Source organism: Pseudomonas sp. PvP089, assembly GCF_017875165.1.
GTDB classification, from domain to species: domain Bacteria; phylum Pseudomonadota; class Gammaproteobacteria; order Pseudomonadales; family Pseudomonadaceae; genus Aquipseudomonas; species Aquipseudomonas fortuita.
On record NZ_JAGGME010000001.1, the window covers coordinates 4,097,687 to 4,155,357 of the forward strand.

General features: G+C 64.6%; 43 protein-coding genes and 3 pseudogenes (2 of these 46 running past the window's edge). 25 read left to right on the top strand and 21 right to left on the bottom strand.

Going from position 1 to position 57,671, the window contains the following annotated elements; all coding sequences use genetic code 11:
* The 5 genes and pseudogenes from J3A71_RS18750 to J3A71_RS18770 form a co-directional block, all read right to left on the bottom strand.
* Nucleotides 1-267, bottom strand: partial view of an isochorismatase family protein gene (locus tag J3A71_RS18750; RefSeq protein ID WP_016486059.1) — the 5' portion only. It extends 219 nt beyond the left edge of the window; only the first 267 of its 486 coding nucleotides appear in the window; it begins with the start codon at nucleotides 265-267; the stop codon falls past the left edge of the window.
* A gap of 59 nt (nucleotides 268-326) precedes the next feature.
* A complete protein-coding gene (locus tag J3A71_RS18755) occupies nucleotides 327-2,813 on the bottom strand; it encodes a TonB-dependent siderophore receptor (RefSeq protein WP_023047923.1) in 2,487 nt (828 codons plus the stop codon).
* Between the two features lie 188 nt (nucleotides 2,814-3,001).
* Nucleotides 3,002-3,946 carry a FecR domain-containing protein gene (locus J3A71_RS18760; RefSeq protein WP_016486057.1) on the bottom strand — a complete coding sequence of 315 codons (945 nt, stop codon included), beginning with the start codon at nucleotides 3,944-3,946 and terminating at the stop codon, nucleotides 3,002-3,004.
* A gap of 3 nt (nucleotides 3,947-3,949) precedes the next feature.
* Complete coding sequence (locus tag J3A71_RS18765) at nucleotides 3,950-4,459, bottom strand: sigma-70 family RNA polymerase sigma factor (protein WP_096425903.1); 510 nt, start codon at nucleotides 4,457-4,459, stop codon at nucleotides 3,950-3,952.
* A 140-nt stretch (nucleotides 4,460-4,599) separates the two neighbouring features.
* Nucleotides 4,600-4,935, bottom strand: a pseudogene (locus tag J3A71_RS18770) (LysR substrate-binding domain-containing protein); the annotation flags it as partial.
* Here J3A71_RS18770 and J3A71_RS18775 point away from each other — a divergent pair.
* Nucleotides 4,925-5,131: pseudogene (locus tag J3A71_RS18775) on the top strand (L(+)-tartrate dehydratase subunit beta); the annotation flags it as partial. The pseudogenes J3A71_RS18770 and J3A71_RS18775 sit on opposite strands and share 11 nt — an antisense overlap.
* Before the next feature lie 43 nt (nucleotides 5,132-5,174).
* Here J3A71_RS18775 and J3A71_RS18780 read toward each other — a convergent pair.
* A complete protein-coding gene (locus J3A71_RS18780) occupies nucleotides 5,175-6,233 on the bottom strand; it encodes a sigma-54 dependent transcriptional regulator (protein WP_016486053.1) in 1,059 nt (352 codons plus the stop codon).
* Between the two features lie 293 nt (nucleotides 6,234-6,526).
* Between J3A71_RS18780 and J3A71_RS18785 the strand changes: the two genes are divergently transcribed.
* The 6 genes from J3A71_RS18785 (at nucleotide 6,527) to J3A71_RS18810 (ending at nucleotide 15,517) form a co-directional block, all read left to right on the top strand.
* Entirely contained in the window at nucleotides 6,527-7,600 is a 1,074-nt protein-coding gene (locus J3A71_RS18785) for an ABC transporter substrate-binding protein (RefSeq protein ID WP_096425902.1), read from the top strand.
* Between the two features lie 11 nt (nucleotides 7,601-7,611).
* Nucleotides 7,612-8,835, top strand: coding sequence for a lipase family protein (locus tag J3A71_RS18790; protein ID WP_016486051.1), 1,224 nt, complete (start codon nucleotides 7,612-7,614; stop codon nucleotides 8,833-8,835).
* A gap of 12 nt (nucleotides 8,836-8,847) precedes the next feature.
* The gene (locus tag J3A71_RS18795; RefSeq protein ID WP_096425901.1) at nucleotides 8,848-10,047 is read left to right on the top strand and encodes an LLM class flavin-dependent oxidoreductase; all 1,200 of its coding nucleotides are present in this window, start codon (nucleotides 8,848-8,850) and stop codon (nucleotides 10,045-10,047) included.
* A 4-nt stretch (nucleotides 10,048-10,051) separates the two neighbouring features.
* Nucleotides 10,052-11,605: an ABC transporter substrate-binding protein gene (locus J3A71_RS18800; protein WP_060516375.1), complete on the top strand. Its 1,554-nt coding sequence runs from the start codon at nucleotides 10,052-10,054 to the stop codon at nucleotides 11,603-11,605.
* A 218-nt stretch (nucleotides 11,606-11,823) separates the two neighbouring features.
* Entirely contained in the window at nucleotides 11,824-14,400 is a 2,577-nt protein-coding gene (locus J3A71_RS18805) for a TonB-dependent receptor plug domain-containing protein (protein ID WP_209953096.1), read from the top strand.
* 28 nt (nucleotides 14,401-14,428) lie between these two features.
* On the top strand, nucleotides 14,429-15,517 hold the full coding sequence (locus J3A71_RS18810) for an LLM class flavin-dependent oxidoreductase (protein ID WP_095114850.1): 1,089 nt from the start codon (nucleotides 14,429-14,431) through the stop codon (nucleotides 15,515-15,517).
* A gap of 323 nt (nucleotides 15,518-15,840) precedes the next feature.
* On the opposite strand, the gene J3A71_RS18815 is transcribed toward J3A71_RS18810, so the two are convergent.
* The 7 genes from J3A71_RS18815 to J3A71_RS18845 all read right to left on the bottom strand — a co-directional run bounded on the left by J3A71_RS18815 (nucleotide 15,841) and on the right by J3A71_RS18845 (nucleotide 24,255).
* Entirely contained in the window at nucleotides 15,841-17,625 is a 1,785-nt protein-coding gene (locus J3A71_RS18815; protein ID WP_096425900.1) for an ABC transporter ATP-binding protein, read from the bottom strand.
* Nucleotides 17,622-18,449, bottom strand: a complete 828-nt coding sequence (locus tag J3A71_RS18820) for an ABC transporter permease (RefSeq protein WP_070086545.1) — start codon at nucleotides 18,447-18,449, stop codon at nucleotides 17,622-17,624. The genes J3A71_RS18815 and J3A71_RS18820 overlap by 4 nt, the downstream gene beginning before the upstream one ends.
* Complete coding sequence (locus J3A71_RS18825; protein WP_096425899.1) at nucleotides 18,442-19,518, bottom strand: ABC transporter permease; 1,077 nt, start codon at nucleotides 19,516-19,518, stop codon at nucleotides 18,442-18,444. The genes J3A71_RS18820 and J3A71_RS18825 overlap by 8 nt, the downstream gene beginning before the upstream one ends.
* Complete coding sequence (locus J3A71_RS18830; RefSeq protein ID WP_016486044.1) at nucleotides 19,511-21,082, bottom strand: ABC transporter substrate-binding protein; 1,572 nt, start codon at nucleotides 21,080-21,082, stop codon at nucleotides 19,511-19,513. Before J3A71_RS18830 ends, J3A71_RS18825 begins: the two co-directional genes overlap by 8 nt.
* 10 nt (nucleotides 21,083-21,092) lie before the next feature.
* Nucleotides 21,093-22,280, bottom strand: a complete 1,188-nt coding sequence (locus tag J3A71_RS18835) for an LLM class flavin-dependent oxidoreductase (protein ID WP_016486043.1) — start codon at nucleotides 22,278-22,280, stop codon at nucleotides 21,093-21,095.
* Between the two features lie 163 nt (nucleotides 22,281-22,443).
* The gene (locus J3A71_RS18840; RefSeq protein ID WP_016486042.1) at nucleotides 22,444-23,175 is read right to left on the bottom strand and encodes a class II aldolase/adducin family protein; all 732 of its coding nucleotides are present in this window, start codon (nucleotides 23,173-23,175) and stop codon (nucleotides 22,444-22,446) included.
* Between the two features lie 18 nt (nucleotides 23,176-23,193).
* Complete coding sequence (locus J3A71_RS18845; RefSeq protein WP_070086544.1) at nucleotides 23,194-24,255, bottom strand: ABC transporter substrate-binding protein; 1,062 nt, start codon at nucleotides 24,253-24,255, stop codon at nucleotides 23,194-23,196.
* A gap of 378 nt (nucleotides 24,256-24,633) precedes the next feature.
* Here J3A71_RS18845 and J3A71_RS18850 point away from each other — a divergent pair, with 378 nt between their 5' ends.
* The 12 genes from J3A71_RS18850 to J3A71_RS18905 all read left to right on the top strand — a co-directional run bounded on the left by J3A71_RS18850 (nucleotide 24,634) and on the right by J3A71_RS18905 (nucleotide 41,791).
* Complete coding sequence (locus tag J3A71_RS18850; protein ID WP_016486040.1) at nucleotides 24,634-25,866, top strand: acyl-CoA dehydrogenase family protein; 1,233 nt, start codon at nucleotides 24,634-24,636, stop codon at nucleotides 25,864-25,866.
* Between the two features lie 92 nt (nucleotides 25,867-25,958).
* Entirely contained in the window at nucleotides 25,959-27,734 is a 1,776-nt protein-coding gene (locus tag J3A71_RS18855) for an ABC transporter ATP-binding protein (RefSeq protein ID WP_219740294.1), read from the top strand.
* Nucleotides 27,727-29,577 carry an ABC transporter ATP-binding protein gene (locus J3A71_RS18860; protein ID WP_024717693.1) on the top strand — a complete coding sequence of 617 codons (1,851 nt, stop codon included), beginning with the start codon at nucleotides 27,727-27,729 and terminating at the stop codon, nucleotides 29,575-29,577. The genes J3A71_RS18855 and J3A71_RS18860 overlap by 8 nt, the downstream gene beginning before the upstream one ends.
* Nucleotides 29,578-29,996: 419 nt before the next feature.
* On the top strand, nucleotides 29,997-31,145 hold the full coding sequence (locus J3A71_RS18865; RefSeq protein ID WP_016486037.1) for an LLM class flavin-dependent oxidoreductase: 1,149 nt from the start codon (nucleotides 29,997-29,999) through the stop codon (nucleotides 31,143-31,145).
* 19 nt (nucleotides 31,146-31,164) lie between these two features.
* Nucleotides 31,165-32,229 (top strand): ABC transporter substrate-binding protein, encoded by a 1,065-nt coding sequence (locus J3A71_RS18870; protein WP_096425897.1) that lies wholly within the window; start codon nucleotides 31,165-31,167, stop codon nucleotides 32,227-32,229.
* Nucleotides 32,226-33,284 (top strand): ABC transporter substrate-binding protein, encoded by a 1,059-nt coding sequence (locus tag J3A71_RS18875; protein ID WP_016486035.1) that lies wholly within the window; start codon nucleotides 32,226-32,228, stop codon nucleotides 33,282-33,284. Before J3A71_RS18870 ends, J3A71_RS18875 begins: the two co-directional genes overlap by 4 nt.
* A gap of 205 nt (nucleotides 33,285-33,489) precedes the next feature.
* Complete coding sequence (locus J3A71_RS18880) at nucleotides 33,490-35,733, top strand: TonB-dependent receptor (protein WP_016486034.1); 2,244 nt, start codon at nucleotides 33,490-33,492, stop codon at nucleotides 35,731-35,733.
* A gap of 140 nt (nucleotides 35,734-35,873) precedes the next feature.
* Complete coding sequence (locus J3A71_RS18885; RefSeq protein WP_096425896.1) at nucleotides 35,874-38,321, top strand: TonB-dependent receptor; 2,448 nt, start codon at nucleotides 35,874-35,876, stop codon at nucleotides 38,319-38,321.
* 196 nt (nucleotides 38,322-38,517) lie between these two features.
* Nucleotides 38,518-39,270 carry an ABC transporter permease gene (locus tag J3A71_RS18890; RefSeq protein WP_060518762.1) on the top strand — a complete coding sequence of 251 codons (753 nt, stop codon included), beginning with the start codon at nucleotides 38,518-38,520 and terminating at the stop codon, nucleotides 39,268-39,270.
* 10 nt (nucleotides 39,271-39,280) lie between these two features.
* Entirely contained in the window at nucleotides 39,281-40,036 is a 756-nt protein-coding gene (locus J3A71_RS18895) for an ABC transporter permease (RefSeq protein WP_016486031.1), read from the top strand.
* 11 nt (nucleotides 40,037-40,047) lie between these two features.
* Nucleotides 40,048-40,833 carry an ABC transporter ATP-binding protein gene (locus J3A71_RS18900; protein WP_016486030.1) on the top strand — a complete coding sequence of 262 codons (786 nt, stop codon included), beginning with the start codon at nucleotides 40,048-40,050 and terminating at the stop codon, nucleotides 40,831-40,833.
* Nucleotides 40,834-41,122: 289 nt separating this feature from the next.
* Complete coding sequence (locus tag J3A71_RS18905; RefSeq protein ID WP_024717695.1) at nucleotides 41,123-41,791, top strand: class I SAM-dependent methyltransferase; 669 nt, start codon at nucleotides 41,123-41,125, stop codon at nucleotides 41,789-41,791.
* A gap of 59 nt (nucleotides 41,792-41,850) precedes the next feature.
* On the opposite strand, the gene quiC is transcribed toward J3A71_RS18905, so the two are convergent.
* Nucleotides 41,851-43,758, bottom strand: coding sequence for a 3-dehydroshikimate dehydratase QuiC (quiC, locus tag J3A71_RS18910; RefSeq protein WP_024717696.1), 1,908 nt, complete (start codon nucleotides 43,756-43,758; stop codon nucleotides 41,851-41,853).
* 289 nt (nucleotides 43,759-44,047) lie between these two features.
* Here quiC and J3A71_RS18915 point away from each other — a divergent pair, with 289 nt between their 5' ends.
* Complete coding sequence (locus J3A71_RS18915; RefSeq protein ID WP_016486027.1) at nucleotides 44,048-45,421, top strand: MFS transporter; 1,374 nt, start codon at nucleotides 44,048-44,050, stop codon at nucleotides 45,419-45,421.
* Nucleotides 45,422-45,679: 258 nt separating this feature from the next.
* Nucleotides 45,680-46,615, top strand: coding sequence for an IS110 family transposase (locus J3A71_RS18920; RefSeq protein ID WP_016489612.1), 936 nt, complete (start codon nucleotides 45,680-45,682; stop codon nucleotides 46,613-46,615).
* Between the two features lie 240 nt (nucleotides 46,616-46,855).
* Here J3A71_RS18920 and J3A71_RS18925 read toward each other — a convergent pair whose 3' ends face one another.
* From J3A71_RS18925 to J3A71_RS18945, 5 genes and pseudogenes are all read right to left on the bottom strand, one after another.
* Nucleotides 46,856-48,268, bottom strand: a complete 1,413-nt coding sequence (locus tag J3A71_RS18925; protein ID WP_016486026.1) for a DOPA decarboxylase — start codon at nucleotides 48,266-48,268, stop codon at nucleotides 46,856-46,858.
* A gap of 201 nt (nucleotides 48,269-48,469) precedes the next feature.
* Complete coding sequence (locus tag J3A71_RS18930; protein ID WP_024717697.1) at nucleotides 48,470-49,414, bottom strand: LysR family transcriptional regulator; 945 nt, start codon at nucleotides 49,412-49,414, stop codon at nucleotides 48,470-48,472.
* 142 nt (nucleotides 49,415-49,556) lie between these two features.
* Nucleotides 49,557-50,267 (bottom strand): YebC/PmpR family DNA-binding transcriptional regulator, encoded by a 711-nt coding sequence (locus tag J3A71_RS18935; protein WP_016486024.1) that lies wholly within the window; start codon nucleotides 50,265-50,267, stop codon nucleotides 49,557-49,559.
* 97 nt (nucleotides 50,268-50,364) lie between these two features.
* Nucleotides 50,365-51,756: an FAD-dependent oxidoreductase gene (locus tag J3A71_RS18940; protein WP_102668056.1), complete on the bottom strand. Its 1,392-nt coding sequence runs from the start codon at nucleotides 51,754-51,756 to the stop codon at nucleotides 50,365-50,367.
* An 84-nt stretch (nucleotides 51,757-51,840) separates the two neighbouring features.
* Nucleotides 51,841-53,088 (bottom strand): annotated as a pseudogene (locus J3A71_RS18945) (MFS transporter); the annotation flags it as partial.
* A gap of 244 nt (nucleotides 53,089-53,332) precedes the next feature.
* Here J3A71_RS18945 and J3A71_RS18950 point away from each other — a divergent pair.
* The gene (locus tag J3A71_RS18950; protein ID WP_023048826.1) at nucleotides 53,333-54,202 is read left to right on the top strand and encodes a LysR substrate-binding domain-containing protein; all 870 of its coding nucleotides are present in this window, start codon (nucleotides 53,333-53,335) and stop codon (nucleotides 54,200-54,202) included.
* Between the two features lie 141 nt (nucleotides 54,203-54,343).
* Nucleotides 54,344-54,715 carry a DUF2784 domain-containing protein gene (locus tag J3A71_RS18955; protein ID WP_102667784.1) on the top strand — a complete coding sequence of 124 codons (372 nt, stop codon included), beginning with the start codon at nucleotides 54,344-54,346 and terminating at the stop codon, nucleotides 54,713-54,715.
* Here J3A71_RS18955 and tam read toward each other — a convergent pair.
* Nucleotides 54,705-55,481 carry a trans-aconitate 2-methyltransferase gene (tam, locus tag J3A71_RS18960; RefSeq protein ID WP_016486020.1) on the bottom strand — a complete coding sequence of 259 codons (777 nt, stop codon included), beginning with the start codon at nucleotides 55,479-55,481 and terminating at the stop codon, nucleotides 54,705-54,707. The two genes, J3A71_RS18955 and tam, sit on opposite strands and share 11 nt — an antisense overlap.
* Nucleotides 55,482-55,585: 104 nt before the next feature.
* Between tam and J3A71_RS18965 the strand changes: the two genes are divergently transcribed.
* Nucleotides 55,586-55,765 carry a hypothetical protein gene (locus tag J3A71_RS18965; protein WP_016486019.1) on the top strand — a complete coding sequence of 60 codons (180 nt, stop codon included), beginning with the start codon at nucleotides 55,586-55,588 and terminating at the stop codon, nucleotides 55,763-55,765.
* Nucleotides 55,766-55,768: 3 nt separating this feature from the next.
* Here the strand turns inward: J3A71_RS18965 and J3A71_RS18970 are convergent, their stop codons facing one another.
* The gene (locus J3A71_RS18970; RefSeq protein WP_016486018.1) at nucleotides 55,769-57,184 is read right to left on the bottom strand and encodes an amino acid permease; all 1,416 of its coding nucleotides are present in this window, start codon (nucleotides 57,182-57,184) and stop codon (nucleotides 55,769-55,771) included.
* 325 nt (nucleotides 57,185-57,509) lie between these two features.
* Between J3A71_RS18970 and J3A71_RS18975 the strand changes: the two genes are divergently transcribed.
* A protein-coding gene (locus tag J3A71_RS18975) for a PLP-dependent aminotransferase family protein (protein ID WP_016486017.1) crosses the window boundary here: on the top strand, nucleotides 57,510-57,671 show its 5' portion. The gene runs 1,263 nt beyond the window's last position; 162 of the gene's 1,425 nt are visible here — the first part of the coding sequence; the start codon lies at nucleotides 57,510-57,512; the stop codon falls past the right edge of the window.

The window sequence follows — 57,671 nt, forward strand, 5'->3', positions numbered from 1 at the left end:
CACACCCAGTTGCCTGATGTACTCGATGGCTTCGGCGCTTTGCCCGTAGCCATGCTTGACGAACACCTGGTCGGCTTCGACCAGGCTTTCGTCCTCGGCAGCCGGGTGCCAGCCGAGCTGCCGTTCGAACGGCGTGACCTGCTCGTCGTGCAACTCGACCGAGGCAACGGTAGGGATGTTCGCTGACAACCGTCGCAAGCCATCGACCAGCCACTCGGGCGGGCTGAAGGTGGACTGGACATCGACGATGAGCAAAACCTGGCGCATAGCGTTCTCCCGCCATTGGCAAAATGGCGCGGAGTATACCGCGTGGCGCGGGGGCTTGATCACCAGTCGTAGGTCAGCTCTACCGACGCAACCCGCTCCTGTCCGTAATAGCAGCCAAACGCGTAGTTGCAGTCAGAAACGTACTCGCGATCGAAAATATTCTGAACATTCACGCTGGCCTGCAGGCCACGCAGGCTTGGGTCGAGCTTGGCCAGGTCGTAGCTGACGGTAGCGTCATACACGGCGTAGGCCGGTACTTCGAAGGTATTGGCCGAGTTACCCTGTTTGCGGCCGGTATAACGTGCCCCGGCGCCAAAGGTCAGGCCATTGAGGGTGGCCTGGGTGAAGTGGTAATCCACCCACAATGTGGCAGACACCGGGGCCTGCGCCTCATTGCGGTTGCCCTGGTCGCCATAGGTGCTTTTGGTATAGAACGAGTCGATGTAGGTGGCCGCGGCCAGTACATCGACATTCTCGATGCTGGATTTGAGCTCCAGCTCCACACCACGGGAGCGCACCTCGCCATTTTGCGTCTGGTACTGCGGGTACTCGGTATCGCCGGTCAGCATGTTCTTCTGTTTCACCTGGAACACCGACGCCGTGAACAAGGTCCCGTCGACAGGCTGATACTTCAGCCCCACCTCGTATTGCTCGCCTTCGCTTGGCTCGAACGCCTTGCCACCGCGCTCGGGCGCTGCCGTGCCCACGGTTGGCAAGAACGACTGCGAATAGCTGACATACGGCGCCAGGCCAAACTCGGTGACATAGGTAAGGCCGATGCGCCCGGTGAACTTGCTGTCGCGTTGGGAGGCAATGCTGTGCGCCAGCAGATCCTTGTTGTCGACTTCCGCCCAGTCCTGGCGCCCGCCTACCGTCAGGATCCAGTTATCCAGCTTGATCTGGTCCTGCACGTAGACCCCGGTCTGGCGCAGTGTATTGTCCCAACGGGTATCCAGCACCGGCGTTACGTTGCTGGTGGGGTAGTTGTTCTTGCCATACAGGTCGACCGGCAACACGTTGTAGGCGTTGTAACCATCGTACTTGCGCGAGAAGTGACGGTAGTCCGCGCCGGCCAGCAAGGTGTGCCGCAGTGCGCCCGTGTCAAAGGTGTACTCCAGGTTGTTATCGAGGGTGTAGGCGATGTTGTGCTGACGCCAGTCAAGCTTGACCCGGTTGGCGCGGGTGTAGTCGACCACATCACCTTCTGTCACGAAGCTGCGCAGGTAAAAGCCTTTGTAGCGGTCTCGTACGTCGGTGTAGCGCGCGGTAGATCTGAATGCCAGCTCGTCATTGAAACGGTGGCTGAAGTCATAGCCGAAGATGTACTGGTTGCGCTTGTAATCGTTGTACCGCGAGTCCCCCGAAAAGAAGTCGCGGTCGATATGCTGGCCTGTCGGGCCACGCTTGAGCGAGCCGATCATCGGCAACGTCTGATAATCGGGCAGGCCATCATCACGCTGCACTTGGGCGAGCAGCGTCAGGGACGTGTCTTCGTTTGGCGCCCAGGTCAGGCTCGGCGCCAGCAACAAGCGCTCGCTATGCGAGTGAGCGACCATTTCGTTGCCTTTGTCGGCAACCCCGACCAGGCGATAGGTAAAGACCTTCTGCTCGTCCAGCGGGCCGCTGGTATCGAAGGCGCCGTTGACCCGGTTGTAGCTGCCAGCGCCAAGCTTCACCTGGCTACGCGGCTCGCGGGTGGGGCGCTTGGAAACCATGTTGATCAACCCACCCGGCTGGTTCTGCCCGTACAGCACCGAAGATGGGCCTTTGAGTACTTCGATACGCTCCAGCGTGTAGGGGTCGATCTGGGGTGCACCCCCGAGGCTACCGGCGTACGGCAGGTATGCGCCGTCCAGGTACAGCGGGGTCGGAGCAAACCCGCGGCTGGTGATTTCGTCAGCAATGCTGTTGCGATCGGTAAAGCCGCCGGTGGCCAGGCCCGGGGTGTAGCGCAGCGCCTGGGTCAGGTTGCGCGCGCCCTGGGCTTGTACCTGGTCGGCGGTGATCACGTTGATGGCCTGAGGGATCTCCAGGATGGGCGTGTCAGTCTTGGTCCCGGTGGCACTGCGGCTGGCAACGTAGCCATTCACGGGCCCATAGGCGGACTCCGCAGCCGCACCGGTGATGCTGGTGGTATCAAGCTGCAGGGTCGAATCGTCACCGACCATGGGCAGCAGCGAGTAGCTGCCATTGGCCTGCTTCAACACCTGCAACCGGTTACCCGCCAGCAACTGGCGCAGGCCGGCATCGGAGCTGTAGCGGCCATGCAGGCCGGGCGACTTCAGTGCCTGCACCGATGACGGCTCGAAGGACACCGTCACTCCCGCAGCCGAAGCAAATTGCGTAAGCGCCGTGGCCAGGGGGCCGGCGGCAATATCGAACGAAGTTTCAGCCTGGCTTTGGGCAATGGCAGGGCTGGCCACCATCAGCGTTGCCAATGGCGTCGCCAGCACCACACTGAACATTGCGCGATTCACGGCACGCGCCAGTCTGGTTTTGGTCGAGTTGATCAAGAGGATGCGGTTGCAATCGTTGACAGCGAGCATGCGGTTTCCTTTCGCCCTGCGGCAGTGTTTTCATTGCGCTTGGTGCGCGTCTACCTACAAGTCGAACGAGAACGACAATCGATAACCCCCCCAGGCAAAAAAATCGCCAGCCTTAAGGCCATGACACTCAATCAAGCATCCTGGGGCCGCGTTGCGGCCCTAAAATGCTCAACTACCGGCATCAGGCTTCAGGCAGCCTCGACGCGCGTCCAGTAGCGGCTGAAGCGACGAATGCGCACAGGCAGCGTGGTCGTGAGGTTTTCCAGGACGATATCGATGTCGCCCAAGTGAAACGCCCCGGACAGTCGCAACCCACCCACGGCCTCATCACAGCCCAGGTACCCGGGCCGATACCGCTGCAGTTCGCTGACAACATCGGCGAGGCGCCAGTCATCCACGATCAACATCTCGCGGGACCAAGCGTCTGCCATCGCCGCTAGCGGTGTCACGTTGCCGGTTTTCCCCGCGCTGAATTCCAGCTGTTGCCCGGCCTCTACCCGCACAGACGCCATGGCAAGTGCACTGCGCACCTCCACGGCATGCTGCAATACACAGACCCGCACAAGGTCGTTGTCGCAGCGCACGATGAAGCGCGTACCGAGTGCGCGGACGCTACCCTGCCCGGTATGCACGACGAAAGGCCGAGACAATGCATCCGAGGCGGTTTGCACCAGAATCTCTCCTTTGAGCAACTCAAGGGCCCGCCACTCGCCGTTGTAGCGAATATCAACAGCAGTGTCGGTGTTCAGGCGCAACTGGGTCCCATCGTCCAGCCGCAACGAACGCTGCTGGCCAACGCCTGTGCGCACATCGGCTGTCAACCGTGCAACGATGCCATCCTGCAACACCACCCCCCCTGTCGCGCTCCCGACCAGCAGCACTGAAAGCACCTTGAGGACCTCACGTCGCTTGGCCCTGGCACTGGTTAACGTCGGCCGTGCAATGCCGGGCGTCACCTGCGCCAGCTTGCCCTGCAAGCGTGCCAGGCGCTCCCAGGCCAGCAAGTGTTGCGGGTTACTCGACAACCAGCGCTGGTGCGCCGCTCGCAGGGTGTCATCCGCCCCGCAGCGCAGCTCGACATACCAGCGTGCGGCAGCCTCCAGTGTATCGCGGTCCAATGGTTCGGCCGCCATGGTTCAGGCCTCGGCCAGCATCAGGCAATGGGTCAGCGCCCGCACTGCATGCTTTTTGACAGTAGTGAGCGAAACATCCAGGCGCCGCGCAATTTCCACATAGCTCAAGCCATCGAGCTGGGCCATGAGGAAGATCTCGCGGGTACGCGAGCCCAGCCCGTCGAGTAGCCGATCGATTTCCAGCAGCGTCTCGATGATCAGCAGGCGCGCCTCCGGCGAAACTTCTACAGGCTCAGGCCGTGCCGCGAGGGTTTCCAGGTAGGCCTGCTCCACGGCACGCCGCCGAAACATGTCGATCATCAGGCTCCGGGCAATACTGCTCAGATAAGCCCGTGGCTGTTGCAGCTCGGCCGCCTTGCGCAGGGTCAGTACCCGCATGAACGTGTCCTGGGCCAGGTCGGCCGCATGCTCCACACACCCGAGCTTGCGGCGCAGCCACCCGCACAACCAGGAATGGTGGTCCTCGTAAAGCGTGTGCACGGCTTTTTGCAGGGAAGGGTCAGCACAGGACATGGTAGAACCGATGAGAGCGTCTTTAATAATGACTCTCATTTAACCTGAGTCTGACCGGATTTCGCAATTGCTTTGCGCAGCGGTCATGGGAAACCAAGGTCTTCGGCCAGGCCCAAGAACGCTGAGCTGACGATGCGCCATCGCAGGTGGTCAGCCAGGTTCCACTCGGCCCGCATCAGGATGCCTTGCCCATCGAGGGCCCAGTTCAGGGCGACCTCGCCATCGTTTGTGCTCAGGCTGCCGCGCACTTTCACCGACTCGCTCTGCTTGCCGCGGCTGAGCCGCCAGATGCCGAACGCGGCATCGTTCTGGCGCAACACGATGCAGTTGTGGCTGGCCAGGTCTTTTGGTGCTTCAGGGGTGCCGTGGGCCTCCAGGTAAGCGGGCGCCGCGCACAACCGGCGGCGGTTGGCAGCGATCTTGCGCGCGATCAGGCGCGAATCAGGCAGCTCACCAAAGCGAATGGCCACATCGATAGTAGAGCGTGCGGAGTGGCAGGACCTGGGCATGCCGGAGCCCCTTTGGGTGAACCGTGTTCGCGAGTTCGGGCCGCTGATCATCTCCATCGATACCAAGGGCAACAACCTGTTCGAGCAGAACAAGGCCCGCTTCAACGAACGTAAAGGGGCAGTGATCGAGAAGATCATCAGCCAGGTGCGCTTCATCAAATAACCAAGCCACTTTCGGGCCGCTGTGCGGCCCCAAGACAAGCAAATCAAGCCTTCGACAGTTCGCCAATCTTCTCCAGCCGCGCCCGCACGATGTTGCGGCTGATGTTCAGCAACCGCCCTGTCTGCAACTGGTTGCCGTGGCAATACCGATACGCCGCCCTGAACACCGTCTCCTCAATATGCTCATACAAATTCGGCACGTTCTGCTCGAACAACGCCAGCAACGCGCTTTCCAGGTCAGGCGGTGCCGCGCTCGCTGCCGGCAAATACGCATGGGCCGCAGGCGCCGCCACCTGTGGCCGCATATCGACCAGGTGCAGGTCCGCCGGCGCCACCACCTGATACCGGCACACCAGCAACGCATGGTGAATGGCGTTTTCCAGCTCGCGGATGTTGCCCGGCCAGCTATGCGCCAGCAATTTGCGTTCGGCATCCGGGCTCAACGAAGCACGCTCGTAACCCAGGCGTCGGCAATGTTCCTCGATGAAGAATTCCGCCAGCGGCAGGATGTCCCCCGGCCGCTCGCGCAACGGCGGCAAGCGAATCGTCGCCACATGCAGGCGGTAGAACAGGTCTTCACGAAAGTGCCCCGCCACCACCGCATCGGCCAGATTGACGTTGGTCGCCGCCACCAGCCGGACATTGATCGGAATTGGCGTTCGTGAACCCAGGCGCACCACTTCACGCTCCTGTAGCACCCGCAGCAACTTCACCTGCATGTTCAGCGGCAGGTCACCGATTTCATCCAGGAACAACGTGCCGCCATTAGCCGCCTCGAACCAGCCAGCCTTGTTACTGGTGGCGCCCGTAAACGCGCCTTTTTCGTGGCCAAACAGCTCGCTCTCCACCAAGGTTTCGGCAAAGGCACCGCAGTTGACTGCCACGAATGGCTCACGCCCACGGCGGCTAAGGTGGTGGATATGACGGGCGACCAGCTCCTTGCCGGTGCCGGTTTCGCCGATGATCAGGGTGTTGGCCTCGCTGGGCGCCAGGCGCTCGATGCGGCTGAGCAGTTCCTGGGAGCGCGGGTCCTTGAACACGAGCACGGTGGCACGTACCGACTTGGTCAGCTCGCGGGCATTGGGGTGGGTGATCAGCGACATAGGGGCATTCCTGGCAGTTGACGCGCAGGCCCATAGTGCATGAAACAAATTAGATCAAAAAATTATTAATTAATATTTAGATATTCGAATTAAGAATATTCAAATTTTCAGCAGCTGATTGCTGCCACAGCAGCAACCCGTCAGCACTCCCCTGCCCGCCGATCAGCAGACCTTGCCTTGCACACCTAGGTGCTCATGGCTGGAGGCCCTGTAAATAGGGGGCTTGCGCCACTTCAAGGCATGCTGGCATGCATTTCGCTCCTGGCCTGTAGAACCTTTGCCTGGAGCTGCACATGAACAATCCCTGGCGTAATGCCCTCGCCCTGCTGGGCGGCCTGTTCCTTAGCCTGACTGCGCTGGCCGCCGAGCCACCGGCGGCGGTGCGCATCGCCATTGTTGCCTTCACCCAGGGTGGCGCCCCGGTGTTCGGCGGCATCCCGGGGCGGGTGATTGAAGAAGGCTGGCTGGAACAGCAACTGGCCGCCCGCGGCGTGAAACTGCAATGGACCGCCCTGCCGCATGCCGGCGCCGGGCCGCAGATCAACGAAGGCTTCAGCAACGACAGCCTGGACTTTGCCGTACGCGGCGACCTGCCCTCGGTCATCGCCGGCGCCGGCCAGGTGCCGGGCAAGCTGGTGGTACCGGGTGGCAGCGGCAACAACATCTACCTGGTAGTACCGAGCGACTCGACGGTGCGCAGCATTCAGGACCTCAAAGGCAAGCGCCTGGCTTTGCACCGCGGCCGCCCATGGGAGTTCGCCTTCAGCAATTTCCTGCAAAGCCAGGGCCTGGCACTCAGTGATTTCAAGATCGCCAACCTCAACCCGCAAGTAGGCGCGGCTGCGGTGTCCGCCGGCAAGGTCGACGCTGCCGTGCTGCTCAACGAAGCCTATGCCCTGGAAGACAAAGGCGTGGCGCGCATCCTCTGGTCGACCAAGCAAGGCGCCAACGACTGGCGGCTGGTGTCGGACCTGTGGGGCACTGACCGCTTCGTGCAGCAGCACGCCGACCTGACGCAGCTGGTGGCCACCGCCTGGGTGCGCGCCGCCTGGTGGATTTCTCAGGAGCAGAACCGCGACGCCTACTACGGGTGGTCTTCGCGCGCCGGTGTGAGCGAAAGCGTGCTGCGCCGGGACGACCAGGACGACCCGGTCGTGTGGAAGGCGCGCTGGGCACCGAAAAGCGATGCCCAGCTCAAGGCCCACTACGACGCCCTGGGCCAGTACGCCCTGGCCAACCGGCTGATCCGCACGCCCTACGACATTACCAGCGACCTGGCCACAGGCTTTACCCGCCAGGCGCTGATCGACCTGCAACTGACCCACTACTGGCCGTCCCTCGACGCCCAGATCAGCCAACAACCTTGAGAGCCTTACCCATGAAACTGCCTGCTTCGCTCGTCTTCGGCCTCAGCGCCCTGGCCCTGTCCATCGGTGCCATGGCCGCCGAAACCTACGCACCCAAACCTGATCCGCAGCAGGGCGATGGCCGTGTGTCGGCCTTCTACACCTGGAGCAAGGCCATCCCCGGCACGCCCGGTAAACTGCTGCGCAGCGAACCGCTGGACCAGGCACTCAGCCTGCCCAACGCAGCCAGCGCGCAACGCATTCTCTACACCTCGCTGGATGGTATCGACGGCAAGACCCCGATCGTGGTGTCCGGCGCACTGTTCATTCCCAAAGGCCAGGCACCGGCAGGCGGCTGGCCGGTCGCCAGCTGGGGCCACGGCACCGTCGGCGTGGCAGATATCTGCGCACCGTCCTGGGCTGGCCGCAGCTACCGCGATGTGCAATACCTCAACCGCTGGCTCGATGAGGGCTACGCCATCGTCGCCACCGACTACCAAGGCCTCGGTGTACCGGGTGGCCACCCGCTGCTGAACAACCGCATGGCCGCCTACGGCATTCTCGATGCGGCCAAGGCGGTGGTCGCCGGCGTGCCAGGGCTGGCAGACAAGGTGCTGATCATTGGCCAGTCGCAAGGCGGCGCCGGGGCCTTTGCCGCCGGTGCCTATGCGGCGACCTATGCGCCCAAGCTGGGCGTCAAGGGCAGTATCGGTACGGGGGTGATCTACACCGTGGGCTCGAAGAATGTCGGTGAACAAGACCAGGACAAGGTCGACCCGGCCCTGGCCTATGGCTTCTACACCCTGCTGGCTGCGCAGCAGTACGACCCAAGCATCGACCCGCGCGACTTCTACACCGACAAGGCCTTGCCGCTGTTCGAGCAGGCGCGCACCAGCTGCCTGTCAGCCTTGGTCAGCGACGTGGTCGGCACAGGCCTGACCCCGGCCAACGCCAAGAAAGACTACAAGGGCGACCAGCTCAAGCCATGGCTGGCGCAGGTGTCGTACCCGACCCTGAAACTGGCCCAGCCGATCTTCATCGGCACCGGCGCCGAGGACAAGACCCCCGCCGCCGCTACACAGGTGGCGCTGATGCAGGACGCCTGCAAGGCCGGCTCGGTGGTGCAGGGCCACCTTTACAAGGGCCTGGGCCACAGCGAAACGGTGAATGCCTCGCTGAAGGACTCGATCCCCTTCGCCCGCCAGGTCATCAGCGGCCAGCCGGTCACCCCCAATTGCAGCCCAAGCGTCCAGTAAGGAGGCCAACCCATGAGCATCGAATTCTTCACCCGCCTGCCCTTGCATGGCGAAACCCAGTTCCTCCCCGGCGACCCGCGCAACCGCGGCGACTGGCATGCGGGCGGGCCCAGCACCGGTGCGGTGTCGGGGTTTGCGGTGGGTGATCACTTCACCTATATCGACTACCTCGGTCAAATCACCCGCGCCGCTGAAATAAACGGCTTTGGCGGCGCACTGATGGTCAACGCCCCCACCGGCGAAGAGCCATGGACGGTGTGCTCGCTGCTGGCCCGGGAAACCCGCACGCTGAAATTCGTCACCGCGTTCCAGCCCTATCACTACACCCCGTGGGTGGCCGTGCAACAGGCCGCGACCTACCAGCGCGCCACCGGCAACCGGCTGGTGTGGAACATCATCAACGGCGGTTCCGATGCCATCCAGCGCCAGGTGGGCGACTTTGAAGACCATGACCAGCGCTACGCCCGTGCCACCGAATTCATGGACGTGGTCCGCGGCTATTGGCACAACGAGCAGTTCCACTACGAAGGCACCTACTACCGCGCCGAGGGCGGTGGCCTGCGCGGCCCGCTGAAAAAGGCCGAGCTGCCGCTGATCTGCACCGCAGGCTCGTCGGTGGCAGCGCGCGAGTTCGCCGCCAAGCACGCCGATTTCTACCTGATGCGCGCCGAGCACCCGGACGAGATCGCCGCGCTGATCGCCGACATCCGCGCCCGGGCGCTGAAGTGGGGCCGTACCGACATCCGCTTTGGCCTGTCCATCGACGTGATCGCACGCGAGACCGAAGCAGCCGCGCTGGCCGAGGCCAAGCGCTTCTTCGACGAAGGCGTGGCCAAAGGCACGGTCAAGGCCCGCGCCGCCCACGCCGGCCTGCGCACGGCGCGCAAACTGAGCTACGAGCACGGCTACAGCGACCAGGACCAGCAGCAGGCCTTTGACGACTTCTTCATCCACCCCAATGTTTGGACCGGTTTCGGCTACATCGGCATCCCGCCGGGCTGCGCACTGGTGGGCAGCTACACCAACGTGGTGGCGCGTATCCGCGAGTATCACGGCATCGGTGTCGATCTATTCTTCCTTGCCGGCTACCCGCACCTGGAAGAGGCCTACCGCATCGGCGAACACATCCTGCCGCACTTCCGTGCGCAGCGCGCAGCCCTTGCCCGCCCGGCAGCCGAACCCGTGCAACTGCACGCCAGCAACGGGGCCTGACGCCATGGCCAGGGACGGTTACCCACTGAGCCGGCGCGGCTTCCTCGGCCACGCTGGCGTGCTGGCGGGCGGGCTGCTGGCCGGCTGCGGCCCCGCCGACAGCCCCACCCACGCTGCAGCCGACCAGCCGCGCCACGGCGGGCGCTTGCGCCTGGGCATCATCGACGGCAACCAGAGCGGCAACCTCGACGCCCACAAGCCCATCGGCAGCGGCATCGTGCGTGGCTTTGCCCTGTACAGCAAACTGTGGGAATGGGACGAGCAGATGCAGCCGCGCCTGGCCCTGGCCGAGTTCGCCGAGCCCAATGCCGATGCCAGCAGCTGGACCTTGCGGCTGAAACCGGGGCTGGAATTCCACCACGGCAAGACCATCGACGCCGACGACCTGATCTTTTCCATCCGCCGCCTCACCGACCCGCAGCTGGCCTCGCCCTATGCGGCACTGCTGCACTGGGTAGACCGCGACAACCTGGTCAAGCTGGACGACCGCACCGTACGCCTGGGCTTTCGCGAGGGGCGCAGCTACCTGCCGCTGGCAGAAACCTGGGTCAACTTCGGCGGCATCGTACCGGTGGACTACCACCCGGTCACCAACCCGGTCGGTGCCGGGCCGTACAAATTGAAAAGCTTCACCCCAGGCCAGCGCTCGCTGTTCACCCGCTTCGACAACTACTACAAGCCCGGGAAGCCCTACGCCGATGAACTGGAGATCATCGACTTCAAGGACCAGACCGGCCGCCTGGCAGCGTTGCGTGCGGGGCAAATCGACATGGCCAACGTCATGTCCACCGAGCACTTGCAGGTACTGCAGGCCGACCCTCGGCTGCGGCTGCTGAAATCGGTGAGCGGCAACTGGCTGTCGTTCGACATGAACACCGCCAAGGCGCCCTTCAACGACCCGCGCGTACGGGAAGCATTCCGCCTGCTGGCCGACCGTGACGAATTGGTGCGCCGTGCGCTGAATGGCCAGGGCCGGGTGGCGAACGACCTGTATGCACCCTTCGACCCCACCTTCGACCACAGCCTTGGCCCGCGCCCTCATGACCCGCAGCGTGCGGCGCAGTTGCTGCGCCAGGCCGGCCATGAACAGTTGCAGGTGGATCTGGTGACCACACCAGGGCCGGGGCTGGCTTCGGCCCTGGTATTGGCCGAGCAGGCCCGACGTATCGGCGTGACCCTGAACGTGCGCCAGGTCGACCTGGCCACCTTCCAGGGCCCGCAGCGCGACGACTGGACCTTGAGTACCGGCGGCAGCATCGGTGCGCCGTTCCTGGCCAGTGCCATCCACACCGACGCGCCGTTTGCTGTAGCCAACAAGACCCACTTCCACGACCGCGAATTCAGTGAGGCCTTCCTCGCCGCCATGGCCCAGCCGGACCTGGAGCAACGCAAAGCGCTGGTACACCGGGCGCAACGCATTCAGTACGAGCGCGGCGGCATGCTGATATGGGGCTTTGCCGACCTGCTCGACAGCGTCAGCACCCGCGTGGGGGGCGCGCAGGCCGAGCAGTCGCTGTTCAGTACCTGGCGGTTCGAGAGCCTGTGGCTGAAAACCTGATCCGCCCCAAGACAGCCTATTCCCCTGTGGGAGCGGGCTTGTCCCGCGAATAGGCCCGCCTGGACACCAGAGGTGCATGGCCAGGGCTTCGCCCTGGTTCGCGGGACAAGCCCGCTCCCACAGAACCTCCTGACAGGCTTGAGAGATACCCACCCAACCGCAGGCGCGGCTGCGCCCTCGCTTCTCCCACATTCCTGCTATTGAACGAGGCCCAGCCAATGCCCCGCGTGACCTTGCTGCACCCCAAATTCCCGCCCAGCGCCCTGGCGCTGGCCATGCTGGCCGCCAGCGCGCCGCTGGCCCACGCCCAAGACACCCAACTGCAAACCGTCACGGTGCAGGCCGAACAGACTGACGACGATGCCCTGCCCACCCGACCGCCCGCCTCGATCTATGGCGGCCTGGAAGCCAAGGTGCTGGACACCCCGCGCTCAGTCACCCAGATCAACGCCGAGCAACTGGCCAACGACCCGATCCGCAGCTCCGACGACCTGGTCAAGTACGCCCCCGGCATCACCCGCGGCGGTGGCCAGAACGCCGGCATCGCCCCGCAGATGCGCGGGCAGAATACCGAGGTGTTCCAGGATGGCCAGCGCGCCTACGGGGTGCGCCACCCGGCCAACTTCAACGCCTACGAAGGCGCCGACATCGTCGCCGGGCCTTCGTCGGTGACCTACGGCTCGGTCAGCGGCAGTGGCGGCTACGTCAACTACCTGAGCAAGAAGCCTGACTTCAACCGTTTCCGCACCAAGCTCAGCGGCGAAATCGGCAGCTGGATCCCCGATGGCGAATCACGCGATGCCACCAAGTTCAGCATCGACAACACCGGCCCGCTGACGGACAACCTGGCTTACCGGGTGAGCATCACCCGCCAGCGCCAGGAAGACTTCTACGACAATGTCGAGAACAACTTCGACGCCTTCTACGGCGCGCTGGCCTGGCGCAACGACAACCTGCGGGTGGACTGGAACGCCACCTACGACGACTACTTCGACTACAACATCACCCACGGCTGGAACCGCGCCACCCAGGACCTGGTCGACCACGGCAAGTACTACGCCGGCCGCGCCACACCGGTCATCCAGAACGGCAATACACTGTGGTCGCCAGTGCTGTCCTCCGGTGCCTCCGATGCCCAGGTGCTGGGCTGGGTGCAACGCCAGCGCAATGCCCAGGGCCAGTACCAGGTGGTCAACGGCAGCTTCCAGGGCGCGTCACCCAATACGCAGGCCAACCCCGGCAGCCTGCGGGGCTGGGTCTATGACCCGTCGCTGGCGGGCAACGGCCTGACCTCCTTGTCGTCACAAACCGGCCAGCGTGCGCAGGACGAAAACCGTTCGCGGCGCTTTACCACGCAACTGCGCATCGAAGGCGACCTGACCCCGTCGATCACCTTGGCCAACAGCACCTTCTACCAGCACTCCACCGACACCACCGATGCCGTCGGGGCGTTCCAGGTGCAGGGCAAGGACGACATCTTCGACAACCGCTTCGAATTCCGCGCACGTGGCCAGTGGCAACTGGGCGACCTGACCCTGGTCGACGACAGCAACACCGGGCTGATCTACCGCCGCGAGCGCAATGAGTCGATCGCCGCCAACAACAGCTTCGGCAGCACCATCAACGCCTATGACCTGACCCTCGACCCCACCTTGAAAAACCCCGGCGACCTGCTCGGCCTGAGCGGCCGCAACCCCGCCGGTGGCAACGCCGCCTGGATCGGCCAACCCGGTGTGCCGCAGCTTTCCAGCTACTACGGCTGGCTCAACCTGCCCGCCATGTACCCGGCCGGGCACGGTCTGTATGCAGAATCGGTGGCGCCCTACACCGCCGACAGCACCTGGACCACCCAGACGCTGTTCAGCCAGCACAACCTGCGCCTGGGTGAACGTGTGGGCCTGAACGTGGGCGCCAGCCGCAGCTGGATCGACGCCCGCATCGAAAACCCGTTCGTGCTGACCGGCGGCAACCCGCGCAAGGACTCGGATAATTACCGGCTGTTCTCGGTGCAGGTCAGTCCCTATTTCAAACCCACGGAAAACAGCACGCTGTACTACACGTTCGACCGTTCCCTCGCAGTGAATACCGGCTTCTTCACCAACGGCCTGGGCTGGGGCAGCGGCACGGGGGCCAACCAGCTCAACCCACTGGCCTTCGAGAGCCTGAGCGTGTTGCATGAGGTCGGTTTGAAGGTGGAGGCTGTGCCCGACCAGCTGTTCTTCACCCTGGCTGCCTACAAGCAGGCCCGTGACCAGTCGCCGGACAGCAACAACAACATTGCCCGGCTGATCGTCAAAGGCTGGGAAGCCACCCTGCGCTACCAGGACCAGCACCTGCGCGGCGGCCTCAACCTCAGCCGCATCAGCGCCTACAACGAGTTCACCAGCCAGGCCGGGTTTGCCTCGGCCGGCTTCATCCCCGACAACGGCACTGTGTTTGGCGAAAACAACAGCCTCAACCAGCGCCCGGCCGGCAAGTTCGATGCGGTGCAGATCCCCGAATACAACGCTGGCGGGTATGTCGACTACCGCTTCGACTCAGGGTTTGGCGTTGAGCTTTCCGGCTGGTGGACCAGCAGCTGGTACCTGAACCTGAGCAAGACGGTGAAAGTGCCGGACGAATACAACCTCGATCTTGCCGTGTACTACCGCCAGCCGCAGTGGGGCGTGACGGTGCGCATGCTCAACGTCACCGACGAGCTGAATTTCGTCAGTGGCCTGGCCGGGTCCACCAATACCTTTCTGCAACCGATGCCGGGCCGCACGCTGCTGGCCCAGGTCGATTACCAATTCTGATTCCTCCTCAACCTGAAAGGCCTTAGCCATGTCCATTGAATTTGTCGGCATGATCTTCCCCCGCCAGTGGTCCGAGACCCGTGGCGTACGCACACCCGACTTCGACCTGCCATTCATCCGTCACCACGCCCGCGCCCATGAGCATGCCGGGTTCGACCGGGTGCTGATCGCCAGCGGCCCTGGCAGCGCCGACAGCCTGCAGATTGCCGCCTATGCTGCCGCGCACACCGAACGCCTGGGTTTCATGATTGCCCACCGCCCGGCGCTGACCGCGCCGACGGTGGCCGCACGGGCATTCGCCACGCTCGACCACACCACCGGCGGCGGGCGCATCCGCCTGCATGCAATCACCGGTATCACCGCCGAGCCGCAAGAGGGGGACACGCTGCTGGACAAGACCGAGCGCTACCGGCGTGCCGACGAATACCTGGAGATTGTCCGCCGCACCTGGACGGCCGAGGCGCCGTTCGACTTCGAGGGCCGCTACTTCAATATCAAGGGTGCCTTTTCACCGGTGAAGCCGCTGCAGCAGCCGCATATCCCGATTTCCTTCGGAGGCTCGTCCGACATCGCCTACCAGATCGCCGTCAAGCATGCGGATCTGTATGCGCTGTGGGGGGAACCGCTGAGCGGCGTCGCCGAGCAGATCGGCAAACTCAAGGCTGCCGCCAACGCCGCAGGGGTGGCAGCGCCAAGGGTCAGCCTGTCGGTGCGGCTGATCCTGGGTGCCACCGAGGAGCAGGCCTGGCAGCGTGCCGAACAGATCCTCGCGCAGATCAAGGCCAACCCGCAATTTGCGGCTAACAGCCCTTGGCAGAAACGCATCAAGGGCACCGGTTCTGAACGCCTGCTGGCAGCCGCCGCCCGTGCCGACCGACATGATCGGGCGTTGTGGATGCCGACGGCGACGGCGGTGGGTGCCTATGGCGATACCACCGCACTGGTGGGCACGCCGGAGACCGTGGCCCAGGCGTTGCTCGATTATGTCGACCTTGGGGTGACCACCTTTCTCAACCGGGGCTATGACCCGCTGTATGACACGGTGGATTACGGGCGCTGGGTGATACCGGCGGTGCGCGAGGAAGTTCGACGGCGCCAGGCTCGGTTTGTGGGGTGAAGGTGGGGGGTATGGCTATGGGGTGCATCTGGTTTGCCGGGTGCATGCCTTGGGTTGTTTGGCGCCTGTGAGATCGAGCGCCGCCCGCGCGGCGCATCGCGACGCAAGGCCGCTCCCACATCTGTTTCGGGCCAATTACTCCTGTGACATGGGCGCGCGTCCCCTTGGCGCCCACCTCAATATCGAGACGGGCCAACAAGGCGGTCGCGCGCATTGGTACAGGTATGACTGGCCCGAAACAGATGTGGGAGCGGCCTTGCGTCGCGATGCGCCGCGCGGGCGGCGCTCGGTCTCACAGGCGCTGCATACCCCAAGGCAAGCACCTAGAGGCCAACACGCAACCTGGGCGAATGCTCCACCAGCGTGCGGGTATAAGCATCAACCGGCCGCCCCAGCACCTGATCGGCAATGCCCTGCTCCACCACCCGCCCCTGGCGCAACACCAGCACGCGGTCGGCAATCGCCCGCACCACCCCAAGGTCATGGGTGACGAACAGCAAGGTCAACCCCTCCCCCTGCAAGCGCTGCAACAAGGCCAGTATCGATGCCTGCACCGACACATCCAGCGCCGAGGTGATCTCGTCACATACCAGCAACTTCGGCTCGCAGATCAACGCCCTGGCTATCGCCACCCGCTGGCGTTCACCACCAGACAAGCTATGCGGATACAAGTCGGCCACACGCGCCGGTAGCGACACCCGCTCCAGCACGGCCTCGACCCGCTCGCGCGCTTTACCACCGCGCACCCCGAAAAAGTGCGCCAACGGCGCGCTGAGCGTTTGCCCGATGGTCTGCCTCGGGTTCAAGGCCCTATAGGGGTTCTGGAACACATACTGGATCTGGTGACGCAGCCCCGCATCACGTTCGCGCGCGGCAAACGCCAAAGGCGCGCCGGCGTAACTGAGTTGCCCCTGAACGTTTTCGCCCAGCCCGGCAATGGCCCTGGCCAGGCTGGTCTTGCCCGAACCCGACTCGCCCACCAGCGCCAGGCACTCCCCTTGCCTCACCCGCAGAGACACATCGAACAACACCTGGCGATCGTAAGCTACGTCCAGCCCCTGCACCTCCAGCAACACCGCTGCGCCCGGCGCAGCAGCCGCCTCGACAGCCGCTTCACCGAGGGGCAGCGGCTCTCGGTGCGGCACCAGGCAGGCCACTCGATGCCCGCCGTCATGCGCCAGCAACGACGGCTCGATCACTGAACACTCTGCACGACGCCTGCCGCAGCGCGGCGCAAACGCACAGCCATCCGGGCGCTGCCCCGGTGCCGGTGCATGCCCGGCAATCGCCTGCAAGGGCTGGCGCCGGGCAATGTCAGGTATGGCCGCGAGCAAAGCGCGAGTGTAGGGATGCGACGGCGCGCGGAACAACGCCTCACGCCCGGCCACTTCCACCAGCCGCCCGGCGTACATCACCATCACCCGGTCGACCAGGTCACGCACCACCGCCAGGTCATGGGTGACGTACAGCGCCGCCACACCTTGGTCACGGCACAGGCGCTTGAGGGTCTGCAGCACATGGGCCTGGGTGGTAACGTCCAGTGCGGTGGTGGGCTCGTCGAGTACGATCAGCTTTGGCCGCAAGACGAACGCCAGCGCCAGCATCACCCGCTGTTGCTGCCCGCCAGACAGTTGATGCGCAAAACGCCGCAGGAAGCCGTCGTCATCGGGCAAGCCCACATCCAGCAGGGTTTCGCCGATGCGCTGGCGCACCGCTTCACGCGACAGCGCAGGCTGGTGCGCCAAGAGGGTTTCACGCAGCAAAGCCCCCAGGCGCAGCGCAGGGTTCAGCGCCGTGGCCGGGTCCTGGGCGACGTAGCCGACCAGCCCGCCACGGGCCAGGCGCAAGGCCTCACCTTCGAGCTCGAGCAGCGACTGCCCGGCCACCACCACTTGCCCGCCAACGATACGCGCACCCTGCCGGGCATGGCGCAGCAACGCCGTGGCCAAGGTGGTCTTGCCCGAGCCGGACTCACCCACCAGGCCAACAATCTCGCCCGCTGCAACGCTGAAGGACACCTCGGCCAGCACATCGACCTGCCCGGCCAGCTCTACCCGCAGGTCGCTGACTTGCAACACTTCACTGGCCACATTCAACAGCGCGCTCATGGCTGCTTCTCCCCAATCCTTGCACTGGCCCGGCCAACCCCTTCGGCCAGGATGTTGGTGCCATAGGCAAACACCCCGATCAGCAATGCAGGTGCCAGTACGGCCCAGGGCTGCACCAGCAGGCCGGCCTGGTTTTCGTTGATCATCAAACCCCAGTCGGCCGCTGGCGGTGCCACCCCGTAGCCCAGAAAACTCAAGCCGGACAGCATGCCCACCGCCCAGGTCAGCATGTTGCCGAAGTGCACCAGCAGGGGCGTGAGGATGTTCGGCAGGATTTCATGAAAGAGGATGCGCCAACGCGGGTAACCCATCATCTGCGCCGCCTCCACGTACTCCTGCCCGGCGACCGCCACGGCACTGCCGCGGGCCAGGCGGACAACCCCCGGGGTAAAGGCGATGGCCACGGTCAGCACGATCAGCCAAGGTGCACGGCCGAGCATGGACACGATCAGCAGCACCAGGATCAGGTCCGGGAACGCCAGCGATACGTCCGCCGCCCAGCTGATCGCCTGGTCCAGGCGCCTGCGCGAGAAGCCGGCCAACAGGCCCAGGCTGCCGCCAACCAGCAATGCGAGGGTGGCTGCTGCCACCGACATCCACAGCACCGACAGGCCGCCGCTGAGCAACCGCGAGAGCAGGTCGTGGCCCAGAAAATCGTGCCCCAGCGGTGCCCCGGCAGCCGGGGGGCCGTACACCGGCCCGACCATCGCCGTGGGCGCATGAGGTGCCAGCCAGGGGCCGAAAGCGGCCAGCAGCGCCACCATCAAGGTGATTACAGCGCCACGCCGCACCTGTGGGTCGGCCAGCCAACGGGATTCAATCATGGGTCGCCTCCTGGGCAGGGGTGCTGCGCGCGCGTCGCCACCAAGGCCGAATGCCGCGCCGGATACGGCGGATCATCCGCACCCGGCGCGCCGTGCGCAGCTTGGGGGTGAGCAATACGGTCAGCAGGTCGGCCAGCAGGTTGATCAGCACCACCGCCACGGTGATGACCAGCACCACGCCCTGGATCATCGGCAAGTCGCGCATCTGGATCGCCGCATTCAACGCAGTCCCAATACCGGGGTAGCTGAAAATCACCTCGGCCAGCAATGCACCGCCGACCAGCGTGCGCAGGGTCAGTGCCACGCCCTGGATCGCCGGGGTCAGGGCATTGGGCAACGTGTGCCGCCAGACGATGCGCCGCTCGGGGACACCCCGCAGCCGCGCGGCAATCACATACTCGGACTCCAGCGCCTCGATCATCGAGGCCCGCACCATGCGCGTGAGGTACGGCAAGGCCGTCAGGCTCAGGGCCAGCACCGGTAGCACCAGTGACGGCCACTGCCGCCACAACGGCAACTGCGGGTCGAGGATCGACACCGCCGGCAGCCAGCCCATGCCCGGCATTGAAAACAGCAACACCAGGTCGATGGCCAGCAGAAAGCCCGGCGTGGCCTTGAGCAGAATCAACGCCGACAGGCCCCAGCGGTCCAGCCGGCTGTCGCGGCGCAGGGCCAGGCTCACCCCCAACAGCAAGGCCACCGGCACCACCAGTGCCAACACCCCGGCCAGCAGGGCAAGGGTGTGGCCCAACCGGCCGAACAGCAGTTGTGCCACCGGCACCTGTGAGTCCAGTGAAATGCCCAGGTCCCCGCGTAATGCTGCGCCTAGCCAGCGCAGGTACTGCACCAGAATCGGCTGGTCGAGGCCCAGTTGCCGTTGCAGGGTGAGGATGCTTTCCAGCGGCGCATCTGGGCCGAGAATCACCCGCGCAGGGTCAGAAGGCAGTGCCTGGGTGGCGATGAACACCACCAGGCTGATCACCCAGGCCGTGAGCAACCCGTAACCGAGGCGGCCGATGAACCAGGCCAGCCAGGCCGGCGTGCGGGGCGTGTGTCGAGGATCAGGCATTGGGGTTCAACCAGAGTTCGTCAAAGCGCCAGGAGGCGAAGGTGGTCTGTTCCGGGGCAAGCCCGCCAACCCTGGACGACGCCGCATCGAGCACGTCGGAAAAGCCCCAGATCAGCAACCCGCCACGTTCGTGCTGGATGGCCTGGGCTTCATGCACCAAGGCCCTGCGCCGCGCCAGGTCGGGCTGGGCCAGGGCTTGCTGGAACAGTTCGGTAAAGCGCGGGTCGTGGAAGTTGCTGCGGTTGTAGATGGCCTGCGGCGCATCGTTGTGCAGCGCCGAGGCGAGAAAGCCGCGCGCCGGGGTCGACCCGGGCGACAGCTGCCATTGCTCACGTTGCGGGCCGTTGAAAACGGACCCGTCCACCTGGTTGACCTTCACCTGCACCCCGGCCTTAAGGGCCTGCTGGGCAAACACCAGCGCGGCGTTGACGCCAGGCCCTGGCGTGGTGGTCAGTTCCACACGCAAATCGTCCTGCCCCGCCTGGCGCAGCAGCGAACGGGCCTGGTCCAGCGCGTAAGGGCGCTGGGCAATGGCGTGGTTGAAGGTGGGGTCGTGAGGCGAATACAAGTCGTTGGCCACCCGGCCAAAGCCATTGAGCCCACGCGCCACCAGCTCCTGACGGTCGGCCAACAGGCGGAATGCCTGACGCACCCGTACATCCTGGAACGGCGCCTTGGCCAGGTTCAGGTTGAAGCCGGTGAACGAGGTGCTCGGCGAGGCGTACAGCCGCAGCCGTGGGTCGGCCTTGAGCAGTGCACTGTGCTCAGCCTGTACACCACTGGCCACATCGATCTGCCCGGCGCGCAGCGCTGCGGCCCGCGACACCTGGTCCTTGAATTCGATGATTTCCAGCTCGTCCGCGTAGGGGCGATTGGGCTTGTAGTAGTTTTCAAAACGGGTGTAGAGCGAGCGCTGGCCAGGTATGAAGCTTTTCAGCCGGTATGGCCCGGCGCCCACCGGGTTGGTCACCGGGTGGTAGTCGGTGGGCACGATGCCGCCGAAGCTGATCAACGTTTCATCGAGCGGGTAGAAGCTTTGCCCCTGCTTGAAACGTATTTCAATTGTGCGCTCGTCCAGTTTGCGCAGTGCCTGCCGATCGATAGCGCCGACCAGCCCGGCGAAGGGCGAGGCCAGCTGCGGGTCGGTCAGGCGCAGGATCGAGAACAGCATGTCGTCGGCGGTGATGCTTTTGCCGTGGTGAAACTCCAGCCCAGGCTTGAGGCGGATGGTCCAGGCGCTGGCGTCGGCATTCGGCTCGGCGAACTCGGCCAGTGCCAGGCGCGTGCTGACGTCGGCGTTCCATTCCCAGCACTTGGCGTACAGCGCCCAGCCCCGGATGATGCCGCCGCCCACCGGCTTGTGCGCATCAAGGTTGCCGGCCTGGTCGCCATCAATAATGCCCACCCGCAAGCGCCCACCGTGCACCGGCGTGCCCGGCAGCGCCGCACTGGCCGCTGAAGACGCGCCGCTGTCGCAGCCACTGAGCAGCCCCCCCAGCAGCAAGCTGCCGCCAACGGCCAGGCTGTTGCCGAGAAACACCCGGCGCGAAAACAGCTCGCTCATGACCTTCTCCTTACGCCGGTTGCGCCACGCCGGGCTTGCTGACTGCGCCCAGGCGCGGCACCTCGAAGCCATGGTCCAGGTCAAGCAGCGGGAACAGCAGGTCTGCCACCCGGTGCGCCTCATCGATCAGCGGGAAGCCTGACAGGATGAATGCCGACGTGCCCTGGGCCTCGTATTCACGGATGCGTTCGGCGACCTGTTCGGCGCTACCCACCAGGTACGTGCCGGCTGCCGGGCCGAGGATGTTGAAGCCGAACAGGCTGGGGCCCAGCCAGACGTTGGGGTAGATCTCCAGCTCGCGGGCGGTGGGCAGCCGCCCGGCGCGGAGGCTGTCGAGGTTGCGCTGGATGCGCGGGTCGTCGCTGACGTAGCTGTCGAAGGTTTGCCCCGGCGGCAACTGGCGTTCGATGGCCGCGCGCGCGGTGGCCAGCGAGGTGCGCTGCAACAGGCGCTCGGCATGGGCCCAGGCCTCTTCCTCGGTTTCGCGCACGATCACTTGCAGGCGGGTGCCGTAGGTCAGCTCACGGCCAATCTTCGCCGCCTCGGCCGCTACCCGGCGGAACTTGTCGCCGAGCTTTTGCGGGGTGTCGGCGAAGCTCAGGTACACGTCCAGCAACTGCACCGAATGGGCCACGCCCGGTGCCGACGTGCCGGCGCCCCACAACGGAATGCCGGGCTTTTGCTTCGGTGGGTGCCAACCGCCCAGCGGGTGATGGGCGGCGGCCGGCGAACGGGGTGAAAGCTTGACGTAGCGGCCGTCGTAACCCGCCGTTTCACCGGCGTAGAAACTCTGGAAGGCGCGCCAGTATTCCAGGCTGAAGTCGTAGCGTTCATCGTGCGGGTAGTGCACGCCCAAGGTAGCCAGGCCGGCATCGTTGCCGTTGACCACGTTGAACAGCAGGCGGCCGTTGGAGAACTGGTCGAAGGTGAGCGCCCATTTAGCCAGCACCGCTGGCGACAACTCCCCCGGGTGCTGGGCGACCAGAAAGCGCAGGCGCGTGGTGGCGTCGATCAGTGCTGCCGACACGGCCAGGCTTTCGTTGGGGCTTGAGCCGAGCAGCGAGCCGTAGAAGCCCAGACGGTCAGCGGCGATGGCCAGTTGCTTGAGGTGTTCGAAATCGGTGTGCCAGCGGCCTTCGGGCTCCCAGGGATAGGGGCCGTCGGGGGTGGTGAGGTACCAAAGGATTTTGACTGCCATGGGGCTGGGTCCTTTTCAGATGAGGTGTTTGAGGGCAGGCCTCTGGGGCTGCTGCGCAGCCCTATCGCGACGCAAGGCCGCTCCCACATTGGTCGGCGTACGCGGGCCTTGTGGGAGCGGCCTTGTGTCGCGATAGGGGCGCAAAGCGCCCCCAGCGATCGCATCAGTTGCGCCGATCGATGCCAGGCACCAGGCCCAATTCGGTAGCACGGTCGTACAACCCGCTCATCTTCCATTGCTGGGTCAGCACCCCTGGCCCGTAAGGCCGCGACCCGCCCAGGGCATCAGCCAGCAACTGGATCTGCGCCCCCTCCTCCAGCAACAGGATGAACTCCGCCGTGGCCCGCAGCCCCTGCTTGCCCCACACCGTGGAGCCGCCGTTGGCTTCCAGGATGGCCAGGTTGAACGGGTTCTCGGCAATCTTGTCGAGGATGAAGTCCACCTCGGCCTGGCGCCGGTCGATGTACACCGGCAGCTCGCGGGCCAGCTGATAGCGTTGCACCGGCACGTAGTGGAACGGCAAGGTGCGGTGGGTTTGCGCCCAGGCACCGAGGTACGGGCTGTGCACGTGCGACACGGTGGTGACGTCGGCGTGGGTCTGGAACAGCTTGGTGTAACGCCCCAAACCGCCTTTACCTTTGCCGACGATGACGTTGCCCGCAAAATCGGTGACGGTGGCCTGCAGCGGCTTGCGATGGTTCCACGGCCCGCCGTAATTCACCGACACCAGCAGCTCTTCACCCGGCACACGTTCGATGAAGCCAACCGTGCCATTGGCGGTAATGGTGTTGGTTTCGCGAAAGACGCTGAAGGCCGCTTCAGCGTCGGCCACTACCTGGTCGATAAAGGCTTGCAGTTCGGCAGTGACAGGGCGTTCGTTGATCAGTACGGTCATGTTCAATCTCCAGTCAGGTCAGGCGCGGCGTTGGGCCAGCAGTTCATGGGCAGCTTGCAGAGGCCGCGGGTCGACCCAGTCGGCAATGGCGAAATCGGCTTCGAGGAAACCGTGCAGGTACAGAAAGTCCTTTTGAGTGCCGAGGAAGGCCAGGCGCTGTGCGGACAGGTCCGGCGCCAGCGTGGTGTGGAAGTCACCGCGGTAGGCCTCGGCCACACCCTGGCTGCCCGCGCGGGTTTCTTCTTCGAGAATGCGGTTGAGCGCGTCGCGGTTGCCGGCTGCCCACTCGGCGGCACGCAAGGTCTGGGCAAGGAAGCGCACCACCAGGTCGAAATGGTTGTCGAGCAGGCGTTGATGCACGGTGATCGGCCGTGGCGTGCCGTTGTTGATGCGGTGGCGCGGGTCGGGCAGCAGGTCGAGGTCGACGCCCACCACCAGGCCCAGCCGGCGTGCGGCATCGGCTGCTGCCGCGCCCTTCACGTACACGGCATCGACTTCACCGCGCGCCAGGTATTCCAACCCCGACCACAGCCGCTGCAAGCCCAACGCCGGGGTGGCGGCACTGGCCTGGTCGAGCAGGGCCACTTCCACCAGTTGCACGTCATCCAGGTGCAGGCCCGCCGAGGCCAGGGCGCCTTTGTAACCGTGAAGGCTCATGGCCCGGGCAATGCTGCCAGGCCGACTATCGCCCCAGGCCGGCAGCGCCAGGCGTTTGCCGCGCAAGTCGGCGGCGCTGCGGATGCCGGAGTCCGGGCGGACCAGGATGGTTTGCCATTCCTCGATCCAGGTCAGGCCGATCAACCGACTGGGGGAGCCGGCCGCACGTGCCGCCAGCGCCGGCACGTTGCCGCCTTCGCGAAACAACCCGGGCAGTTGGTGATCGTAGTGGTGATGGCCTAGCTGGCGGGCCTCCTGCAAGGTCGAGACAGGCAAGCCATCGGCGGCGAACTCTTGCTCCAGCCAGCCGAGTTTGTAGGCCAGGCCTGAGGCGGTGGGCACAGGGCAGCGGGTGAACCAGATGCGTTCCAGGGCGGATGGGTCGTCTGCCAGGCGGTTTGCTGTGGGGGTTGCGAGGGTCATGGGGTGGCTCCTTGGGCGTCGTGCAAGCACCATTGCAGCGTGCGTGCCAACCGCTGGAGGCCTTGATTTCCGTAGGATTGGCTGTTGTGTCGGAGGGCTGGGTGCTTGGCTGGGAGCAGGATTGCGGGCGGGGTGCTGCCAGATCAGCAACATGACTGCTGCTGAGGCAGCAAAGGCCGCTGGAAGCCACACAGGATGTGGCCTGAGGAGGGGTGGCAAAGATATTGCTCTAGGGCTTGGTACCGCGGTGTGGCCACTCGCGGGCATGCCCGCTCTCACAAGGGCCAGCACAACCCCCAAGGGCAGTGCTGCCTCTGTGGGAGCGGGCAAGCCCGCGAAACAGGCGCACTGGCCCTTCTGACAATTCGAGACCCCACCATGAGTGCCATAGAACCTTCCCCTGCCCGCCGCCTCACCAGCGAAACGGAAGCCATCGAAACCGCCCGCCAGGTCGCCGCGCACATCGCCGAACTGGCCGCCGATCCGCGCAACAACGGCCAGCTCCCCCACCGCCAGGCCGAGCTGTTGTCCAGCAGCGGCCTGACCGCCATCGCGGTGCCCGCCCAGTTCGGCGGCCTCGGTGCCTCGGTGCAGACTGTGGTGGAAACCGTGCGCCTGGTCTCCACCGCCGACGGCGGTGTCGGCCAGCTGCTGCAAATTCACAATGTGATGCTGCGCGGCATCTTTACCGGCTACCCCGACGAAATACGCGACCGGCTGATTGCCGACGTACTCGCTGGCAAGCGCTTTGGCAACGCCCTGGCCGAAGTCGGCGGCAAGAACAAGTTCGCCCTCAAGACCCGCGTCGAGCGCCGCGCCGATGGCCAGTGGGTGCTCAACGGCAGCAAGTTCTACTCGACAGGCTCCTACCTGGCCGAGTGGATCTCGCTGACCGCCGCCAGCGAAGACGGCGGCGTCGGCGTGCTGCTGCACCGCGACACTCCGGGGCTGACCCTGATCGATGACTGGCAAGCCTTTGGCCAGCAGAACTCGGTGAGCGGTACGGTGAATTTCGACAACATCGTGCTCGATGAGCGCTACCTGACCCGCCGCAACGGGCCGATGAAACGCACTGGCCTGACCTTCCCGCAGATCCTCCACGCCGCCATCGACACCGGCATCGCCGCTGGCGCCTTGCAGGCGGCTGTCGAGTACTTGCGCGAGCATGCCCGGGCCTGGGTGGAGAGCGGCGTGGAGCGCGCCAGTGACGAGCCGCATGTCATTCGCCAGGTCGGTGAGTACGCCGTGGCGCTGCGCGGCGCTGAGTCGGTGCTGCGCGAGGCGGCGCGGGTGTTCGACGAACACGAGCGCGACCCGGAGAACAAGGCGTTGCAGGATGAGCTGATCCTGTCGGTCGCTACCGCCCGTGCGCATTCCGATGCTGCATCGCTGAAGATTTCCAGCGACTTGTTCTCGTTGCTGGGGGCCAGCGCTTCGCTGAGCAAGTGGAACCTCGACCGCTTCTGGCGCAATGCCCGGGTGCACACCACCCACGACCCGATCCGCTGGCGGCTGCACAACGTGGGCAACTACTACCTGAACGGGGCAGACCCGGGGGAGTACACGGCGGTGCTTAATGCCAAGGAGAGCCAGGGCGCTACCCGCCGTTGAACCCAGCTGGAGCCGGGGGGGCGCGTCGCGCCCCATTCGCGGCACAAGGCCGCTCCTGCAAGGGCGGTGTCGCATTCTGATCGAGCATCTACATGAACCACCCGCTTCTTCGGGCATTGGCCATCTACCGCGAAATGCCTTGGCGCTTTGCTCTGGTCACTGCCTTGTACATCGCCGGCAACCTCGGCCTGGCCTGGCAGCAGTGGCTGATCGGCCATGCGGTCGATGATGTCAGCGCCGGCCGCGCCGTGCTGCGCCTGGCCGACGGCAGCCTGGACGCCAGCGTGGCCTGGCACTGGTTGTGGCTGCTGCTGGCCATCGCCCTGGGCCGCGGCCTGCTGCAATACGCCGCCGCCGTGCTGTCGCTGGTGCTCAGCCAGGCCCTGCTCACGCGCCTGCGTGAACGCATCCTCAGCCAGGTGCAGCGCCTGCACCTGGGCTATCACTGGCACCACGGCATGGGCGAACTGGTCACCCGCACCACCCGCGATGCCGACAAAGTGCGCGACGCACTGATCACCTTCTGGCGGCAGATCATCGAAACCCCGCTGGTGGTGCTCGTCGCGGTGGGCCTGTTGAGCTGGTACGACCCGCTGCTGGGGCTGGTGCCACTGCTGCTGACCGGCGCCGGGTTATGGCTGTTCGTGGTGCAGACCGATCGCCTGGTCACGCTTGACCGCGCCGTGGGCGCTGCCTATGACCAGGTCAGCCAGGACTTGGCAGAAGGCATCGGTGGGGTGCGGGTGATCAAGGCCTTTGGCCTGGAGCAGCAGCGCATTGCCCGCTTCGCCCGGCAGGTCGAGGTGTTCACCGACCATGCCCGCGCCGCCCTGGCCTACGCCAGTTCACGCATTCCGCTACCGCAGGCGGTGGTGGCGCTGGGGCATGTGTGGATCCTGGTATACGGCGCCCATCGCGTGGCGGCTGGCGCGCTGGGCATCGGCGAGCTGGTCACTTCGCTGCTGGTGGCCACCACGCTGGTGTTCCGCATCGAAGGCATTGGCCGGGTGATGCAGACCTTTGCCGATGCGCGCGCCAGCGCCGAACGTATCTGGCAGCTGCTGGACGAACGCCCGGCCATCGTCGGCAGCCATGCCACCCTGCCCGAGGGGCCGTTGGGGCTGAAGCTGAACCAGGTGCAAGTCAGTGCAGCAGAAGCTGGCCGGCCTATCCTGCAAAATTGCTCGCTGACCCTGCTGCCCGGTGAGGTGGTGGCGCTGGTCGGCGCCACCGGCACGGGTAAAAGCCTACTGGCCAGCCTGCTGCCACGTTTGGCCGATGTACAGCACGGCAGCGTGCAGGTCGGTAGCGACACTGCCGGTTGGTACAACGTACGCGACCTCGACCTTGCCGACCTGCGCCGCCGCGTGCACGTGCTGGCGCAGGAAAGCTTTCTGTTCTCCGACAGCCTGGCCGCCAACCTGCGCATGGCCGCACCACAGGCCAGCGACGCCCGGTTGCGTGAAGCCTTGCGCCTGGCCGCCGCCGAGGACGTGCTGGAGCGCCTGCCCCACGGCCTCGACACCCCGCTAGGCGACCGCGGTGTGACCCTGTCCGGCGGCCAGCGCCAGCGCCTGTGCCTGGCCCGGGCGCTGCTCGGTGCACCCGACATCCTCTGCCTGGACGACGCCACCAGCGCCCTGGATGCCCTGGGCGAACGTCAGGTGCTGCACAACATCCGCCGCCTGCACAGCGCCAGCGGCCAAGGCCCGACCTTGCTGCTGATCACCAGTCGCCTCTCCACCCTGCTGCTGGCCGACCGCGTGCTGATGCTGGAAAACGGCCGCATCACTGCCAATGGCAGCCATGCCGAACTGTGCACGAACAACGCCCATTATCGCGACTTGCTGGGGATCGACCATGACTGATGCGCAGCACACCCCCGCCAGCGATATCGACATCGAGCAGCGCTTGGCCCGCCAGGCGCTGGACCGGGGCATGTTCCACCGCTTGCTGCCGCTGTTGCAGCCCATTCGCGGGCAGATCCTTGCCGTGATCGGCATCGAGCTGCTGCTGGTGTTCACCGTGTTCCTGCGCCCGTGGTTCGTGCGGGAACTGCTGGACAAGGGCCTGGTGCCCAGCGCCGACCACTGGCTGCTCGACGAGCGCCTGGTACTGTGGTTGGGCCTGGGGCTGGCCGCGAGCTGGCTGGGGCGCTTTCTGCTGGCCGGGGTATCGCAGTTCATCGCCGGGCGCGCGGCGATCGGCGTGCTCAATGCCCTGCGGGTGAAAGTGTTCGCCCATGTGCAGGCGCTGTCGGTGAGCTACTTCGACCAGACCCGTGCCGGGCGCATCATTTCCCGTGCCGACCGGGACGTGGATGCGCTGGAGCCGTTGCTCGTGCAAGGCCCGCCCGAGCTACTCGGCGCCCTGCTGCGTTGCGGCCTGGCAGCGGTAATGCTGTGGCGTATCGAGCCCAGCTTCTTTTACAGCCTGGCGGCCACAGTGCCGTTGCTGGCCGTGGCCACTTGGCGCTTCAAGCGCGTGTCGCAACGCAACTGGGCCAAGGTGGCCGAGCAGCGCAGCCGCTTCACCGCGCACTTGGTGGAAAGTGTGAGCGGGGTGCGGCTGATCCAGCAATGCGGGCAAGCGCAGACCAACCAGGCACGCTACCGGCGCCTGCTGGAGGACTTCAACCAGGCGCTGATCCGCGGCAGCCTGCGCGCCGGCTGGTTCGCGCCGTTTACCGCGTTGCTCAGCACCGCCGGCATGGCCGTGCTGTTGCTGGTCGGTGCCCATGGCCTGGCCGAGGGCAAGGTCAGCGTGGGGCAGGTGGCCGAGAGCCTGTTCTACGTGTTCCTGTTCCTTGGCCCGCTGCAAGAGCTGTCAGACCTGTTCGAGCGCTACGCCACCGGCAGCGCTTCAGCCCAGCGCATCTTCCTGCTGCTCGACACCCGCCCGCAAGTGCTCGACCCGCCCGCGCCACACGCCCTGACCCGGGCGCGCGGCCAGGTGGACTTCGACGCGGTCGGCTTTGCCTATACCCCTAACAGCTCGCGCCCGGTGATCGACGGGCTCGACCTGCACATCCGCGCCGGTGAAGTGCTGGCCATCGTCGGCCCCTCCGGGCATGGCAAGAGCACCCTGGTGCAGTTGCTGACGCGTTTCTACGAAGTGCAGCACGGCGCCGTGAAGCTGGACGGCATCGACCTGCGTGCGCTGGCCCAGCATGACTTGCGGCGCAACGTGGGCGTGGTGCTGCAGGACAACGTGCTGTTCAGCGGCAGCATCCTCGACAACCTGCGCCTGGCCGCGCCCGACGCAGACGATGCGCAGTTGGTGGCCGCCGCCCGTGAGCTGGGTGCCGACGAGGTGCTGGAACGTCTGCCGCAGCGCTACCACACCGAAGTCGGCCCGCTGGGCGCGCACCTGAGCCATGGCCAGCGGCAGCTGGTGTGCCTGGTGCGGGCCTACCTGGCCGACCCGGCGGTGCTGGTGCTGGACGAAGCCACCTCGGCGGTGGACGTGCACACCGAGCGGCGTATCCAGCGCGCGCTGCGCAGGCTGTGCCAGGGGCGCACTGCAATCATCATCGCCCACCGCCTGGCGACCATTCGCGATGCCGACCGGATTGCCGTGGTGAAGCATGGTCGGGTGGTGGAACAAGGGGCGCATGCCGATCTGATCGGGCGTAGTGGCGCGTATGCGGCGCTGTACCAAGCGTATCTGCGCAGCGCCGGGGAGGTTGCAACCGAGCAAATCGGGGTCTGACTCGTCGGCCTCTTCGCGGGGCAAGCCCGCTCCCACAGGTATGGCGCCGGACTGACTGACAGCGCCGAACCTGTGGGAGCACCTCTTCGCGGGGCAAGCCCGCTCCCACAGGTATGGCGCCGGACTGACTGACAGCGCCGAACCTGTGGGAGCGCCTCTTCGCGGGGCAAGCCCGCTCCCATAGGTATGGCGCCGGACTGACTGACAGCGCCGAACCTGTGGGAGCGGGCTTGCCCCGCGAAGAGGCCGGACCTGTTCATGCTGCTACCCCAGCATCCGTTGCTGCCGCACTGCTGCCACAGCAGCACCCCTCCCCCCCTCTACGCCTCAAACCCCCGCCCCACAGGCCATGCGCCGCGCATGGCACAGCCGTTGCACCACCCTCCTCATCCGCACAACCGCCCCCTTCAGGAGCCCCCATGACCACCGAATTCTTCTGGCGCCTGCCCTTGGGCACCGATGGCCCGCAGCTGTCCACCGACCGCCACAACCGCGGCAACCCCGCGCACCGCCCCGGCAATATCGCCCCCGGTCGCCTGCCCGATGGCCAGGCTGACGGTTTCAGCTACATCGACTACATCGCCCAGGTGGCCAAGGCCGCCGAGCTGGCCGGGTTCGAAGGCGCCTTGCTACCCACCGGCCCGGAGCCGTGGATAGCCGCCGCCGCGCTGGCCCGCGAAACCCGGCGCATCCGCTTCCTGATCGCCTTTCAGGCCACCTGGACCCTGCCCGCCTATGCCGCCCAGCAGGCGGCAATTCTGCAAAACCTTAGCGGGGGCCGGCTGGACTGGAACATCATCACCGGCGGTAACCCGGCCAGCCAAAGGGCCAATGGCGACTTCCTGGAGCATGACCTGCGCTACAAGCGCACCGGCGAATTCCTCGACGTGATCCAGGGCCTTTGGACACAGGAAAAGTTCTCCTACGAAGGCGATATCTACCGCCTGGAAAACGGCAGCCTGCCGCCGGGCCTGCAACACGAACGCAAACCGGGCGTGTACTTCTCCGGCTTTTCCGATGCCGCACTGGACGTGGCCGCGCGCCATGCCGATGTGTACCTGAACTGGGCCGAGCCCATCGACAAGCTCAAGCCGCATATCGAACGCGTGCGTGAACTGGCCGATAAACAGGGCCGCACGGTGCGTTTCGGCCTGCGTGTCGACCTGTTCGCCCGCGAGACCGAAGAACAAGCCTGGCGCGAACTGCGCCAGCAGTTCGAGCGCCTGGAAGGCAAGGCCAGCGCCAGCGCCAAGGGCTTCGTGACCGGCTCGGACTCTGTCGGCGGTGCACGCCAGGCCGCCTATCACCAAGGCTTGCAGGGCTTCGATGAACTGATCCTGGCGCGCAACCTGTGGGCCGGCTTCGCCAAGGCCAAGCCCGGCCCCACCGTGGGCCTGGTGGGCAGCCATCAGAACATCGCCGAACGCCTGGCTGAATACCGCGATGCCGGTTTCAGCACCTTCATCCTCGCCGCCAACCCGCACCTGGAAGAGGCCTTGCGCATCGGCCAGGAAGTGTTGCCGCTGGTGCAGCAGGCTGCCACCACACCGTTGCAGGCCAGTGCCTGAACCCCAACCGGAGCTGAACATGAGCCAACCCCTCGATACCTTGTGGTACACCCGCTGTCCGGTGCCCACCGGCCTGGGCATTGCCGTGCAGCAAGGCTGGCTGCAGGAAGACCTGGCCGGCCTCGGCACCCAGGTGCAGTCCCTGCGCGAAGCCGACCAGCAGGCAGTGCGCGAATCGCACTTTGACCACAGCCTGCTCAATTCGGTACGCCACGGCGGCAGCATCCCGGCTATCTGGGCCCGCGCCCAGGGCCGCGACACCCGGGTCATCGGCCTGTCGTGGGCCGATGAGGCGCAGTTGATCCTGACCCGCCCAGACAGCGGCATCCACACCGTAAAAGACCTCAAAGGCCGCCGCTTCGGCCTGCCCGACTGGGCCGCCGCACAGATCGACTTCACCCGTGCCCAGGCCCTGCGCGGGCTGGAAAACGCCCTCAAGCTCGCAGGCTTGCAAGTGGGCGACGTGGACTTGGTCAACTACCGCTACGACGGTACCTTCAGCGACCGCCCGGTACGCAGCGTGGCCGGCACGCCGGTGTCCAGCACCCAGAGCGAAGGCCGCAACCTGGAGCTGACCGGCCTGCTGCGCGGCGAGGTCGACGCGATTTTCCTCAAGGGCGCCAGCGCCGTACAACTGGCCCACGCCTTCGCCCTGCACACGGTGATCGACACCGGCAGCCACCCCGACCCGCTGATCCGCAGCAACAACGGCACGCCACGCACCCTGGCGGTGGACAGCCACCTGCTGGCGCAGCACCCGCAGGTGGTGCGCACCCTGCTCGGTTCGGTGCTGCGCGCCGAACGCTGGGCCCACCAGCACCCCGACGAAACCCGCCGCTATCTGGCGCGGGAAACCAACAGCAGCGAGTACTGGGTGCAAGTGGCTTACGGCACCGACGCCCACCTGCGCCTGAGCACGCGCCTGGACGAACAGGCCATTGATGCCTTGCAGGACTTTGTCGAGTTCCTCAAGCGCTGGCGCTTCATCCCGGCGCGCTTCGAGGTGCGCGACTGGATCACTCGCCAACCACTGGACCAACTGCTGGCCCCCCTCCACATGGACAGGAAACCCGTTACCCCATGACCAAGCCCCTGGAAACGCTCTGGTACACCCACAGCCCCGTGCCCACCGGCCTCGGCATCGCCGTACAATCGGGGCGGCTGGCCGAGGCCTTCACGCCGTTTGGCACCAATATCCAGTCGCTGCGCGAGTCCAGCGAACGCGAGGTGCGTGAAGCCCACTACGACCATCATCTGCAGAACTCGGTGCGCCACGGCGGTAACATCCCGGCGATCTGGGCCTACGCCAGCGGCGTCGAGACCCGCGTGCTGGGGCTGTCATGGAGTGATGAGGTGCAGTTGATCCTCACCACCGAAGAAAGCGGCGTACGCAGCATTCGCGACCTGAAGAACCGCCGTTTCGGCATACCCAAGTGGGCCAACGTACAGATCGACTTCACCCGCGCCCAGGCCCTGCGCGGGCTGGAAAACGCCCTGAAGCTCGAAGGCCTGGCGGTGGCCGATGTGGAACTGGTCGACTACCCCTACGGCGGCACCTACAGCGACGATGCCAAGCAGCACCTGTACGGTGCTGAAGTGAGCCTGGACACCAGCCGCTTCAGCCGCCGCAACAATGAGCTGATCGGCCTGCTGCGTGGCGACATCGACGCGATCTTCCTCAAAGGTGCGCATGCGGTGCACCTGGCCCACGAGTTCGGCCTGCGCGTGGTGGTCGACACCGGCAGCCATCCGGACCCGCTGATCCGCAGCAACAACGGCACCCCGCGCACACTGACCGTGGACAGGCACTTGCTGGAAAACCACTTCGATGCCAGCCGTACGCTGGTCGACACGGTGCTGCGCACCGAGCAATGGGCCTGGGCTAACCCGGAAGAGACCCGGCGCTTTCTGGCGCGCGAGCTGAACACCAGCGAGTACTGGGTGGCGGCGGCCTATGGCGATGATGCGCATCGGCGCCTGCGTACTACCCTGGACAGCCGCTCGATCGAGGCGCTGCAGGACTTTACCGAGTTCCTGTTCCGGTGGGGGTTCATACCGCGGCGTTTTGATGTGCGCGAGTGGATTGATTTTCGTGTGCTGGAGAGTGTGATCGGGTCGACTTCGCGGTTGGCGGTTTGAGATTGTTGGGGCCGCTTTGCGGCCCCAACAATCTCAGCCCCGCCACTGCTGCCCCAGCAGCACCCGGCCAGCACCCCACTGCTGCCCCACCTGCAACACCCGCTCAAAAACCAAATAAAAACCTTATATTTCAATAGCTTAACAATATGGCACAGTCCCTGCTCTAGCTCTCCCCAACAACGCTTTACATACGGGGAGATCCACCATGCACCAGCTCAATCCACTGGCCCGCCAGATCAGCCTGGCGCTGCTGCTGGCCGGCACCGGCAGCCAGGCCATCGCCGCCAACGAAGACACTAAAAACGAACCGGCCCTGGAAACCGTCACCGTCACCGCCCAGCACCGCGAACAGACCTTGCAGGAAGTACCGGTGGCCGTATCAGCCATCAAAGGCACCAGCATTACCGCCGATGGGGTGCGCTCGATGGGCGACATCACCACCTTCGTGCCCAACGCCTCGGCCAAGAACCCCGACGGCGACGGCCGCCCACGTTGGTATATCCGCGGCCTGGGCACCGGCGACACCGGCGCGGCAACGGTCTTCCCGGTGGGCATCTACGCCGATGACGTCTACCTCAACGCCCCCATCGCTGGCGGCGGGCCGCTGTTTGACCTGGAGCGCATCGAAATCCTGCGTGGGCCACAAGGCACCCTGTATGGCAAGAACACCACTGCCGGTGCAGTGAATGTGATTTCCAGGAAACCCACCTTCGACACCGACGGTTACGGCACCGTAGGCTTTGGCAGCAAGAACGAACGCATCGTTACCGGTGCCATCGGCGGCGCGTTGGTGGACGAAAAACTGGCCGGGCGAGTGGCGCTGTATTCCGAGGAGCGTGACGGCTTCCAGAACAACGACTTCGACGGCAACACCTATGGCGATGTGAACAAGAAAGCCATCCGCCTGCAGTTCCTGGCCCAGCTCAACCCCGACCTGGACGCCCTGCTCAAGGTGCACAGCCGCCAGTTCAAGGGCGACGGCAGCAATGGTTCGCTGCCCGTGGGCCGCTACTACAACGTCGGCTACGAACGCCCGCATGGCCGCGACATCTCGCTGAACGTCAACGAAGACTACCGCCTGGACCACGACGGCGCCTCGCTGACGTTCAACTACTACCTGGGCGACTACACGCTGACCTCGATCAGCGCCTACGACTACATCCGCAACCGCTCCACCAGCGACGCCGACTACACCCCCTACGAGGTCAACGGCGCGTCGATCACCGACAACAGCTATCGCCAATGGTCGCAGGAGCTGCGCCTGGCCTCGCCGGAAGACCGTCCGCTGCACTGGCTGCTGGGTGCGCACTACTTCCACGAAGACCTCGACAGCGCGGCACAGCGGGTGGTAACCCCCGGGCCGACGCCAAACGGTACCGGCTCGAACCAGGTGGGCACCACGGCGTTGCGCGATATGGGCTTCGATCACCGCACCGACAGCTACGCGCTGTTCGGCAACCTGACCTACGACTTCACCGATGACTTCAGCGTCACGGGCGGCCTGCGCTGGACCCAGGAGAAAAAGGACATCGACCTGGACCTGGTGCAGCTGACCCGCGCCACCGCCAACGGCCCGCTGATCCCGCTGGCGGGCGTGGGCACCAACGGCAATCGCCAGGAAGACAAGACCTGGGAAGCCTGGACCTACGACCTGACGCCCGAGTACCGCATCAATGACAACCTGCGGGTGTTCTTCCGCTACGCCCACGGCTTCCGCTCGGGCGGCTTCAACACCGGGCTGTCGACCAGCCTGGCGCAGCTGACCACGGTCGACCCGGAAGAGCTGGATGCCTACGAGCTGGGGCTGAAGTCGGAGTGGTTCGACCGCCGCCTGACCGTCAACGCCAACCTCTTCTACTACGACTACTCCGACATCCAGGTGAACCTGCTGACGGTGAACAACGGCGTGCTCACCACCGCGCTGACCAACGGCGCCAAGGGCAAGGTCAAGGGTGCGGAGCTGGAGATCGAAGGCCAGCCGACCGAGCGCCTGCACCTGCGCGCGGCGGTGTCGTTCCTCGACACCGAATACACCGACTTCAAGAACACCAACCCGACCACTGGCGCGGTCACCGGCGACTACAGCGGCAACAGCTTCGTGCGTTCGCCGCGCAACGTGGTGTCGCTTGGCGCCGACTACACCATTCCATTGGAAGTGGGCGGCAAACTGGTGGCAGGGGGCGACGTGAGCTTCCGTGACAAGGAGTACTTCCTGGCCGACCGCCAGAGCAGCGCCGACGAAACCCTCAGCCAGCCGCACTACACATTGGCCAACGCCCGCCTGAGCTGGTTCAGCCACGACGACAAGCTGAGCGTGACCGGTTTCGTCAACAACCTCACCGACCGCCGCTACCAGGTGCACGGCCGGCCCAACGGCACTGCCGGGCAGTACGTGATCACCTACGGCGACCCGCGCACCGTCGGGCTCAGCGTTACCAGCCGGTTCTAGGTTGCCCTTTCCGGCCTTAGCGCCGGCAAGCCAGCGCCCACAGGTACAGCACAGGGCCTGAAATGTGTGGGGACCTGTGGGAGCTGGCTTGCCGGCGATAAGGCCAGCACTGCCAATACATCATTCAGCAGGAACACCCCATGCCCCATCACAACCCCTTGGCCAGCGCCATCGCCCTGGCCATCGCCGGCCTCGCCGTGCCCGCATTCGCCGCCGAACCCGCCGACCGCCTCGACACCGTGGTCGTGGTCGGCACCCATCGCAGCGACGTCACCGCCCTGCAAAGCGCCGCCCCGGTCGATGTGCTGAGCGGTGAAAAACTCCAGGAAACCGGCGCCAGCGACCTGTCCGCAGCACTCACCGCGCTTTCGCCCTCGTTCAGCTTCCCGCAGTCGCCCCAGGGCGCCTTTGCCGGTTCCATCGCGCAGGGCGCCTCGCTGCGCGGCCTGGCTTCGGATCAGGTGCTGGTGCTGGTCAACGGCAAGCGCCGCCACACCAGTGCCAACGTCACCCGTCAGGGCCTGGTCAACGCCCGTGGCGCGGCAGCCGTGGACCTCAGCCTGATCCCGCTGTCGGCCATCGAACGGGTAGAAATCCTGCGCGATGGTGCGGCCGCCCAGTACGGCTCGGACGCTATTGCCGGGGTGATCAACATTGTCCTCAAGGAGCGCGACGAAGGCGGTAACGCCGGCTACCGCTTCGGCGGCTACAAAAAAGGCGACGGCCTGCAGCGCAAGCTCAGCGGCTGGAAGGGCTTTGCCTTGCCCAACGACGGCTTCCTGACCCTGGCCTTCGACGCCGGCAGCCAAGACCCTGCCAGCGACACCCGCGACGACAACCGCCTGTTCTACCCCGGTTCCACCCGCATCGATACCCCGCGCGAGCAGAACAACCGCTACCGCAACTGGCGCTGGGGTTCGGGCAATGTCTCGGACCAGTACAACTTCACTGCCAACGCCGAAATGGGTTTGAGCGAGGGGCTGAGCGCCTACGGTTTCGCCACCTATGCGCACAAGAATACCGATGCAGAGAACTTCTTCGACCCGCCCACCACACTGCGCAACAACTACGGCAGCGTAGCCCTGGCGCGCTACCCGGACGGCCGCCTGCCGGTCACCCGCTACGGCCTGGAAGACGTTGCCGTCACCGGGGGCTTGCGCTTCGAGGACCAGGCCCTGGGCAAATTCGACCTGGCGCTCAACTACGGCGACAACCGGGTCGACTCCACCGACCGCGACGCCATCAACCCCAGCTGGGGCAGCGCAAGCCCCTCGACCATCTACACCGGCCGCCGCGAAGCCGACCAGACCAACCTGACCCTGGACTGGACCCGTGACTTCGCCAACGACTGGCTGTTCAAGCCGTTGACCGTTTCCGCCGGGCTGGCCTGGCGCCAGGAACACTACGACCTCAGCGAAGGCGACGCCGCCGGTTGGTCCAACGGGCCGCTGTTCAATACGATCGACCCCATCACCGGCCGACGCATCCCTGGCTACTACTCGGGCATCACCCAGGTCGATGCCGTGTCACTGGACCGCCGCGTGATCGGTGCCTACTTCGATGTCGAAGCCCAGCTGACCGAAAAATTCCAGGCCGGCGTGGCCGTGCGCAGCGAGCATTATTCGGACTTTGGCGATACCACCAACGGCAAGCTGTCGCTGCGCTACGACTTCACCCCGCAGATCGCCGCACGCGCCAGCGCCAGCACCGGCTACCGTGCGCCTTCGCTGGTGCAGAGCGGGCTGTCGTCGTTCAGTGTGCAGGTGGTGGAACAGCCACCGGGCAGTGGCAACTGGGTCGAGGTGCAGCAACGCACCCTGCGCGCCGACAGCCCAGAGGCAGCCTTGCTCGGAGGCAAGGCGCTGAAACCGGAAGAGTCGACCAACTTCTCCGTGGGCCTGGTCTGGCGGCCATTGCCTAACGCCTCGGTCACACTCGACGCCTACCGTATTGACATCGACAACCGCATCACCCTGTCCGACCAGTTGCCTGCAGCGGTGGTAGGCCCGATCTTCGCCGGTACGCCCTACGCCAACATCCAGAGCGCGGCGTTCTATACCAACATTGCCGACACCCGCACCGACGGTTTCGAGCTGGCAGGCCATTACCAGCTGGATGCGGGCCGCTGGGGGCGCGTGGATTTCAACGGCGGTTACGCGCGCAACAACACCCGCATTACCGGGCTGGACGATGTGGGCAGCATCCCCGGCAACCAGATCATTGGCCGCAACACCCAGGGGCTGATCGAGGATGGCACGCCCGAGGACAAGCTGACCCTCAGTGCCAACTGGCTGTATGACGGCTGGAGCGTCACCGTGGCCCAGCGCCGTTATGGTGAATGGAAGAACCGCAACGCTGCCAACCCCACGCTGGACCAGACCTTCAGCCCGCAGTGGGTGACCGACCTGGACGTGTCGTACCGCTTCGACCTGGGCCTGACCTTGTCGGCGGGCGCGATCAACCTGTTCGACAGCCACCCGGACAAGCTGGAAGGTGCGCAGCTGTATGGCGTGCCCAAGTATTCCATCACCAGCCCGGAAGGGGCGCAGGGAGCGTTCTACTACACCAGCGTGAGTTACGACTTCTAGCTGAAACCAGGTTGTCTTCTTCGCGGGCTCGCCCGCGAAGAATCCAGCACCGATGCTGCTGACTGACTGCTGCTGTAGCAGCACCTCGCTGCTGCTCAAGCATCACCCTCGCCCTCCAGCCCCGCAATACGGGGCTCCCGCCCCCTGGCACAGCTCTTGCGATACACCTTTACCTTCTGCTTTCCCAAGGCCAGCCATGCGCGTGCTCCCTCATCTTTCCTGGTTCATCTCCCCCTTGGCCCTGCTTACCTGCTGGGCGGTGGTGGCCAATGCCGGGCTGTTTCCGGCCAACCTGCTGATCCCGCCGCTGGAGGTGTGGCACAGCCTCACCGACCTGCTGGCCACCGGCGAGTTACAAGAGCACTTGGCTGGCAGCCTGTCGCGACTGGCCCTGGGCTTTACCGGCGGCGCACTGGCAGGCCTTGGTTTCGGCGCGGCGCTGGCCTTGTCGAAGACCGTGGAGGCCTACTGCGCACCGCTGTTCCACACCCTTCGCCAAGTGCCCAGCATTGCGCTGATCCCGATGTTCGTCCTGCTGTTTGGCGTGGATGAAACCTTCAAGGTGGTCATCGTCGCCAAGACTGCGTTTTTCCCGGTGGCACTGGCCACCTGCGAAGGTATCCGCGCCATCCCACGCAGCCATTTCGAAGTGGCGGCGGTGTACCGCCTGCGCTGGCCCACGCTGGTAGGCCGGATCGCCCTGCCCGCTGCGGTGCCGGCGATCGTCACCGGCATACGCGTGGCCCTGACCCGCGCCTGGGTGGTGCTGGTGGCGTGCGAGCTGCTGGCAGCCGACAGTGGCCTAGGGCAGATGATCGAGATGGGCCGGCAGATGCTGCGCATCGACGTAGTGATGGTTGGCGTGGTGCTGACGGGGCTGATCGGTTTCACCCTGGACTACACCCTGCGCCGCGTGGAACGACACTTGTCCGCCTGGCAAAGCCGTTGAGGAGGCTGTGATGAAACGAGCTGATTTGCGTGGCCTGGTACTGCCACTGTTGCTGCTCGGCGCCTGGGAGTACGCCTCGCGCCAAGGGGCGGCCGGGGCCTATGCGTTCGTGCCACTGGCGCAGGTGGGTACGGCACTGGCCGAACTGCTGGGCAGCGGCGAATTGCTGGTCAACCTGTGGGCCAGCCTGTTGCGCACCTGCAGCGGCCTGGCCATCGGCATGGTCGGCGGTGTCGGGCTGGGTGCGTTGATGGCCCTGTCCACACCCGCCAACCGCCTGATCGCGCCGCTGTTCCATGCCTTGCGCCAGGTGCCGATGTTGGGCTGGATCCCGCTGATCGCCTTGTGGCTGGGTAACGGCGAAGGCGCCAAGCTGCTCATCGTAAGCCTGGCAGCGTTGTACCCGATGGTGCTCAACACCTTCGAGAGCCTGCGCCAGGTTGCAGGCCAGCACCGCGAAGCGGCACGGGTGCTGATGCTCGGCCGCTGGCAGCAGCTTTGGCTGATCCTGTTGCCCGCCGCACTGCCAGGCATTGCCGCCGGGGTGCTGCAAGCCTTGGCCTTCGCCTGGGTTACCTCAGTGGGCAGCGAGCTGTTCCTGTCTGCCGGGGCCGGCCTGGGCAGCCTGATGATGAACGCCGAAGCTGCGGCGCGCATGGAGATCATTGTGGTCTGTGTGCTGTGCATCGGCCTGAGTGGCTACCTGATGTCCTGGCTGTGCACCCTGCTCACCCGCCGCCTGCTGCGCTGGCGCACCAACCATTGAAAGGCCCGACCATGAACGCCATCGCTCACGCTTTACCCACCACCGCCAGCACTGGCGCGCTGACCATTCGCGGCCTGAACAAGGCGTACCCGCTCAAAGGCAAGCATGTACCGGTGCTCGAAGGCATCGACCTGGACATCCGTCCTGGCGAATTCGTCAGCATTGTCGGCGCCAGCGGCTGTGGCAAATCAACCCTGCTGCGGCTGATCGTCGGCCTCGACCAGGACTACCAAGGGCAGATCCTGCTAGACCGGCAACCCGTGCGCGGGCCGGGCCTGGAGCGCGGTATCGTGTTCCAGGACCACCGCCTGTTCCCGTGGATGACCCTGCAGCAGAACATTGCCCTGGCCTTGAAAAACCATGCGCTCCCCGCAGAGGAGAAAAACCGCCTGGTAGCCGAGCACATCGAACTGGTGGGGCTGAGTGGTTACGAGCAGGCCTACCCGCACCAGCTGTCCGGGGGCATGGCCCAGCGCGCGGCAATTGCCCGGGCGTTGGTGAACAAGCCCAAGGTGCTGTTGCTGGACGAACCGCTCGGCGCACTGGATGCCTTGACCCGGGTACGGTTGCAGCAGGAGCTGCAGCGCATCTGGGTGCAGGAACGCTGCACGGTCATCATGGTGACCCATGACATCGAGGAAGCACTGTACCTGGGTGACCGGGTGCTCGTCATGGATGCGCACCCGGGGCGCATTCGCGAGGATTTGCGTATCGACCTGCCGCACCCGCGCCAGCGGGACAGCCAGGTGTTGCAGGGGTACAAGCAGCGGTTACTGGGCGAGCTGGTGGGGCATTGAGCGCGAACGGTACTGTGCCTGGACCTCAACAAGGAGCTTCGCACACGCACCAAACACGTCGACCAGCGTATCCTCAAGCAATAGCTGCGTCCTTGAAGTTCAGGCTATGATCGGGCCCTATGCCTCGGACGTCCTGCCCATGCGCGTAGACCTTCAAGCCTTGTACCCCAGGCTCATCCACCTGAGGCTGGACACCGTGTTCGTGGTCGACAGGGACAACCAGATCGTCTTCATCAGCGATGCCTGCCCATCAGTGGATACACGCAAATTCACCCACAGGGGCACCACCATGCATGACCCTGAAAGCACCCTGCTCGACAGTTGGCAACACAACGCCCGGGCCTGGATCGACGCCGTGCGCAGTGGCGCCATCGAGAGCCGTCGGCAAGTTACCGACCAGGCCATTTTGCTGACCATCCTTGGCCGCCAGCCCGGACGGGTGCTGGACCTGGGCTGTGGTGAGGGCTGGCTGCTGCGTGCACTGGACGACCGCGGTATCGAAAGCGTGGGCGTCGATGGCGACCGGGCACTGGTAGAGGCCGCGCGCGCTGCGGGCTCGGCCGAAGTGCACCTGGCCAGCTATGCGCAGCTTGCCGATACGCAGGTTTATGTGGGCAAGGGCTATGACCTGGTCTGTGCCAACTTTGCGCTGTTGCACCAGGACATCATCCCGCTGTTGGCGGCGATGAATGAGTTGCTTGTGCAAGGAGGGGCGCTGGTGATCCAGACCCTGCACCCCTGGAGCGTGGCGGGCGGTGACTATCAGGATGGCTGGCGAGAGGAGTCTTTTGCCGGCTTTGCCGGGGACTGGCAACCGATGCCGTGGTACTTCCGGACTTTGGCCAGCTGGCTGAATGCACTGGACATGGCCGGCTTGCGGCTGGTCAGTTTGCAGGAACCACAGCACCCGCAAAGTGCGGTGCCGCAGTCGCTGTTGATGGTGGCTGAGCGCCCCTGAGGCATACACGCTCGGTGCAGGAGCAGCCTTGCGCCACTCCTGCACCGACCGCGTCGGGGTCAGAGGACCGGCTTGCGCGCCGCGCCGCTGCGGGCCTTGGCCATGGCCGCCAGGCGCACCGGGACGTTGGCCGCACCGTAACCGGCATAGCCGCCCTTGCGCTGAATGATCTCGAAGAAGAAACGGTCCTCGAACGGCTCGGTGTACACGTGGAACAGCTCGCCGCCCTGAGCATCGCGGTCGTACAACACGTTGTAGTACGCCAGTTCGCTGAGGAACTCGTCATCAAAATCGAAGCGCGCCGCCAGGTCGTCGTAGTAGTTCAGCGGGATTTCCAGCAGCGGTACACCTGCCAGCTTGGCACGCGCCACTTCACGGAAGATATCTGCACAATCGAAGGCGATGTGATGAACCCCCGAGCCACGGTAGCTGGACAATGCATGAGCGATGGCGGTATTGCGGTTTTCCGAGATGTTCAGCGGTAGGCGCAAAGTGCCGCACTGGCTGCGCAGGGCGCGGCTCTTGACCAGGCCATACGGGTCGGGCAGCACCACTTCGTCGTCGGCGGCGAAGCCGAACAGGCTCTTGTAGAACAGCACCCAGCTGTCCAGCGATTCGGCTGGCAGGGCCAGGGCCATATGGTCGATGCGGCGCAGGCCGCCAGTGGCCGCTGCATCCTTGTCCAGGCTGAAATCGGTGTCGTACAGGGTGTGGCCAGCGGTGCCCTGCTCTACCAGGTACAGCAGGCTGCCATCCGGCGCACGCACCGCCGGCACTTCGCACTCGTTGGGGCCGACCAGGCCGCGGAACGGCTGCCCGCGGAAGGCCGTGGCACGCTTCAGGGCGGCTTGCTGGTCGTTGACCCGCAGCGCGGTGGCGCACAGCGACGGGCCATGGGCCTCGAAGAAGTTGTGGCCGAAGGAGTACGGTTCGGCGTTCAGGACAATGTTGATATCGCCCTGGCGCAGCAGTTGCACTTCCTTGCTACGGTGCTTGCCGGCTTCGGCAAAACCCAGGCGCTTGAGCCAGCTGCCCAGGCGCGCCCCAACGGCTTCGTCGACTGCAAACTCAAGGAACTCCACGCCGTCATAGGTACTGGCCGCTGGTGGAGTGAACAGCACGCCAGGTTCGATCGACGTGTTTTCCTGCTCCAGGCGCAAGCGGGTCTGTTCTTCGAGGTACAACAGCGACCGCAGACCATCGGCGGCATTCTGCCGGGTGGGCGCGGCGCGGAAGCCATCGTTGAAGATTTCCAGCGACAGCGGGCCGCGGTAGCCAGTGGCAAGAATCGGCGCCAGGAAACCGGCCATGTCCATTTCGCCCTGCCCCGGGAAGCAGCGGAAGTGACGGCTCCATTCCAGCACATCCATGGCCAGGATCGGCGCGTCGGCCATTTGCACGAAGAAGATCTTGTCGCCTGGGATGTCGCGGATCGCGCTCGGGTCGCCCTTGAGCGACAAGGTGTGGAAGCTGTCGAGGATCACCCCGAGGGCCGGGTGGTCCGCCTGGCGTACCAGGTTCCAGACTTGCTGGTAAGTGTTGACGTGGCGGCCCCAGGCCAGGGCTTCATAGCCAATGCGCAGGCCACGTTTGCCGGCATGCTCGGCTAAAAGGCGCAGGTCGTCGACCAGCAGCTGTTCGTCACCCAGGGCATCGGCCTGAACGTTGCTGCACACCAGCACCAGGTCGGTACCCAGCTCTTGCATCAGGTCGAACTTGCGCTCGGCGCGGTCGAGGTTTTTTTGCAGGCGGTCGCGACGGCAGCCTTCAAAGTCGCGGAACGGCTGGAACAGGGTGATGGCGATGCCCAGATCGGCGCACATCTGGCGCACCTGGCGCGGGCTGCCAGCGTAATAGAGCAAGTCGTTTTCGAAGATCTCGACGCCGTCAAAACCGGCGGCGGCGATGGCTTCGAGCTTTTCCGGCAGGGTGCCGCTCAAGGACACGGTAGCGATCGAACGCTGCATGGCGGGAGTTCCTTGTTGTTAGAAAATGACGGTGCCAGTCGGGTAAAAAAACCACTGTCACAGTTTATGGCACGATCAATTATTCGCAGGTAAAGTCGTCGCTTCAATCCCTTTGTACGGAATGGTTAGTTTTGCGTTCGATTATCGCACAAAACCCGTTTTAACGAATTGCTAGACCGCTGGCCCGTGGTCAACATGGACCACAGACGCAGGCATACCGACCACTGCCTCCTGCCCTGGCTAACCAACGGCGGAACCTGCGCAAACAACAATAACAACGGAGACAACGATGGCTCACTCCAGCTCGCAAGCCAAAAAAGCGACCGCCAGTGGATGGATAGGCTCGGCACTCGAGTACTACGACTTCTTCATCTACGCCCAGGCCGCTGCACTGATCTTCCCACAGATCTTCTTCCCCAATACCGACCCGAAAATGGCCATCATCGCCTCGCTGGCCACCTACGGTGTGGGCTATCTGGCGCGTCCGGTCGGTGCCTTCGTGCTGGGCCACTGGGGTGACACCCGCGGGCGCAAGAACGTACTGCTGCTGTGCATGTTCCTGATGGGCTTGTCGACCATGGCGGTAGGCCTGCTGCCCACCTACCACGACATCGGTTACCTCGCGCCAGCCTTGCTGGTGGTGCTGCGCCTGATCCAGGGCTTTGCCGTGGCCGGGGAAATCTCCGGGGCCAGTTCCATGATCATGGAGCATGCGCCGTTCGGTCGAAGAGGCTACTACGCCAGTTTCACCCTGCAAGGCGTACAGGCCGGCCAGGTGCTGGCGGCGGCAGTGTTCCTGCCACTGGCTTACTTCATGCCTAGCGAAGCCTTTACCGAATGGGGCTGGCGCATTCCGTTCCTGATGAGCGCCATCGTGCTGATCGCAGGCTTCATCATCCGCAAGGAAGTGCATGAAACCCCGGCATTCGTGAAGGAAGAGAAGCAGGAAAAGGTTGCCAAGTCGCCCATCAGCGAAGCCTTCCGTCACAGCTGGAAGCACATGGTGCTGGTGATGTTCATGGCCTTGATGAACGTGATTCCGGTGGTGGCCACCATCTTCGGCGCAGCCTACGCGGTGCAGCCGGCCTATGGCATCGGCTTCGACAAGAGCGTGTACCTGTGGATCCCGGTGGTCGGCAACATCGTCGCGGTACTGGTGATTCCGTTTATCGGCAACCTGTCGGACAAGATCGGCCGTCGCCCGACCATGATCGCCGGCTGCCTGGGCTCTGGTCTGCTGGCCTTCGTTTACCTGTATGCGATCAGCATCCAGAACGTGCCAATGGCATTCGCCGCCTCGATCGTGATGTGGGGCATGGTGTATCAGGGTTACAACGCGGTGTTCCCAAGCTTCTACCCAGAGCTGTTCCACACCCGCTACCGCGTTTCGGCCATGGCCATCGCGCAAAACATCGGCACCATGCTGACCGCTATGCTGCCCGCGCTGTTCGCCCTGGTTGCACCGCCTGGCTCGGACAACATCCCGCTGGTGGTCGGTAGCCTGGCGTTCTTCATCACCTGCGTGTGCGCCCTGGCCGCTTACATTGCCCCGGAAACCCACCGCCTGGCGATGGAAGACCTGGGTAACCCGAACGCCAAGCCGATGGAAAAGGCAGCGTATGAGGCGAGCCGCAAGGGTAGCTTTCAGGCGGTGAGCCACTGATAGACCGCCGGGGCGCTTCGCGCCCCATTCGCGGCACAAGGCCGCTTGTGTCTTGAGAGGGGATTAGAATTTGGAGTGAGAGCGGTGAATGGCAAGCTGAATGCCGAAGGTGCCTTGAGCACGTGTGGGAGCACAAGCTGCCATTCACCGTTCCACTTTGGCGAGAGCCCGAACAGTTGGATGAGGGCCTAATCTCGAACCACAAGCGTGGGCCAAGCCAAAGCTCTCTCACACTGTTAAGTCTAGGAGGTTTTGGTGATGGCTTCCTTCTTGGGTATCGATGTATCCAGTCTTTCCCTTGATGCACTGGTGCGGCCCCAGGGCATCAAGATCAGCGTGCGCAATGATCCAGCGGGCTTTGAGGAACTGGTGAAGAGCCTTCGAGGGCTCAGCATCAAGCGCGTCTTGCTGGAAGCTACAGGCGGCTACGAGCGTGATGTCATGCGCTTTCTCCAAGACGCCAGCTACAAGGTCATACGCGTAAACCCCACACGAGCCAGATCATTCGCGGATTCCTTGGGTATCAAGGCCAAGACCGATGCCATCGACGCCGCAGTGCTGGCCCATTTCGCTGAGGTCATTCCAGATAAGCCAACCCTGAAGACAAGCCCTGAAAGGGCCCTGTTACGGGAACTCCTTCAGCAGCGTGATCGCCTAGTCCAACAGCGAGATGACGACCGGCGGCGCCTGAAGCAGGCTCAGTCAGCGATGGTCGCCATTTTCCTGAACACCAATCTCCAGCACTTTGCCTCGCAGATAAAGTTGGTGGAGCAAGCGATCAAGCAGCAGGCCACAGTGCTCAACGATGAACGGATTGCCAAATTGGACGAAGTCAAAGGCATCGGGATGGTAACCGCGACCAAGCTGGTAGCGCTCTTGCCGGAACTGGGGCATGTGGAGTCCAGGGAAATAGCCTCTTTGGTCGGCGTGGCCCCCTTCAATCACGACAGCGGAAAGTCCGTGGGCAAGCGCTTTATTTCAGGAGGCCGATTTGAGGTCAGGCGTGCGCTGTACATGGCGTGCCTGGTGGCGGTGAAACATAATCCAACGCTCAAAGCCCGATATGAAGCGCTGCGTGGGCGGGGGAAACTTGCCAAGGTTGCGATTGTGGCCTGCATGAGAATCTTCATCGTGCGCCTCAACGCGATGCTCAGATCGGGCACGCCGTGGCGGGATGACTTACCGCAGCCATGAAAACATAGCGCAGCTCAAATCAGGGTGGGAGCAGGTTTACCCGCGAAGAAGACACCGTGTGGATGGCACGGGCTTCGCCCGTGTTCGCGGGGCAAGCCCGCTCCCACAGGGATCGCGCCAGCTTTTAGAAGTTGAGCAAGACAGTTGCTCCCACATTGACCGCATCGCCTTCAAGCCATGCGCCATACCTGTGGGAGCGGCCTTGTGCCGCGAATGCGCCGCAACGCGGCCCCGGCAATCTCAGCCTTCAACCACTTCTTGCAGTCGCTTCCAAAGCGTCTCGACATGCTCCCGCTCAGTCGGCAGCGCCCCCACCGACACCCGCACCATCCATCGTCCGTCCAGCGTCGCCGGCGTCACATACGCATCCCCGGAGGCATTCAACCGCTCGGCCCACCCCTTGGTATGCGCATCCAGCGCCTCCCCTTCCAGCCCCGCCGGCCGATGGCGAATGCACAAGGTCTGCAATTGCACCGGTGCCAGCACTTCCCAGTGCGCCGCAGCCCCAACCTGTTCCGCCAGCCACCGGGCATTGTCCAGGTCACGCCGCAACCGCGCCTGCAACGCTTCAACACCCTCGCTGCGCAACATGAACCACAGCTTCAACGCGCGGAACCGGCGGCCCAGCGGGATGCCCCAGTCACGCAGGTTTTTCACCTCGCCATCCACCGCCGATTGCAGGTAGCTGGGGTTGGTGCTCATCACCCGGATCAGGTGCTGCGGATCACGCACGTAGTAGATCGAGCAGTCAAAGGCCACACCCAGCCACTTGTGCGCATTGACCACTACCGAATCGGCCAGCTCGATGCCGTCCCACATCCAGCGGCATTCGGGCAGGATCATCGCCGAACCGGCCATGGCCGAATCCACATGCAGCCACAGGCCATGGGCCTGGGCGATCTCGCCAATCGGCCGCAACGGGTCCAGCGCAGTGGTGGTGGTGGTACCGGTAGTAGCCACTACGGCGCATGGCTGGTTACCCGCTGCCAGGTCTTGCTCAATGGCTGCCTGCAGCGCCTGCGGGCGCAGGGCGTAGCGTTCGTCGGTGGGGATCAGGCGAATATTGTCGCGACCAAAACCCGCCAGCAACGCGGCCTTGTCCACCGAGCTGTGAGCGTGGGCGCTGACGTAGACGATCAGGGGTTTGGCCTGGGCTTGCAGCCCACCGCGCACCAGTGCGTAGTCGCTGGCGCGCTCGCGGGCGCTGATCAGCGCCACCAGGGTGCTGGTAGAGGCGGTGTCCTGGATCACCCCGCTCCATTGGCCCGACAGGCCGAGTAACTGGCGCAGCCAGTCGAGGGTGGTTTCCTCCAGTTCGCTGAGTGCGGGGCTGGACTGCCACGACAGGCCTAGCACACCCAGGCCGGTGCTGAGGAAGTCGCCGAGTACCGAGGACAGAGTACCGTTGGAGGGGAAGTAGCCGTAGAAGTCCGGATGCTGCCAATGGGACAGGCCGGGCATGACCAACCGGTTGACGTCGTCGAGGATGGCTTCGAAGGGTTCACCTTGCCGGGGAGCGGTGTCGGGCAAGGCGGCCTTTAGGTAGCCGGGCTCGACCTGGGCCATGACCGGGCGCTCGCCAACGGTCTGGCGGTAATCGGCGATCAGGTCGATCAGTTGGTGGCCGTACTGGCGGAATTGTTCGGGGGTCACGTGGGCTCTCCTGTGGGTAATCCACTGCCTGTACTGGCCTCTTCGCGGGTAAACCCGCTCCCACAGGTACTGCACCAAGTTCGAGAACGGTGCAGTACTTGTGGGAGCGGGTTTACCCGCGAAGAGGCCGGAACAGGCAACACTATGCCCCCAGTCTAGGCACCTATCCCCCGGCGAATAACCCCGCCTTGCGCATACCTGCTATGGCAAACCCGCATGCCCGCCCTGCACGCCAAACTGCGACTGACGCCACAGCTCGAACACCCGGTTGCGCAACCAGCGATGCTCGGCCGAAGCCTGCAGCCGCTGGTGCCACACCACCCAGTAGCGCTGGCTATGCTCGATAAAGCCCAACGGCCGCCAGGCCAGGTCATGCAAGCGGCACAGTTGCCGGGCGATGTGCTCGGGCACGGTGGCCACGGCCTGGCTGTTGGCAACGACCTTTACGGTGGCGGAAAAAAACGGCACTTCCAGGCTGACACGCCGCTGCAGGCCTTGGGCGCGAAGGTGACGGTCGATGAAACTGTCCTTGTCGCCACCGCCAGAAATCCGCACATGCTTGTGCGCCAGGTAATCGGCCTGGCTGAGCGAGGTGTGGGCGGCCAGCGGGTGATCGTGGCGCATCAGGCACACCGCGCGGTCCTCACCCAGCAAGCGCCCGTGCAGGTTGGGTGGCGACTCGTCGAACAAGGTGGTTGCCAGGTCGATTTCGCCGCTGGCCAGCAACGCATACTGGCCGGCCTGCCAGGTACGGTACTCCAGCGATACGCCGGGCGCTTCGTGTTCCAGCGCGGCCACCAGTAACGGCAGCATGTGCTCGGCCACGTAGTCCGAAGCGGCCAGGCAGAAACGGCGCTCACAGCGCGCTGGATCGAATACGGCGGGCTGGCGCAGGGCGTGCAGTTCTTCGAGGACCTGGCGTAGCGGTTCAACCAGGGCTTCGGCGTATTCGCTGAGTACGTAGCCGCGGCCTTGGCGAACCAGCAACGGGTCGTCGAAGGCTTCGCGCAGGTGGGCCAACTGGCGGCTGAGGGCCGACTGGCTGACGCCCAGGCGCTCGGCGGCGTGGCTGAGGTTTTTCAACTGCAGCAAATGGTCGAGGGTGCGCAGGTGGGCGAGGCTGAGGGAGGCGAAGGTGGGGTTCATGCAGGCTGCCTGCGGTGGCATTCAAGGGCCTATTCGCGGGCTCGCCCGCTCCCACAGGTTCACTGCTGTGCCGGAAGCTGCGGTGAACCTGTGGGAGCGGGCAAGCCCGCGAAGGGCCGCAAAGCGGCCCCGGATACACACATTAGTCAGTGAGGCCGACGTAGACGTTCTGCACGTCATCGTTCTCGTCGATCGCTTCGAGGAACGCTTCAACCTCAGCCAGTGCTTCAGCACTCAGGCTGGCTGCGCTCACCGGGTTCTTCGGGGTATAGCCGATTTTCGCCGCGGTCACGGTGAAGCCGTGCTCCGGCAGGGCCTTCTGCACGGCATCCAGGTCAGTGGTGTCGGTAATGAACAGGGTCGAGCCCTCTTCTTCACCTTCTTCGAAGTCCTGAGCGCCGGCTTCGATGGCCGCCATTTCCGGGTCGGCGTCACCTTCCGGGGTGGCTTCGATCAGGCCGACGTGGTTGAAGTCCCAGGCCACCGAGCCGCTGGCACCCAGCTGGCCCTTGCGGAACAGCACACGGATTTGCGCGACGGTGCGGTTGACGTTGTCGGTCAGGCACTCGACGATCAACGGCACCTGGTGCGGCGCGAACCCTTCGTAGGTTACTGCCGAGTACTGCACGGCATCACCGTCCAGACCAGCGCCCTTGCGAATCGCCCGCTCCAGGGTTTCACGGGTCATCGAAGCCTTCTTGGCTTGCACGATGGCCAGGCGCAGGCGTGGGTTCATGTCGGGATCGGCGCCCGACTTGGCGGCGATCTGGATTTCCTTGGACAGCTTGCCCATGACCTTGCCTTTGGCATTGGCCGCTGTTTCTCTATGTTTGGCTTTCCACTGTGCGCCCATGTCGACTCTCTTGTTTCAGCGGCCGGTTCAGGAAGCGACCGGCCAAAAGTGGGGGCATTTTATACGCCCTCGAGCATGGGATCGACAAGAAATCTCATCAGCCTTTATCGGCTTTGCCCGCCGCCGCCGCAAACCGCGCCAGGCGCACATCCAGGCGACGCGGCCGCAAGCCGTGATCCTCGGCGCGCTCCTTGCGACGGATGGCATTGCGCACCATCAGCGAGCCCAGGTAGCGGATCGGTTCGGGCGGGAACAGCCCCAGCGGCCCCTTGACCAGCGGCGAACGGGTCCACGGGTTATCCAGCCCCAGCGCCAGCGACGATAGAATCTGCCCGCCCATATGACACGGGCCAACGCCGCTGCCGGAGTAACCAAAGCCGTAGAACACGTTGCCCTGACCGTCCAGGCGACCAAAGAACGGCAAGCCGGTCACCGAACGGTCCGACGGCCCGTTCCAGCTGGCCGCCAGTGGCACCTCGGCCAAGGCCGGGAAAAACTCGCCAAGGGTTTCGCGCAGCAAGGGCCGGTACGGCGAAGGCTGGTCGAATACCGGCAGCATGCGCCCGCCATACGCGAAGGTGTTGCCGCCCTTGCCGAGCATCAGCCGACCATCAGAGGTGTTGTGGTAGTAATGCACGAAAATACGCGAGTCGAGCACGCTGACTCCGCTGTCCAGGCCACTCTGGCCGAGCAGTTCGGGGCACGGCTCGGTGATCACCATGTCGCTGGAAACGATCGCCACACTGCGCTCGAACTGCGGGAAGGCGCGTGCCATCCAGGCATTGAGGCCCAGCACCACGCGGTCGGCGCGCACGGTGCCATGAGCGGTGCGTACCTGCACCGGGGCACCGTGCTCCAGGCCAGTCATGGCTGTGCCTTCATGAATGCGCACGCCGCGTTGCAAGGCCACCCGACGCAAGCCGCGCACCAGCTTGCCCGGCTGCACCGTGGCGGCGGCCGGCGAGAACCAGCCCTCCAGGTGCCGCGCCGAACCCGCCAGGCGCTGCACCTGCTCCAGTGGCAGGCGGCGGAACGAGTTGATCCCCTTGTGCTCCAGCGCGGCGATCACCGCATCGGTGGCGCCTACCTGGGCCGGGTTGGTGGCAGTGTACAACGTGCCGTCCAGCCGAAAGTCGCAGTCGATGCCATTGGCCGCGCAAAACTCGCCGATGCCGGCGATGCTGCGCTCCGACTCGCGCACCAGGCGCACCGCCTCGGCCACGCCGAACAGGCGTTCGAGGGTGAAGTACTTGGCCGACCAGGACAACGCGCAGCCACCATTGCGGCCACTGGCACCGGCGCCGCAGATGTCGGCTTCGATCAGCACCACCTCCAGGGCCGGTACGGCCTCCTTGAGCATCAGTGCCGTCCACAGGCCGGTATAACCGCCACCGACAATGCACACATCGCAACGGGTATCGCCTTGCAGCGGCGGGCACACCGCCTCCTGCGTGGAATCCAGGGCCTGTTGCAGCCAGAAGGGTCTCATTTGCTCGCTTTCCTTTCAGGTACGCAGTGGCTTGATTGCCATGCTGGTATTCGGTGCTACGTCGGTACTTTGTGCATTGCTGGCCGGGCGGCTGTTCCAGTGCGGTAACAGCACCAGCGCCGAGAACAGCGCGCAGCCAGCGAACACGATGAACACCGTGACGCCATCGAAGTAACCGGGTAGCAGCCCGCCCAGCACCGCCCCCACCGAGCCACAGCCGTTGACGAAACCTGCGGCGGTGGCGCCGGCCTTGGCGGTGCCGAAGTCGATGGCTGCAGCACCACTGATCATTGAGTCCGGCCCGTACAGGGTCAGGCCCATGACGAACAGCAAGGCCACCACCAGCATCACGCTACCGGTATGCATGGCCGCCATGAACGCCGCCAGGGTCATGGTCAGCAGCACCAGGCTGATCACGCAGGCCGGCATGCGCCGGGCGCCGAACAGTTTGTCGGAGGCCAGGCCGATCATGATCGGGCCTAGCAACCCCGCCAGTTCGAAGGCGGTCGGGATGATTGCCGCCCCCACCTTGCCCACCGATGGCATCTGTTCGAAGACAATCACCGGCCCCCACAACAGGATGGCGTAGCGCGCCGGCTTCAGCAGAAAGTACGCAAGCCCCAGGGTCAGCACCGTGCGGTTGCGCAGGATCTCCCTCAGCGGTGCCCACACGCTGCACAGGTTGTCCGCCGGGGCCATGCTCTGCGGCTCGGGCTCCACGGCCGGCAGGCCGACATCTTCAGGCTTGTTGCGCTGCAGGAAGAAAAACAGCACGGCCACCAGGGCCACCACTGCGGCACTGGAGAAGAACGCTGCGTGCCAGGTGCCCACCAGGGTATAAGCCCACCACCCCGCGAACGGTGAGGCCACCAGGCCGCCGAAGGCATAGCAGGAACTCCACAGGCCCAATACCCGCCCGCGCTGCGAAGCCGGGAAGAAGCTGCCGATGTTCTTGCACAAGCCGGCCCAGCCGGTGGACTGCGCCAGGCCCTGCACCAGCATGCAGATGGCAAAGATCGGGAAGGTGGCGTAACTGCCCATCACCACTGCCGCCACTGCAGAAATCAGCAACCCGCCAAGCACCACCACACGCGGGCCGAAGCGGTCGGCGAGCATGCCCCAGGTGAACTGGCCCACAGCGTAGGCGGCCAGGTAGATGGCGTCGAGGTTGGCCATGGCGGCCTTGTCGAGCATGAAGCCTGGGTCTTCGGCAATGCCCAGCTTGGCTACCGAGAAGGCTTTACGGGTGAAGTAGAAGGCGGCGTAAGCCAGCCAGGTGATGGCGAAAATCTGGATGCGCCAACGTTTCAACGCGGCTAGGGATTGATTCATGTAAGTCTGACCTCTTGCTCAAGTGTGCCGGCAGAATGTGAAGAAACGCCTGTCTTGTTCTTGTGTTACGCACAGCGATGACGAGGCTGTCATCGGGTCAGATGGCGCCGTGTGGGTGCCATGGCCCAGGCGGTACTCGTGGTACCCGCATCGGGCTGACATTCATGGAAACAGTTGCGCTAAGATAAATAAAATCGATTTATCGTATTACACACATAAGCCCAGCTTGTTACTGAGGTCTGTCATGTCGCTTTCCCACGCACAACTGAAGGCCTTCCATGCGGTGGCCGTGCACGGCAGCTTTACCCGCGCCGCAGAAAAGCTGTTCCTTACCCAGCCAGCGGTGTCGGACCAGGTGCGCAAACTGGAGGAGCGCTTCGGCGTCTTGCTGTTCCACCGCAACAAGCGTTCGGTGCAGCTCACTGATCTTGGCGAGCGCTTGCTGGGCATCAGCCAGCGCCTGTTCGCCTGCGAGGTCGAAGCTCAAGAGCTGCTGCACGATTCGCGTGCGCTGCACACCGGCAGCCTGGTGCTGGCGGTGGATGCGCCGGTACACGTGCTGCCGCAGATCGCCCGCTTCTGCCAGCGCTACCCGGGCATCCAGGTGAAAATCGAGACCGGCAACACCGATGAGTCGCTGGCCCGCTTGTTCAGCTATCAGGCTGACCTGGCCCTGCTCGGCCGGGATGTCGATGATGAGCGCCTGCATTGCCTGCCACTGCGCCGCGACCCGATGGTGGCGTTTGTTTCGCATAACCACCCGTGGTCCAGCCGTGGCTCGATCAGCCTCGCCGACCTCGACGACACGCCCCTGGTGCTGCGCGAGCCCGGCTCGGTGACGCGCCAGACGCTGGAAGAAGAGATGCAACGAGCGGGTTTGCGGATTCGCCCGGCGATCCAGGTGGAAGGCCGGGAAGCGGCGCGTGAGGCGGTGGTGGTGGGGATAGGCGTGGGGGTGGTCTCGGCGGCCGAGTTTGGCGCCGATGCGCGGGTGTGCGCGTTACCGATTGTGGATTGTCAGCGGCATTTGACCGAGACGCTGGTGTGCCTGAGCGAACAGCGTACGCGCCGGGTAGTGGCGACCTTTTTGCAGATGGTTGAGGAAGGGTTGTAAGCCTGTACCGGCCCTTTCGCAGCGCAAGGCTGCTCCTACAGAGGAATGCGATAACCTGTAGGAGCAGCCTTGTGCTGCGAAGAGGCCAGTGCAGGCCACCCGACTATGCTGGGATAACTTCAACCCCCGGGCACACTAACCATGCTCTACCGCCTGGCCGCCGACACCCTGGTCCTGCTGCACCTGGCCTTCATCCTGCTGGTGCTGTTCGGCGGCCTGCTGGTACTCAAGTGGCGCCCTGCCCTGTTCATCCACTTGCCGGCCCTGGCCTGGGGCGTGGCGGTGCAATGCCTGCACCTGGGCTGCCCGCTCACCACCTGGGAAAACCGCATGCGCAGCGCAGCCGGGGGCGCAGGCTACCAGGGCGGCTTTGTGGAGCACTACATCTGGCCACTGATCTACCCCGCCGGGCTGACACCGCACATCCAGCTGTTACTGGGCAGCGTTGTGCTGCTGCTCAACCTCGGCGTCTACAGCTACGTGGCCTGGCAATGGCACCGTCCTAGCGGGTAGCGATCACGAACAACCGCGGGAACGGCAGCAGCACCTTGCCATCGGTGGCCGGCGGGTAGTCGCGCTGCATGGCCTGCAGGTACATCTGCAGAAAGTCGCCCTGCTCCTGCTCGTCAAGCCTGGCCAGGTAAGGCCGCAAGGCCGAACCCTTGAACCACTCCACCACCGCTTCGGCGCCACCCACCAAAGGGTGGTGATAGGTGGTGCGCCACACATCCACCCGCGCACACAGCGGGCTGAGCAGGTCGTAGTAGAACGCCGCACCGTGCCGTGGCGGCAACTGGAAATCGGCGAATTTCGCCGCCCAAGGGCCTTGGCTGGCAATCTCGCGCAACTGCCGATGGGCTGGTTCGTCGAGGTTGTCGGGGGTCTGCACGGCCAGGCTGGCACCTTCACTCAACTGACGCACCAGGTGCGGGTACAGCGAGGCGTGGTCAGGTACCCATTGCAGCGAGGCATTGGCCAGGATCAGGTCTTGCGGCTCTGGGGCGGACCAGCCGGCAATGTCGGCAATGACCGTGCGTACCCGCGGGATGCACAGCCGTTTGCGTTCGCGGGCCTTGTCGATCATGTCCGGGTCGCTGTCCAGTGCCGTCACCTGGGCATCGGGGTAGCGCTGCAGCAGCACCTCGGTGGAGTTGCCCGGGCCGCAGCCCAGGTCGGTGGCGTGGCGCACCGGCCGTGGCGGGATGGCGGCGAGCAGGTCGCGTACGGCACGGGTGCGTTCGTCTTCGAACAGGGAATACTGGTTGGCGGACCAAGCCATGTGGGGCTCCTTTTGGGCGGGCAATGTGCCTAGCATATGCCATCTGTCGACTGTGAGGGCCCTATCGCCGGAACTGACCGCCTATGCGTGAAGTCAGTCCATGTATGCGCCTGCCCATGAAGACCTACATCGCCCTCGCCATCCTGGCCCTGATCGCCGCCGCCGCCCTGCTCGGCTCGCCGTGGATGAACCAGCGCTTCCACATGCCCGCAGAAAAAACCCAGGCCCAACAACGCGAAACGGCCGGGTCCCCAAGGGAGCCGGCCGTTTCCAGGCACGAGTGACGCTTAGTGCTGCTTGCTGCTGCCAGAGCGGATCTGGTGCACCACGCCCATTGCCACCACGACTGCCGCCGCAATACCGGTGGAAATCACCAGGATCTGGTAGTCAGGCATGAAGGCCATGGTGACCAGTGCGGCCACGATGAACGCGATCACCAGGTAGGTCAGCCACGGGAACAGCCACATCTTCAGGCGCACTTCCTTGCCTTCGGCAATCAGCTTGCGGCGCATGCGCAGCTGCGAGAAGGCAATGACCAGGTACACCAGCAGGGCGATCATGCCGGTGGTGTTCATCAGGGTATCCAGCACGTCTTTCGGGCGCAGGGTTTCGCTGAAGTTGATCAGCGCACACACCACGGCCACGGCGCACGAGCCCATGATCGCGTATACCGGTACACCGGTGCCGGCGCGGGTGATCTTGAAGAACGACGGCGCATCACCCCGTTGGGCCAGGGAGAACAGCATGCGCGAAGCGGTGTAGTGGCCCGAGATCAGGCAGCTGCTCACCGAGGTCAGCACCACGAAGTTCATCAGCAGCTCGGCATACGGCACGCCCAGCAGTTCCAGGGTACGGCGATAAGCGCCATAGCCGGAAACACCCAGGTGCGGGTCGTTCCACGGTACCAGGCAGACGATCAGGAAGATCGAACCGACGTAGAACAGGCACACACGCCATACCACCGAGTTGGTGGCCTTGACGATCTGCGCGGCCGGGTCCTTGGCTTCGGAAGCGGCGATGGTGACGATTTCGGCGCCCAGGAAGGCGAACATCACCCCAAGCAATGCACCGATCACGGTGGTGATGCCATTGGGCATGAAGCCTTCGGCGGTGAGGTGGCTGATGCCACGCACTTCACCAAACTGCCAGACGTTCATCACGGCAGCGGTACACACGATCAGGAAGCAGACGATCGCGATCACCTTGATCAAGGCGAACCAGAACTCGAACTCACCGTAGTGCTTGACGTTGAAGAAGTTGACGGTAATCAGCAACAGGGTCGTGGCCAGCACGAACACGTTGACGCTGACATCCGGGAAGAAGCCATGCAGGATCTTGCCCGCCACATAGGCTTCCCAGGCCATGAGGATGACCCAGTACCACCAGTACAGCCAGCCGATGGTGAAACCGGCCCAGCGGCCAATGGCGCGGTCGGCGTAGGTGGAGAACGAGCCGGTGTCTGGCGAGGACGTCGCCATTTCACCCAGCATGCGCATGATCAGTACCACCAGGATGCCGCCCGCCAGGTAGGCCAGGACAGCGGCTGGGCCGGCGCTGTGGATCACGCTGCCGGAGCCGACGAACAAGGCGCCGCCAATAACCCCGGCGATCGACATCATCGTCAGGTGGCGCGACTTCAACGAGGCACTGAGCTTGCTCTCGTGCCCGCCTTTCGCGGTGGTGGTTGTGGATGTTGCGTCCATCAGTTGTGTACCCCGTGCTTCTTTTTATCCAAGGAAAACCGTGAAACCCCGATGGCTGGCGGTTTCACCTGTACATCAGTGCTAATGCGGGCAGGATGGTGTGAGCGAACACACGCAGGCCCTCCATGGCGGCCTGCTGACGCGCCCCAGGACGACTGCCTGAAGCGAACTGAACATGCTTTATGTGGCGATATCCGACACCTAATGTAAAAATGTCCGACGCAGAGAGCCATGCACAGTGGCATGAATCTCGCACTGCACTGTACAGGTCGCCCATGCAGTACACCCTGCAAACGCCAGGCGATACGCACCCTGAAGGCCCCGAATGTTCGAATTACATCCAGACTCCCCCACCCCGCTGGTCAACCAGATCATCGACGGGTTGCGTGAGTTGATCGACAACCAGACCCTCAAGCCGGGCGCCAAGGTCCCGTCTATACGCGCCTTTGCCGCGAGCTATTCGGTGAGCACCTTCACCGTGGTCGAG

Coding starts and splice junctions, on each gene's coding strand:
- J3A71_RS18865 (WP_016486037.1), top strand. CDS start 29,997: ATGACCACCGAATTCTTCTGGCGCCTGCCCTTGGGCACCGATGGCCCG.
- J3A71_RS18790 (WP_016486051.1), top strand. CDS start 7,612: ATGAAACTGCCTGCTTCGCTCGTCTTCGGCCTCAGCGCCCTGGCCCTG.
- J3A71_RS18955 (WP_102667784.1), top strand. CDS start 54,344: ATGCTCTACCGCCTGGCCGCCGACACCCTGGTCCTGCTGCACCTGGCC.
- J3A71_RS18905 (WP_024717695.1), top strand. CDS start 41,123: ATGCATGACCCTGAAAGCACCCTGCTCGACAGTTGGCAACACAACGCC.
- J3A71_RS18935 (WP_016486024.1), bottom strand. CDS start 50,267: ATGGGCGCACAGTGGAAAGCCAAACATAGAGAAACAGCGGCCAATGCC.
- J3A71_RS18915 (WP_016486027.1), top strand. CDS start 44,048: ATGGCTCACTCCAGCTCGCAAGCCAAAAAAGCGACCGCCAGTGGATGG.
- J3A71_RS18825 (WP_096425899.1), bottom strand. CDS start 19,518: ATGCCTGATCCTCGACACACGCCCCGCACGCCGGCCTGGCTGGCCTGG.
- J3A71_RS18785 (WP_096425902.1), top strand. CDS start 6,527: ATGAACAATCCCTGGCGTAATGCCCTCGCCCTGCTGGGCGGCCTGTTC.
- J3A71_RS18900 (WP_016486030.1), top strand. CDS start 40,048: ATGAACGCCATCGCTCACGCTTTACCCACCACCGCCAGCACTGGCGCG.
- J3A71_RS18930 (WP_024717697.1), bottom strand. CDS start 49,414: ATGAACCCCACCTTCGCCTCCCTCAGCCTCGCCCACCTGCGCACCCTC.
- J3A71_RS18965 (WP_016486019.1), top strand. CDS start 55,586: ATGCGCCTGCCCATGAAGACCTACATCGCCCTCGCCATCCTGGCCCTG.
- J3A71_RS18855 (WP_219740294.1), top strand. CDS start 25,959: ATGAACCACCCGCTTCTTCGGGCATTGGCCATCTACCGCGAAATGCCT.
- J3A71_RS18820 (WP_070086545.1), bottom strand. CDS start 18,449: ATGATTGAATCCCGTTGGCTGGCCGACCCACAGGTGCGGCGTGGCGCT.
- J3A71_RS18780 (WP_016486053.1), bottom strand. CDS start 6,233: ATGTCGCTGATCACCCACCCCAATGCCCGCGAGCTGACCAAGTCGGTA.
- J3A71_RS18885 (WP_096425896.1), top strand. CDS start 35,874: ATGCCCCATCACAACCCCTTGGCCAGCGCCATCGCCCTGGCCATCGCC.
- tam (WP_016486020.1), bottom strand. CDS start 55,481: ATGGCTTGGTCCGCCAACCAGTATTCCCTGTTCGAAGACGAACGCACC.
- J3A71_RS18830 (WP_016486044.1), bottom strand. CDS start 21,082: ATGAGCGAGCTGTTTTCGCGCCGGGTGTTTCTCGGCAACAGCCTGGCC.
- J3A71_RS18860 (WP_024717693.1), top strand. CDS start 27,727: ATGACTGATGCGCAGCACACCCCCGCCAGCGATATCGACATCGAGCAG.
- J3A71_RS18755 (WP_023047923.1), bottom strand. CDS start 2,813: ATGCTCGCTGTCAACGATTGCAACCGCATCCTCTTGATCAACTCGACC.
- J3A71_RS18950 (WP_023048826.1), top strand. CDS start 53,333: ATGTCGCTTTCCCACGCACAACTGAAGGCCTTCCATGCGGTGGCCGTG.
- J3A71_RS18895 (WP_016486031.1), top strand. CDS start 39,281: ATGAAACGAGCTGATTTGCGTGGCCTGGTACTGCCACTGTTGCTGCTC.
- J3A71_RS18850 (WP_016486040.1), top strand. CDS start 24,634: ATGAGTGCCATAGAACCTTCCCCTGCCCGCCGCCTCACCAGCGAAACG.
- quiC (WP_024717696.1), bottom strand. CDS start 43,758: ATGCAGCGTTCGATCGCTACCGTGTCCTTGAGCGGCACCCTGCCGGAA.
- J3A71_RS18815 (WP_096425900.1), bottom strand. CDS start 17,625: ATGAGCGCGCTGTTGAATGTGGCCAGTGAAGTGTTGCAAGTCAGCGAC.
- J3A71_RS18835 (WP_016486043.1), bottom strand. CDS start 22,280: ATGGCAGTCAAAATCCTTTGGTACCTCACCACCCCCGACGGCCCCTAT.
- J3A71_RS18880 (WP_016486034.1), top strand. CDS start 33,490: ATGCACCAGCTCAATCCACTGGCCCGCCAGATCAGCCTGGCGCTGCTG.
- J3A71_RS18795 (WP_096425901.1), top strand. CDS start 8,848: ATGAGCATCGAATTCTTCACCCGCCTGCCCTTGCATGGCGAAACCCAG.
- J3A71_RS18765 (WP_096425903.1), bottom strand. CDS start 4,459: ATGTCCTGTGCTGACCCTTCCCTGCAAAAAGCCGTGCACACGCTTTAC.
- J3A71_RS18805 (WP_209953096.1), top strand. CDS start 11,824: ATGCCCCGCGTGACCTTGCTGCACCCCAAATTCCCGCCCAGCGCCCTG.
- J3A71_RS18875 (WP_016486035.1), top strand. CDS start 32,226: ATGACCAAGCCCCTGGAAACGCTCTGGTACACCCACAGCCCCGTGCCC.
- J3A71_RS18970 (WP_016486018.1), bottom strand. CDS start 57,184: ATGGACGCAACATCCACAACCACCACCGCGAAAGGCGGGCACGAGAGC.
- J3A71_RS18810 (WP_095114850.1), top strand. CDS start 14,429: ATGTCCATTGAATTTGTCGGCATGATCTTCCCCCGCCAGTGGTCCGAG.
- J3A71_RS18845 (WP_070086544.1), bottom strand. CDS start 24,255: ATGACCCTCGCAACCCCCACAGCAAACCGCCTGGCAGACGACCCATCC.
- J3A71_RS18800 (WP_060516375.1), top strand. CDS start 10,052: ATGGCCAGGGACGGTTACCCACTGAGCCGGCGCGGCTTCCTCGGCCAC.
- J3A71_RS18890 (WP_060518762.1), top strand. CDS start 38,518: ATGCGCGTGCTCCCTCATCTTTCCTGGTTCATCTCCCCCTTGGCCCTG.
- J3A71_RS18870 (WP_096425897.1), top strand. CDS start 31,165: ATGAGCCAACCCCTCGATACCTTGTGGTACACCCGCTGTCCGGTGCCC.
- J3A71_RS18840 (WP_016486042.1), bottom strand. CDS start 23,175: ATGACCGTACTGATCAACGAACGCCCTGTCACTGCCGAACTGCAAGCC.
- J3A71_RS18920 (WP_016489612.1), top strand. CDS start 45,680: ATGGCTTCCTTCTTGGGTATCGATGTATCCAGTCTTTCCCTTGATGCA.
- J3A71_RS18760 (WP_016486057.1), bottom strand. CDS start 3,946: ATGGCGGCCGAACCATTGGACCGCGATACACTGGAGGCTGCCGCACGC.
- J3A71_RS18940 (WP_102668056.1), bottom strand. CDS start 51,756: ATGAGACCCTTCTGGCTGCAACAGGCCCTGGATTCCACGCAGGAGGCG.